The sequence below is a fragment of the uncultured Ramlibacter sp. genome (assembly GCF_936925435.1).
Classification (GTDB): Bacteria; Pseudomonadota; Gammaproteobacteria; order Burkholderiales; family Burkholderiaceae_C; genus Ramlibacter.
In genome coordinates, this window is sequence record NZ_CAKZHQ010000013.1 from 1 (window position 1) to 55,444 (window position 55,444).

The following is a 55,444-nucleotide window of genomic DNA, read 5'->3' on the forward strand; positions in this document are numbered from 1 at the left end:
CGGCCTGGCGCAGCCCGTCGACGGCCCCGTGGAAGCCGATGGCGTGTTGTCCTTCTACCGTCGCAAGGGCCCGCCCTGGCAGCCCGAAGCGCTGCGCTTCTGCGCCGGGCCGGCGACGGCTGTGCCAGGCGAGCGTTTCCGGTACGGCGACTGCGACACGCTGGTGCTGGCGGGGCTGATCGAGCACCTCACCGGCCAGCCCATCCGCCAGCTCATGCAGCAGCGCCTGGCGCAGCGTTTCGGCGTGCAGTGCCTGGTGCCTGACGAAGCCGGCCTGCAATTGCCCGACCAAGAAATCCTGTTGTTCGAAGCCAAGGAGCAGATTCCCGATATCGAGGTCGATGAGTACATCGAAGAAGGTGTGGAGTCGGTGCCGATTGGTCGTATCGGCGCCATGGCGGCGAAACAGGTCATCCTGCAGAAAATCCGCGACGCCGAGCGCGAAATGCTGCTCAACGATTTCATGTCCCGCGGCGACAAGATTTTTGTCGGCACCGTCAAACGCATGGACAAGGGCGACATCATTGTGGAAAGCGGTCGTGTCGAAGGCCGCCTGCGCCGCAACGAGATGATCCCGAAGGAAAACCTGCGCACCGGCGACCGCGTGCGCGCCATGATCATGGAGGTGGACCTGACGCTGCGTGGCGCGCCCATCATCCTGTCGCGTTCAGCGCCCGAGTTCATGATTGAGTTGTTCCGCCAGGAAGTGCCCGAGATCGAACAAGGCCTGCTGGAGATCAAGTCCTGTGCCCGTGATGCCGGCTCGCGCGCCAAGATCGCGGTGCTGTCGCACGACAAGCGGGTTGATCCGATCGGCACCTGCGTCGGCGTGCGCGGCACCCGCGTCAACGGCGTGACCAACGAGCTGGCCGGCGAGCGCGTGGACATCGTGCTGTGGTCCGAGGACCCGGCGCAGTTCGTGATCGGCGCCCTGGCCCCGGCCAACGTCTCGTCCATCGTCGTCGATGAAGAGAAGCACGCCATGGACGTGGTGGTCGACGAGGAAAACCTCGCCATCGCCATCGGCCGAGGCGGCCAGAACGTGCGCCTGGCTTCCGACCTCACGGGCTGGAAGATCAACATCATGGACGCCAACGAGTCGGCACAGAAGCAGGCCGAAGAGACCGGCACCATCCGCAAGCTGTTCATGGAAAAGCTGGACGTCGACGAGGAAATCGCCGACATCCTGTTCTCCGAGGGCTTCACCAGCCTGGAAGAAGTGGCCTACGTGCCGATCCAGGAAATGCTGGAGATCGAGAGCTTCGACGAGGACACGGTCAACGAGCTGCGCACGCGCGCCAAGGATGCCCTGCTGACCATGGAAATCGCCCGCGAAGAGAGCGTCGAGGAAGTCTCGCAGCACCTGCGCGACCTCGAAGGCCTCACCCCCGAGCTGATTGCCAAGCTGGTCGAGAACGGCGTGAACACGCGCGACGACCTGGCCGACCTGGCCGTCGATGAATTGACAGATATCACCGGCCAGTCTTCGGACGAGGCCAAGACCTTGATCATGAAGGCTCGCGAGCACTGGTTCACCAGCGCCACCGCGGCCCAAGAGTGATGTGATGGAAGGCACCAGAACACATGTCCAGTACGACCGTCGCCGAGTTTGCAAACGAACTCAAGAAATCTCCCGACACGCTGCTTGAGCAGCTTCGCAGCGCAGGTGTGGCCAAATCGGCCGCGACCGACGCGCTCAGCGAAGCAGACAAGCAAAAGCTGCTCGGTTTCCTGCAGGCCAGCCATGGCACGGCTGCGCCTGAGCGCAAGAAAATCACCCTGGTGAAGAAGTCCACGAGCGAAATCAAGCAGGCCGACTCCACCGGCAAGGCGCGCACCATCCAGGTCGAGGTGCGCAAGAAGCGCACCTTCGTCAAGCGTGACGAGGGCGATACCGCCGTGGCCGAGCAGCCCGAGGACCAGGAGCCGGAGCAGGCACCGCCGGGCGCACCGCGCATCGACGAGGCCGAGCTGTCGCGTCGCGAGGAAGAAGCCCGCCGCCAGGCCGAGCTGATCCGCCGCCAGGAAGACGACCTGGTGGAAAAGCGCCGCCAGCGCGAGGAGGCCGAAAAGCGTGAGCGCGAAGCCGAAGAGCGCGCCGCCAATTACGCCGCCACCGCAGAACAGAAGAAGGCTGCCGAATCGAGCAACCAGGCCGAGGCTGCCCAGGCTGCTGCCGAAGCTGCCGCTGCCCGCGCCGCCGCCCAGACCGAAGCGCGCGAAAAGGCCGCTGCCGAGTCGAAGGCCCGCGCCGACGAGGAGGCCGCACGTGCCGCCGACTTGGGCGACCGCCGCCGCAAGGCCGAGGCCGAAGCCGCCGCCATCCGCTCGATGATGTCCGCGCCCAAGAAGGTGCTGGTGGCCCACAAGCCGCCTGAAAAAGTCGTGGTCAAGGCCGATCCGCCCAAGCCCGGCGCCGCCAAAGGCACGCTGCACAAGCCCGCCGTGGGCACCGGCACCGGCCGTCCGGCCCCGGCCGCCCCTGCGGGTCCCGGCGCTGGCAAGGAAGTCAAGTCCGCCAAGCTGTCGTCCAGCTGGGCAGGCGATCCGGCCAAGAAGAAGGCCATCCCCACCCGTGGCGATGCCTCGGGCGGCGTCGGCCGCAACAGCTGGCGCGGAGGCCCGCGTGGCCGTCGCGGCAACGACCGTGACCAGCGCGACGACCATACGCAGGCCGCACCGGTCGAGGCGCGCATCATCGAAGTGCACGTGCCCGAAACCATCACCGTGGCCGAACTGGCGCACAAGATGGCGGTGAAGTCCTCCGAGGTCATCAAGGCGCTGATGAAGATGGGCCAGATGGTCACCATCAACCAGCCGCTGGACCAGGACACGGCCATGATCATGGTCGAGGAAATGGGCCACAAGGCCGTGGTCGCCGCACTGGATGACCCGGAAGCCTTCGCCGAGCAGGATGCCGGTGTCGCCGATGGCGAGGCCCTGCCGCGCGCTCCCGTCGTCACTGTCATGGGCCACGTCGACCACGGCAAGACCTCGCTGCTGGACTACATTCGCCGCGCCAAGGTGGCGTCGGGCGAAGCCGGCGGCATCACCCAGCACATCGGCGCGTACCACGTGCAGACCGAGCGCGGGATGATCTCCTTCCTGGACACCCCGGGCCACGAGGCGTTCACCGCCATGCGGGCCCGCGGCGCCAAGGCCACGGACATCGTCATCCTGGTGGTGGCGGCCGATGACGGCGTCATGCCGCAGACCAAGGAAGCCATCAAGCACGCCAAGGCGGCGGGCGTTCCTCTCGTGGTGGCGATCAACAAGATCGACAAGCCCGGCGCCAACGCGGACCGCGTCAAGCAGGAGCTGGTGGCCGAGGAAGTCGTGCCCGAAGAGTACGGCGGCGAGTCGCCCTTCGTGCCGGTGTCGGCCAAGACCGGCGAGGGCATCGACGCCCTGCTGGAACAGGTGCTGCTCCAGGCCGAAGTGCTGGAACTCAAGGCCCCGGTCGAAGCCATGGCCAAGGGCCTGGTGATCGAGGCCCGGCTGGACAAGGGCCGCGGCCCTGTCGCCACCGTGCTGGTGCAGTCCGGCACGCTCAAGGCCGGCGACGTGGTGCTGGCCGGCCAGACCTATGGCCGTGTTCGCGCCATGCTCGACGAGAACGGCAAGGCCATCAAGTCGGCCGGTCCTTCCATTCCGGTGGAAATCCAGGGCCTGACCGAAGTGCCACAGGCTGGTGACGAGTTCATGGTGATGACCGACGAGCGCCGCGCCCGCGAAATCTCCACCTACCGTGCCGGCAAGTTCCGCAACACCAAGCTGGCCAAGCAGCAGGCCTCCAAGCTGGAGAACATGTTCACCGACATGACCGCCGGCGAGGTGAAGATGGTTCCCATCATCATCAAGGCCGACGTCCAGGGTTCGCAGGAAGCGCTGGGGCAGTCGCTGCTCAAGCTGTCGACCGACGAAGTCAAGGTTCAGCTGGTGTACTCCGCCGTCGGCGCCATCAGCGAGTCGGACGTCAACTTGGCCATCGCCTCCAAGGCGGTGATCATCGGCTTCAACGTGCGGGCCGATTCCGGTGCGCGCAAGACGGCCGAGAGCACAGGCGTGGACATCCGCTACTACAGCATCATCTATGACGCGGTGGACGAGCTCAAGATCGCCATGTCGGGCATGCTGACGCCGGACAAGAAGGAAGAAGTCATCGGCACGGCCGAGATCCGCACGGTGTTCGTGGCGTCCAAGATCGGCACTGTTGCCGGTTGCATGGTCACCTCGGGCCAGGTCAACCGCAACGCGCATTTCCGCCTGTTGCGCGACAACGTGGTGATCTACACCGGCGAAATCGAGTCGCTCAAGCGGGTCAAGGACGATGTGCGCGAAGTCAAGGAAGGTTTTGAGTGCGGTATCAAGCTCAAGAACTACAACGACATCTCTATCGGTGACCAGCTCGAGGTCTTCGAGATCAAGGAAATCGCCCGGACGCTGTAAAGCGACCAAGGTGCAGCAGTCATGGCAGCGAAAAAGTCATCCACACCCAACCGCGGCTTCAAGGTCGCCGATCAGATCCAGCGCGATCTGACGGAGCTGATCGCGCGCGAACTGAAGGACCCGCGGGTGGGCATGGTGACCATTCAGGCCGTCGAAGTGACGCCTGACTACGCCCACGCCAAGATCTTTTTCAGCGTGCTGGTGGGCGACCCCAACGAGTGCGAGGTGGCCTTGAACCAGGCCGCCGGCTTCCTGCGCAATGGGCTGTTCAAGCGCCTGCACATCCACACCGTGCCGACGCTGCACTTCCAGTTCGACCGCACGACCGAGCGCGCCGCCGACATGAACGCGCTGATCGCGCGCGCGGTCGCTTCCCGTTCCAAAGACGACGCATAGCCATGAGCGCACCACGAGCACGGGTCGTGAGGCGCCCCGTGCATGGGGTGCTTCTGCTGGACAAGCCTTTGGGCCTGTCGAGCAACAACGCCCTGCAAAAATGCAAATGGCTGCTGCGCGCCGAGAAGGCCGGCCACACCGGCACGCTCGACCCGCTGGCCACCGGCGTGCTGCCGCTGTGTTTTGGCGCCGCCACCAAGTTCAGCCAGCTCCAGCTCGATGCCGACAAGACCTACGAGGCCGTCGCCCGCCTGGGCGTCAAGACGGCCACTGGCGACGCCGAGGGTGATGTCATCGCGCAGCGACCCGTGCCGGCCGTCAGCGCCGAGATGCTGGCGCGGGTGCAGGCGCAGTTCACCGGAGCGCAGCGCCAGCTGCCACCCATGCACAGCGCGTTGAAGAAGGACGGCAAGGCCCTGTACGAATACGCCCGCGCCGGCCAGGAAGTGGAGCGGGCACCCCGCGACATCACCATTTTTGAGTTGAATCTGTCTGTAGCCCCCGCTGAATATGGCCCGGATGCTATCAAGATAGTAGCAAAAGTCAGCAAGGGAACCTACATCCGCACGCTGGGCGAAGACATCGGTGAGGCCCTGGGCTGCGGCGCCCACCTGATCGCGCTGCGCCGCATCGCCACCGGCCAGTTCGGCCAGGCGCAGTGCGTGACGCTGGAGGCTCTGGAGGCGATGGGCGAAGACGAGCGGCTGGAGCGCCTGTTGCCTGTGGACGCGCTGCTGCCCGATCACACGGCCGTCACGCTGGACGCCGACAATGCAGGCCGTTTCCTGTCGGGCGTGCGCCGGCGTGGCGACTGGCCCGACAACGAACACATCGCCGTCTTCGGCGCGCAGCCGCGCGCCCTGCTGGGCACGGGCCATACCCGTGCCGGCGAACTGATCCCGGGGCGCTTGCTGGCCCCTACCGAAATTCAGCAAATCCTGGAACCGAGACCATGAGCAACCAAAAGCAAATCCGCAACATCGCCATCATCGCCCACGTCGACCACGGCAAAACCACCATGGTCGACCAGCTGCTGCGCCAGTCTGGCACCTTCGCCGAGCACGAGAAAGTGGTCGACACCGTGATGGACAACAACGCCATCGAAAAAGAGCGTGGCATCACCATCCTGGCCAAGAACTGCGCCGTGAGCTGGGAAGGCACGCACATCAACATCGTCGACACCCCCGGCCACGCCGACTTCGGCGGCGAGGTCGAGCGCGCCCTGTCCATGGTCGACAGCGTGGTGCTGCTCATCGACGCGCAAGAGGGCCCCATGCCCCAGACACGTTTCGTGACCAAGAAGGCCCTGGCCCTGGGCCTGCGTCCCATCCTGGTGGTCAACAAGGTCGACAAGCCGGGCGCCAACCCCGACAAGGTGGTCAACGCCGCCTTCGACCTGTTCGACAAGCTGGGCGCAACGGACGAGCAACTGGACTTCCCCATCGTCTACGCCTCGGGCATCAATGGGTGGTCGTCGCTGGAGGAGGGCGCTCCCGGCGAGCAGTGGGGCCCCGACATGTCGGCCCTGTTCAACACCATCCTCAAGCACGTCCCGCCGAACACGGGCGACCCGACTGCCCCGCTGCAGCTGCAGGTCTCGGCACTGGATTTTTCCACCTTCGTCGGCCGCATCGGCGTGGGCCGCATCAGCCAGGGCACCATCAAGCCCATGATGGACGTGGTCGTCATGGAGGGCCCGGACGGCAAGACCCTCAAGGGCCGCGTCAACCAGGTGCTGACCTTCCGTGGCCTGGACCGCGTCCAGGTGACCGAGGCCGGCCCCGGCGACATCGTGCTGATCAACGGCATTGAAAACATCGGCATCGGCGTGACCGTGACCGACCCTGCCAACCCGGCACCGCTGCCCATGCTCAAGGTCGACGAACCGACCCTGACCATGAACTTCTGCGTCAACACCAGCCCGCTGGCTGGCCGTGAAGGCAAGTTCGTCACCAGCCGCCAGATCTGGGACCGCCTGCAAAAGGAACTGCAGCACAACGTGGCACTGCGCGTGAACGAAACCGACGAGGAAGGCATCTTCGAGGTCATGGGCCGGGGTGAACTGCACCTGACCATCCTGCTGGAAAACATGCGCCGCGAAGGCTATGAGCTGGCTGTCTCCAAGCCGCGCGTGGTGCTCAAGACGGTCAACGGCGAGAAGCACGAGCCGATCGAGCTGGTCACCGTGGACGTGGAAGAAACCCACCAGGGCGGCGTGATGCAGGCCCTGGGCGAGCGCAAGGGCGACCTGGTGAACATGGAGCCGGACGGCCGCGGCCGTGTCCGCCTCGAATACCGGATCCCGGCGCGTGGCCTGATCGGCTTCACCAACGAGTTCCTGAACCTGACGCGCGGCTCGGGCCTGATCTCGAACATCTTCGACAGCTACGAGCCGCACAAGGGCGACATCGGCGGGCGCAAGCAGGGTGTGCTGATCTCCATGGACGACGGCGAGATCTTCACCTACGCACTGGGCAAGCTGGACGACCGCGGCCGCATGTTCGTCAAGGCCAACGACCCGGTGTACGAGGGCATGATCGTGGGCATCCACAGCCGCGACAACGACCTGGTGGTCAACGCCACACGCACCAAACAGTTGACCAACTTCCGCGTCTCGGGCAAGGAAGACGCGATCAAGATCACGCCGCCGATCGAGCTGACGCTGGAGTACGGCGTCGAGTTCATCGAGGACGATGAGCTGGTCGAGATCACGCCCAAGAGCGTGCGCCTGCGCAAGCGCTACCTCAAGGAGAACGAGCGCAAGCGCGCCGGCCGCGACTCCTGAACCCATGAAACTGCGCCACGGTCAGGCCGTGTGGGTGATGGTGGCGGTGACCCTGATGTGGTCCATCGCCGGCGTTGTCGCGCGCCAGCTGGAACACGCCCGCAGCTTCGAGGTGACTTTCTGGCGGAGTTTCTTCACCGCGGCGTCGCTGCTGGTGATTCTGCCCGCCTGGCAGGGCCGCCAGGTGTTTCGCAACATGCACTGGCGCAGCCCGTACTTCTGGCTGTCCGGCGTGTGCTGGAGCGTGATGTTCACCGCCTTCATGGTGGCGCTCACGCTGACCACGGTGGCCAACGTGCTGATCACGCTGGCCCTGGGGCCGCTGTTCACCGCCCTGGTTTCGCGCGTCTTCACCGGCCACAGGCTGGCGCCGCGCACCTGGGTGGCGATCGCGGTGGCCGGCGTCGGCATCGTCTGGATGTTTGGCTCACAGGTGAGCCTGGGCACGCCGGGCGTGCTCGCGGGCATGCTGGTGGCCCTGTGCGTTCCCTGCGCCGGCGCCGTGCAGTGGACGGTGACCCAGCGCAGCCAGGCGCGCGGCGACAAGCTGGACCTGGTGCCCTGCGTGCTGGTGGGTGCGCTGATCTCCACCGCCGTCAGCCTGCCGCTGGCCCTGCCGTTTGGCGCATCGGGCGCGGACGTGGCCTGGCTGGCCCTGCTGGGCCTGGTACAGCTGGCCATTCCCTGCGTGCTGTCTGTGGTCTGCGCCCGCGTGCTCAAGGCGCCCGAGGTGTCCTTGCTGGCCTTGCTGGAAGTCATCTTCGGCATCGCCCTGGCCTGGGCCGGCGCCAATGAGCAGCCAGGCCCCAACGTGCTGGTCGGCGGCGCCCTGGTGCTGGGCGCCCTGGTCGTCAATGAACTGATCGGATGGAAGCAAAGAGGATGAGCGATGTCATCGCCGAGGTCCGCGGTCGCGCCGGCCTCATCACCCTGAACCGGCCCAAGGCGCTCAACGCGCTGTCCCTGGCCATGGTGCGCGACCTCACTGCGGCCCTGCTGGCCTGGCGCGACGATCCGGCCATCGAGGTGGTGGGCATCCGCGGCATGGGCAAGGACAGCGCCAGCCCCAGCGGCGCCAGCCCTTTTGGGATGTTCTGCGCCGGTGGCGACATCCGCTTCTTCCACCAGGTGGCGCTGGCCGGCGGCGTGGCGATGGAGGACTTCTTCACCGAGGAGTACACCCTCAACCACCTGATCCACCACTATCCCAAGCCCTATGTGGGCTTCATGGACGGCATCTGCTTTGGCGGCGGCATGGGCATCACCCAGGGCGCGGCCCTGCGCATCGTCACCGAACGCACGAAGATGGCCATGCCCGAGACCAACATCGGCCTGTTCCCCGATGTGGGCGGCGGCTATTTCCTCAGCCGCTGCCCGGGCCGCATCGGTGAGTACCTGGCCCTGACCGGCGAGATGATCGAGGGCCATGACGCGCTGGCCGCCGGCCTGGCCGATCTGCTGCTGGACGCGGCCCGCCTGCCGGCCGTCTGGGACAGCCTGGCCAGCCAGGGCGCGGCCGCCGTGGCACCGCTGCGGGACCCGGATGCTATGCAATCCATAGCTGAAAAGAGCCATTTGGCGGGGTCCAGGGGCCAGATTGACCGATTTTTCGGGCTGGACAGCGTGGCTGCGATCGTGGCCGCGCTGGAAGCCGACAGCACGCCCTGGGCGGAAGCGACCGCGGCCGTGCTGCGCAAGCGTTCGCCCCTGATGCTGCATGTGGTGCTCGAGCAGTTGCGGCGCGGGCGCAGCATGGCCTTGGCCGAGGACCTGCGCATGGAGCGCGACATGGTGCGCCACTGCTTCCACCTGCGGCCCGGCACCGCCAGCGATACCGTGGAGGGCATCCGCGCCCTGGCGGTCGACAAGGACCACAGCCCGAAGTGGAATCCGCCGCGCATCGAGGACGTGACGCCGGAGATGGTGGCGCCGTTCTTCGCCAGCCCCTGGCCCACGCATGCGCATCCTTTGCGCATGCTCTCCTGAAGTTCAGCGGTTGCGCGACTTCATCGCGCGCTCGACCTCGCGCTTGCCTTCGCGGTCCTTGATGGTGTCGCGCTTGTCGTGCTCCGCCTTGCCCTTGGCCAGCGCGAATTCGCATTTGACCTTGCCGGTCTTCCAGTGCAGGTTCAGCGGCACCAGGGTGTAGCCTTTTTGCTCGACCTTGCCGATCAGGCGGCGGATCTGCTCCTTGTGCAGCAGCAGCTTCTTGGTGCGGATGGAGTCCGGATTGACATGGGTAGAGGCCGTCTTGAGCGGATTGATCTGGCAGCCGATGAGAAAGAGCTCGCCATTGCGCACGACGACATACCCATCGGTCAGCTGCACCTTGCCTTCGCGCAGCGCCTTGACCTCCCAGCCCTGCAGCACCATGCCGGCCTCGAACTTTTCCTCGAAGAAATAGTTGAAGGCGGCCTTCTTGTTGTCGGCAATGCGGCTGGCGGTTTCGGGTTTCTTGGTCATCAGACTACAAATGGGGATGTGTTGGTGTCTCTACAATCCCGCGCGGGCCCCGCATTCTCTATGAAAACAGTTCTCAAATCCGTCCTCATCTGGTACAGCGCCCAGGAAATGTTCGCCCTGGTCACCGATGTGGAGAAATATCCGCAATTCCTGCCCTGGTGCGACCGCGCTGCGGTGCTCGAGCGCGACGAGCACGGCATGCGGGCCGAAGTCGGCATCGCCTTCGGCGGCATCCACCAGAGCTTCACCACCCGCAACGAGCACGTCGCCGACCGCGAGGTGGCGATGAAGCTGATCGACGGCCCGTTCTCGCGGCTGGACGGCCACTGGACCTTCAGCCCCGTCGGCGATGCTGCCCAGCGCTCGTGCAAGGTCGAACTGCGCCTGCACTACGGCTTCAAGAGTGCCGCTCTGGCGACACTGGTCGGTCCGGTCTTTGACAAGATCGCCGGCAGCCTGGTCGACGCCTTCGTCAAGCGAGCAGAGCAAGTCTACGGCTAGGGCCCCACGATGCAAGTCACCGTTGCCTGGTCGCCGGCGCCGCGCGAGGTGCGGGAATGGACGCTCAGCCTGGAGGAGGGCGCCACGGTGCTGGCGGCGCTGCAGGCCAGCGGGCTTGCAGCCGCCTGCCCGGAACTGGACCTGGCGCAGGCGCCGGTCGGCGTCTGGGGCCGCGCGGCGACGCTCGGCCAGCAGCTGCAGCCGGGCGACAGGGTGGAGGTCTACCGGCCGCTGCTGGTCGACCCCAAGCTCGCGCGGCGCGAGCGCTTCCGTGAGCAGGGCACGCGGGCAGCCGGGCTGTTCGCCAAAAAGAAAGCCGGCCCCAAGGCCGGCTCTTGACTGGACCGGATGGCGCTCAGCCAGGCGCCTTGCAGTCTGTGGCGATGATGCCGTCCAGGCGCTTTGCCTCCGACGCGCGCATGGCGTCATCCATGATGTCCCGTTCCCCCTTCGCATTGGTATATGCAATGCGCACTCCCGAGTCGAAGCTGGCCTTGGACCTTTTGGCGCGCTCGCAGTTTTCAGCCTTGATCTTGGACACCCGTTCTGCTTCTGCCTGCTTTTTTGTTGCCTCGGCCGCGTCGGCCTGCTTTTTCTTTTCTTCCAACGCCTTGTCTGTGCCGCTGACCTTCAGGCCGCTGGCGGCGACCTTGGGGGCCGACGCTGCAGCAACGGCGCCAGCAGGAGCTTCGGCGGCAGGCGTGGCCTCTGGCGGCTGCATGGCCTTGCCACCCGGCTGCTTGAGGATACTTTTGGCGGGGATGCTCGCCGGCGGCGACTGGTCGCTGTAGACCTTGCGGCCATCCTTGTCGAGCCAGACCCACTGGGCCGCTGCCGCCAGGGGCAGGGCGCAGCCCAGGGCGAGTGTCAGAGCGCGAAACCTGTTCATGCGGTCAGTGTAGCGCGGCCCTGTTGCGGCCGTGTCGCGGTCCCGCGCCGCTCGTCGGCATTCCCTCACGCTTCGTCGGGCGGCCCCGTGCGGGTAAGTCCCAGGGGGCGCGGGTACAATCGTTTTTTTGGAGCTTTGACATGCGCCTTTTAGGAAAAGCGCTCACCTTCGACGATGTGTTGCTGGTGCCAGCGTTCTCCCAGGTCCTGCCCAAGGACACCTCTCTCGCGACCCGTCTCTCCCGCAATATCACCCTGAACCTGCCGCTGGTGTCCGCAGCCATGGACACGGTGACGGAAGCGCGTCTGGCGATCGCCATCGCCCAGGAAGGCGGCATGGGCATCGTCCACAAGAACCTCACGGCCAAGCAGCAGGCTGCCGAAGTGGCGCGCGTCAAGCGTTACGAGTCGGGCGTGCTGCGCGACCCGGTGGTGATCACCCCCGACCACACCGTGCGCCAGGTCATCGCCATGCAGGAGCAGCTGGGCATCTCCGGCTTCCCGGTGATCGACGGCGGCCGCGTGGTGGGCATCGTGACCGGGCGCGACCTGCGCTTCGAGACCCGCTACGACGTGCCTGTCAGCCAGATCATGACGCCGCGCGACAAGCTCATCACGGTGCAGGAAGGCACGAGCCCGGCCGAAGCCAAGGCGCTGCTGAACAAATACAAGCTCGAGCGCCTGTTGGTCATCAACGACGCCTTCGAGCTCAAGGGCCTGATCACCGTCAAGGACATCACCAAGCAGACCAGCTTCCCCAACGCCGCGCGTGACCCGTCGGGCCGCCTGCGCGTGGGCGCGGCGGTCGGCGTGGGCGAGGGCACCGAAGAGCGGGTTGAACTGCTGGTCAAGGCCGGCGTCGACGCCATCGTGGTCGACACCGCCCACGGCCACAGCAAGGGCGTGATCGAGCGCGTGCGCTGGGTCAAGCAGAACTATCCGCAGGTCGACGTCATCGGCGGCAACATCGCCACCGGTGCCGCCGCCCTGGCCCTGGTCGAGGCCGGCGCCGACGCGGTCAAGGTCGGCATCGGCCCGGGCTCGATCTGCACCACCCGCATCGTTGCCGGCGTCGGCGTGCCGCAGATCATGGCCATCGACAGCGTGGCCACGGCCTTGCAAGGCAGCGGCGTGCCGCTGATCGCCGACGGTGGCATCCGCTACTCGGGCGACATCGCCAAGGCCATCGCCGCCGGCGCCCACACGGTGATGATGGGCGGCATGTTCGCCGGCACCGAAGAGGCGCCCGGCGAGATCGTGCTGTTCCAGGGCCGCAGCTACAAGAGCTACCGCGGCATGGGCTCGATCGGCGCGATGGAGCAGGGCAGCGCCGACCGCTATTTCCAGGAAGCCACCACCGGCAACCCGAACGCCGACAAGCTGGTGCCCGAAGGCATCGAAGGCCGCGTCCCCTACAAGGGCTCGCTGGTGTCCATCGTCTACCAGATGGCCGGCGGCGTGCGCGCCAGCATGGGCTACTGCGGTTGCGCCACGATCGAAGAGATGCGTGCCAAAGCGGAATTCGTGGAGATCACCTCGGCTGGCATCCGCGAGAGCCACGTGCACGACGTGCAAATCACCAAGGAAGCGCCGAACTACCGTTCCGAATGATTCTGGCCAGAGTTGAAAAACAGGCCAGATACTGCTACCATTTTGGCCAGAGTCTCCACTTCTGGCCAAAATCATGCACACCACCGGGATTTTTGAAGCCAAAAACAACTTTTCCGCCCTGATCGAGCAGGTGGAAAAGGGTGAAGAGGTGCGCATTACCCGCCACGGCAAGGAAGTCGTGCGCATGCTGCCGGTGCGCCGCAAGCCGGTCATCACCGACGAGCAGATTGAGCGCGAACTCAGCCAGATAGACGCCTTGCATGCGTCCATCAAGCCCGGTCCCACAGTGCGTGAGCTGCGTGACGAAGGCCGGCAGGAATGACGGCCTTCGTGCTCGACGCCTCCGTCACCGCCGCCTGGCTGCTGCCCGACGAGGCCGGCGAGCACACGCGACGCCTGTACACCCTGATCCGGCGCGACGAGGTGGAACCCCAGGCGCCCAATCTCTGGCAATGGGAATGCGCCAATATCCTGGCCAACGGCGTGCGCCGCGGCCGCATCCCGCAGACGGCGGTGGAAGGGCTGTGGGGCGTGCTCGACGCCATCCGCCACCGCGTGGAGCTACATGAGCTGGCGCCCGCGCAGCACAAGGCGTCCCTGGCCGTCGCCATGGACGCGGGCCTGTCGGCCTACGACGCCGGCTACATGTGGCTGGCGCGCTCGCTGAACCTGCCTCTGGCCACTTTCGACAAACGCCTCATCGACGCCGCCCCCGCCTGCGGCGTCAAGCTCCTGGACCTTTCTAGCCTCTAGCCATGCAACACCAGAAAATCCTCATCCTCGACTTCGGCTCCCAGGTCACACAGCTGATCGCCCGGCGCGTGCGCGAAGCCCACGTGTTCTGCGAAGTCCATCCCTGCGACGTCTCGGACGACTGGGTGCGCGAGTACGCCAAGGACGGCGCGCTCAAGGGCGTGATCCTCTCGGGCAGCCATGCCAGCGTCTACGAGGACACGACAGACAAGGCGCCGCAAGCCGTCTTCGAGCTAGGCGTGCCGGTGCTGGGCATCTGCTACGGCATGCAGACCATGGCCCACCAACTGGGTGGCAAGGTCGAGAGCGGGCACAAGCGCGAGTTCGGCTTCGCTGCCGTGCGCGCGCGCGGCCATACCGAACTGCTCAAGGACATCGCCGACTTCGCCACCGCCGAAGGCCACGGCATGCTCAACGTCTGGATGAGCCATGGCGACAAGGTGACCGAGCTGCCGCCGGGCTTCAAGCTGATGGCCTCGACCGAGAGCTGCCCGATCGCCGGCATGGCCGACGAGGCGCGCAAGTTCTACGCCCTGCAGTTCCATCCCGAAGTCACCCACACCCAGCAAGGCAAGGCCATCCTCGAGCGCTTCGTGCTCGGCATCTGTGGCGCCCAGCCCGACTGGATCATGCGCGATCACATCGCCGAGGCGGTGGCGAAAATCCGCGAGCAGGTGGGCGACGAAGAGGTCATCCTGGGCCTGTCCGGCGGCGTCGACTCCTCCGTCGCCGCCGCCCTGATCCACCGTGCCATCGGCGACCAGCTGACCTGCGTCTTCGTCGACCACGGCCTGCTGCGCCTGAACGAGGGCGACATGGTGATGGAGATGTTCGCCGGCAAGCTGCACGCCAAGGTGATCCGGGTCGACGCCAGCGCCCTGTTCCTGGGCAAGCTGGCCGGCGTGACCGACCCGGAAGCCAAGCGCAAGATCATCGGCGGCGAATTCGTCACCGTCTTCAAGCAGGAGGCCGCGACGCTGACGGGCGCCGGCGCCAAGGGTGCCAAGTGGCTGGCCCAGGGCACGATCTACCCGGACGTGATCGAGTCCGGTGGCGCCAAAACCAAGAAGGCCGTCACCATCAAGAGCCACCACAACGTCGGCGGCCTGCCCGAGCAGCTGGGTCTCAAGCTGCTGGAGCCGCTGCGCGACCTGTTCAAGGACGAGGTGCGCGAGCTGGGCGTGGCGCTGGGACTGCCGCACGACATGGTCTACCGCCATCCTTTCCCCGGCCCCGGCCTGGGCGTGCGCATCCTGGGGGAAGTCAAGAAGGAGTACGCCGACCTGCTGCGCCGCGCCGACGCCATCTTCATCGAGGAGTTGCGCAACTTCAAGGACGAGGCCACGGGCAAGTCCTGGTACGACCTGACCAGCCAGGCCTTCACCGTCTTCCTGCCGGTCAAGAGCGTGGGTGTGATGGGTGATGGCCGCACCTACGACTACGTGGTGGCGCTGCGCGCCGTGCAGACCAGCGACTTCATGACGGCCGACTGGGCCGAGCTGCCTTATGCGCTGCTCAAGAGGGTCTCCAGCCGCATCATCAACGAGGTGCGCGGCATCAACCGCGTCACCTACGACGTGAGCAGCAAGCCGCCAGCAACGATCGAGTGGGAGTGAGCACGGCTTCCTAGGCCCATGCCTTAGGGCGGCTAGGCAATTTGCCTATCAAGTGCGGGGGTACGTCTAGTTACATTGGTTCTAAGCCCAATGCCAACGGAGTCCCCCCAATGCTGAGTACCCCGGTCTTCCAGTCCAAACTGCAACCGTCCCAGGTGCTGAGCGACAACTATCTGTCGCCGGTCCCGCGCGACGAACGCTATGAGCGCATCACCCGCACGGCGATGCGCCTGCTGGAAATTCCGATGGCCTTCATCGCGATGGAACAAGAAGAGGCCAAGCCCTGGCTGCGCTCGGCCCATGGGCTGCCGGCCCACCAGACCCGCCATGCGCTGCAGTTCTGTGCCGCGCCGGTCGATGGCGGCCAGGCCCGCCTGGAAACCGACGCCAGCCTCAACCCGGTGTTCTGGGACAACCCCCTGGTGACCGGCCCCACCCACGTGCGCTCCCTGCTCAGCGTGCCGCTTTACCTGGACAACGGCGAGCGCGCCGGCGCCCTGTGCGCCATGGACACCACCCCCCACGCGTTTCGCCAATCCCATGTGCAGGGCCTGCAGGACCTGGCGAGGCTGGCCGAGGCCGAATTGCGTCTGGACGTGCTGGCCGACAGCCACAAGCGGGCGCTGATCCGCCTGGGGCAGATGGAGCGCCGGGCCTTGTACGAGCGGGTCGCCGGCGGCCTGCCGGTGCGGCGCTTCCGCGAGTTGCTCAGTGGCGAACTGGCACTGGCGCGGCAGCAGAACACCTCGCTGGCCCTGTGCTACCTGCGTGTGCGCAACATGGACGAACTGGCCGGCGTGCAGGACAGGTCCCGTGCGGCCACCGTGCGCCAGTTGATCGCCCAGGTGCTGCGCCAGCGCCTTCCCGATGACGGCGCCCTGACCGCGCTGGGCAACACCGATTTTTGTGCCCTGGTGCCGGGCGCGACGGCCGCTGCCGTGGACGAACTGCTGGCCTCCTTGCGCAATCCGCGCGTGGCCCTCGATGCCCCGGGGATCCGCCTGGACCTGGAACTTCAATTGGGCCTGGGCCTGGCCAGGCTGGACGAGATGCCCGCCACAGCCAGCGCCATCGACATCTGGGCCACGACCCTGGCCCGCCTGGAGCCCCTGGACGCCTGAAGGGCGGCAGCCGGCGGGGCACAATTGCCCCATGGACCAGCCGCCACAAGACCTGTTTGGAGAGGTGCCGCAACCGGCGCCCCGACGTCCGGCGCAGCGGCGAGCGCCGGCCGCGCAGCCGCGCCACACCCTGTTTTTCGCACTGCGGCCGGACCCCTCCGACGCGGCCGCGATCGATCGCTTCGCCGCCGGCCTGCTGGCATCGCTTGGTGTCTCGGGCAAGCGCATCGCCCCGGAGCGCTTGCACGTCACGCTGGACCTGGTCGGGCACGACGCGGACCAAGCCAGCGTGGACGCGGCCCGCCGCGCGGCTGCCACCGTCCGCTTTGCGGCCATCGATGTGCGCTTCGATGCTGTCATGAGCTTCGACGCGCCCAGTGCTCCCTTGGTGCTGCTGGGCGCCCAGGGACTCGATGCGGTGCGCGGCCTGCGCACAACGCTGGGCGGCGCGCTGGCCGACCAGGGCTTCAAACCGCCGCGGACCTACGAGCCGCACATGACCCTGTGCTACGACCCGCGCCACCGCATCGAGCGCAAGCCCCTGGAACCTATCGGCTTTCGCGCCACGGGATTCGCCCTGGTCCGCAGCCATATCGGCTTGTCGCGCCACGAAGTGCTGGGAACCTGGCCGCTGGGCAACTGAGCGCCGCATCGCAGTGATGCGCAATTTGCACGGCGCCGCCGTGGCTTCTTGCTAAAGTGCAAGCCAGGAGAGAGCGCCATGTACCAACCGCCGCAGTTCAAGAACAAGGATTCCGCCATCGCCGCGGAGCTGATGCGCTCGCATCCTTTCGCGAGCCTCATCTCGTGCGACGACACCGGCCTGCCGTTTGTCACCCACCTGCCGCTGCATCTGGAAGAGCGCGACGGCGGCTTCGTGCTGCTGGGCCATTGCGCCAAGCCCAATCCCCACTGGCGCTATCTGCAGCAACGGCCCCGGGCTGTCGTGAATTTCCTGGGGCCGCACGCCTATCTGTCGCCCAAGGTCTATCCCGACCTGCAGCGCGTGCCCAGCTGGAACTACCTTGCCGTGCACTGCACCGTCGAAGCCGTGCTGGTGGAGGATCCGCTGGCCAAGGACAGGTTGCTCAAAAAACTGATCGGCGACCACGAGCCGCCCTATGCCCAGCAGTGGCGCGACCTGGGCGAGGAATTCGCCCACAAGATGCTGGCCGGCATCGTCGGTTTCGAGCTGAAGGTGACCGAACTGCAATGCAAGCTCAAGCTGAACCAGCACCGCCCCGAGTCGCATGCTGCGCTCCGGCAAGCCTATGCCGGCGGCAACGAGCAGGAGATGGCGCTGGCGCAGTGGATGGACAAGCTCGGGATGGGAGCCTGACATGCGCGCGGTCTTCGGCATCTTGAGCCTGCTGGTAGTGGTTGCCATCGTCGGCATGCTGGCCAAAAAGCAGTTGAGCAGCGCGGTCGCGCCCTTGCCGGTGGTGCCCGGCGCGCCTGTGGGAGCCGCGGCACCGGCGGCCACACCGCAGCAGCAGGTCCAGCAGTTCGAGCAAGCCGTGCAGGGCGCCATGCAGCAGGCGCGACCCATGCCGGATGAAAAGTAGCATCAAATCTGGCTGCATCCCTTGTGAACAGGGCGCAAGACGCTATAAAAATGCTAGCTAGCGAGAGCGATTTCCGGTGGATGCGGCTGGCGTTGGAGCAAGCCAGGCAGGCCGGCGCAGCGGGCGAAGTGCCGGTCGGCGCGGTCGTGGTGCGCGACGGGCAGGTCATCGCGACGGGTCGCAACGCGCCGGTCGCCGCCCACGATCCCACGGCGCACGCAGAGATCGTGGCGCTGCGTGCCGCCGCCCAGGTGCTGGGCAATTACAGGTTGGACAGCTGCGAGCTCTATGTGACGCTGGAGCCCTGCACCATGTGCACGGGCGCGATGCTGCATGCGCGGCTGGCGCGCGTCGTCTATGGCGCTGCCGATCCCAAGACCGGCGCAGCGGGCTCAGTGCTCGATGTTTTCGCGCAGGCTCGCCTGAACCACCAGACGCAAGTGCAGGGCGGGGTGCTGGCCGCCGAATGCGGCGCCTTGCTGGCCAACTTCTTCCGCGGCCGCCGCGAAGAGGCGCGGCTGGCCGCCAGCCCCTTGCGTGACGATGCCGTGCGCACGCCAGACGAGGCCTTTGCCGGCCTGCCCGGCTATCCCTGGTCACCGCACTACCTGAGCGACCTGCCGGCACTGGCGGGCCTGCGCATGCACTACCTGGACGAAGGGCCGGTGGACGCGCCGCTGACCTGGCTGTGCCTGCACGGCAACCCGGCCTGGAGCTACCTGTACCGCAAGATGATTCCGGTCTTTCTGGCCGCCGGCCACCGGGTCGTGGCACCCGACATGGTGGGCTTTGGCAAGAGCGACAAGCCCAAGAAGGAGGGCGCCCACAGCTTTGGCTGGCACCGCCAGCTGCTGCTGGAGTTTGTCGAGCGGCTGGACCTGCGCAACGTGGTGCTGGTGGTGCAGGACTGGGGCGGCCTGCTGGGCCTGACGCTGCCGATGGCTGCGCCACAGCGCTACGGTGGCCTGTTGCTGATGAACACCACGCTGGCCACCGGCGAGACGCCGCTGGGCCCGGGCTTTCTGGCTTGGCGCGAGATGTGCGCGCAGAACCCGGATTTCGACGTGGCCCGCCTGTTGGCCCGCGGCAACCCGCAGCTGCAGGCCGGCGAGTGTGCCGCCTACAACGCGCCGTTTCCCGGCCGCGGCCACCGTGCGGCATTGCGCGCTTTTGCACCCATGGTGCCGGAGTTCGCCGATTCGCCAGGCGCCGCCATCTCGCGCGACGCGCTAGCGTTCTGGTCGCTTGACTGGCAGGGCAAGAGCCTGATGGCCATCGGCGCCCAGGATCCGGTGCTTGGCCCTGCGGTGATGCAGGAACTGCGCAAATCCATCCGCGGCTGCCCCGAGCCCATGGTGCTGCCGCAGGCCGGCCATTTCGTGCAGGAGCATGGCGAGCCGGTCGCCCTGGCTGCAGTGGGATACTTCGGGCCGTGAAAAAACATATCTATATCTTCTCGCCCTCCAGCGCGGTGCGCGACAAGGCCGCAGTGCGCCGCGGCGTGGCGCGGCTCAAAGCCCTGGGGCATGAGGTCGAACTCGACCCGGACGTCTTTGCCACCCACATGCGCTTTGCAGGCGACGATGCCACTCGCATCGCGGCCATCGGGCGGGCTGCCGCCAGCGGCGCCGACGTGGCCCTGATCACGCGCGGCGGCTATGGCCTGACGCGCATCCTGCCGGGCCTGCCGTACAAGGCCCTGGCCAAGGCCATCCACAAGGGAACGAAGTTCGTCGGCCTGAGCGACTTCACTGCGTTCCAGAACGCGGTGCTGGCCAAGACCGGCGAGATCACCTGGGCCGGACCGGCCCTGGGCGAGGACTTCGGTGTCGAGGGCGAGCCCGACGACATCATGCAGGACTGCTTCGAGGATCTGGTCAGCGGGCAGGGCGAAGGCACGGGCTGGCAGCTGCCGCGCTCCGAGGCCAGCGAGAAGCTGCTTGAGGCCAAAGGCGTGCTCTGGGGCGGCAACCTGGCCATCCTGGCCTCGCTGGTCGGAACCCCCTGGATGCCCAAGATCAAGGGCGGCATCCTGTTCCTGGAGGACGTGCACGAGCATCCCTACCGCGTCGAGCGCATGCTCACCCAATTGCTCCACGCCGGGGTTCTGGCCTCGCAAAAGGCCATCGTGCTGGGGCACTTCACCAACTACAAGGCGGCGCCCCACGACAAGGGCTTCCGTTTGCAGACCGTGGTCCAGCGGCTGCGCAGCCAGGTCAAGGCGTCCGTGCTCACGCAACTGCCTTTTGGCCATGTGCCGACGAAGGTGACGCTTCCGGTGGGCGCCAAGGTCCATCTGGCGGTCGAAGGCCGGGATGCCTTCCTGCTCTGGGGACACCGCCACTGAAAGCGCGGCGGGAGAGGGCGCCTCAGCCGACCAGCGGGCTGTGGCGCGAGTTCAGGCCGTTGGGCAGCAGGCCCTGGAACATCCGGGTGATGGCCTGGATTTTCTCGCGGGCCGCCATCTCGCCATGCATGGCCGCCAGGGCCGCCATCAGGTCGCCCCGCAAGTACCACAGAGCCTGGATGTCGTTGGCATAGCGAATGCGGCGGGTGACCTGCGGGAAGTTTTTCGGACCCGCGTCTCCCAGCAGGGCCAGCATGGACTCGCGGATGTCCTCTGTGCCGCTTTCCAGGGCCGAGTCCGACAGTGGGACCGGATTGCCCAGCAAGCCGTAAATGCTGCTTCGAAGATTAGGTTTCAGCCAACGCATATGTCTTTTTTGTCTGGTTCGCGCACTTTTGCCGACGCAAGATGACAGTATGCGCAGCTTGGCTGAAGGGCAAGTCAAAGACGTGACGTAGTTAACGAAAAACAACAAGAAAATCAATGAGTTGGTAACGGTTAGTGAGGCCATTTCGAGCTCCACGTCAAGTGAGTGCTTTTTATTTCATTTTGCCGAATTTGAACTCGCCAGGACAGTTGCAGTTGACGAACGAGGCGTGAAGCCACCAAGCATCCCCTAAACTCTGCTGTATTCAATTCAAGGCATCACGGGCATGAGGGCTACGACCACCGTCGTCTTTGCGGACCTGACGGGCAGTACCGGGGTTTTCGAGGCCCTGGGCAATGACCGCGCCACCCGTTCGATCACCAAGCTCACTTACTGGATCGGCGAGGTCTGCGCTGCCCACCATGGCCGCGTCGTCAAGAACCTCGGGGATGGGGTACTTGCCATCTTTGCCGACAGCAAGGACGCAGTGGATGCGGTCGTGGAAATGCAGCGGGTGCACCTCAAGCGGATTGCTGGCTGGCCCGAAAAGCTGCGCATGCGCCTGCAGGTGGGCGTTGCCTGCGGCGACGTGGTCGAGGTGGACGGGGATTGCTACGGCGATGCTGTCAACGTTGCCTCGCGGCTGTCAGACCTGTCAGGTGCCGACCAGATCTGGGCGACGGACACGGTGACGGAACAGATCCATGCGCCGGGTGAGGGGGTGCGGTTCCGCAGCCTGGGCCCCATTGCCATCCGTGGCAAGGTCGAGTCGCGGGTCGTCTTTCGCATCGAATGGCAGGAAGAGCTGCATACCGGCCTATTCACTCAGCCGGCCGACCTGGCCCAGCAGAGCCGGCCCGTAGCATCGAATGGGGCGCGGATTGAGCTCGCCTGGCTCGACCAGCGCGGCAGCTTTACCGCGGCCGACTTGCCGATCAACCTGGGACGGGCGCCCGAGGCTGAATTCATGGTGAACGATCAGCGTGTGTCGCGCCTGCATGCCGGTATCGCATGGCGCAATGGCACCTTTGTTTTGACCGACATGAGCAGTTTCGGCACGTGGGTGCGCTTTACCGGCAGCCAGACGGAACTGGCCCTGAGACGTGACAACTGCGTGCTGCACGATAGCGGCGAGATCGCGCTGGGCGCTCCATTCGATGATTTCACTGTGCCGACCGTGAGCTTTGTGCTGGAGGAACGCTGAATTCGTCTTGCTGCTAGCTGTGCGGAGCTGTCATATTATTTGACATAATACACATCGTATTAAGCAATAAGGGCGATCCAAGATCGGGGCAATCAGGCCCTGACATGGTCATTTCACTCGAACTACCGCTCGCAAACCCTTGTCACCACTTGCCTTTTGGTTGCGCAGACCGCACCGAACTGGCGATTAGTTCGGCCGACTCCGCGCGGTTGGCACGGTGCGCGAAATCGATTGCTGTCAGTCCGATCTGGTTCTTCAACCCGGCGTCGGCGCCGCCGTCCAGCAACAGCTTGACGGCGGCAGGCGTGCCGTAATGGGCTGCCATCATCAGCGGAGTCGTTCCGTTAGGCGATTCGGCGTCGATGTAGGCATGGTTTTCCAGCAGCATCCGCATGATCTCCAGATGGCCGCTGGTGGCGGCGTAATGCAAAGGCGCCCAACCGGTCTTGTTGACGTCCGCCCCCCTGGCGATGAGCTTCTTCGCCAAGGCCGTGTGACCACGCAGCGCCGCCAGCATCAGCGGGCTCTCGTCCTCGGCCGAACGTGGCTCGGGATTGGTCTTGGGCCAGTCCAGCAGCGCATCGGCGGCCTTCAGCGAGGGTTCGCGCACGGCCAGAATCAGTCCCACAACGCCCTGAGGACCCGGCGTGTTGGGATCGAATCCCCGGCGCAACAAGGCCGTGATGGCGGCTGGGTCGTCGCGCTTGATGGCGATGAAAAAGTCATCGTAAGAGCCTGCACTCGCAACAGAAAATACTGTTGTGACAGCAAGATAGATAACTCTTCTAAACCATTTTCTCATGATTGCACCGCTCTGAAGAGACGCTCGAAATTGGCACTGGTCAGGCTGGCGATCTGCTCGACCGGCAGTCCGCGCAGCTCGGCCAGTTGGCGGGCCACATAAGGGACATACGAGGGATTGTTGGTCTTACCTCGGTAAGGAATCGGTGCGAGGTAGGGGCTGTCGGTCTCGATCAGCAGCCTGTTCAGCGGCACGAAGGCCGCAACTTCGCGCAGGTCGGCCGCGCTCTTGAAGGTCAGGATGCCGGAAAACGAGATGTAAAACCCCAGGTCCAGGGCGGCGCGGGCCACCTCGGCGGTCTCGGTGAAGCAATGGAAGACACCGCCAGCCGACCCGGCGGAGCCATCCTCGCCCTCTTCCTTGAGGATGGCGACGGTGTCAGCGGAAGCGGCCCGGGTATGGATCACCAGCGGCTTGCCGGTCTGCCGGGCGGCATGGATATGGGTGCGAAAGCGCGTGCGCTGCCATTCCATGTCCGCCACTGTGCGGCCACCCTTTCGCTCCTCCATCTGGTAGTAGTCGAGCCCGGTTTCCCCGATGGCCACGATCTTGGGCAATGCGGCGCGGTCCAGCAGGTCCTGCAGGCTGGGCTCGGTGACCCCCTCGTTGTCCGGATGCACGCCGACGCTGGCCCAGAAGTTGTCGTACTGCAAAGCCAGCGCGTGGACGGCGTCGAACTCTTCCAGCGTGGTGCAAATGCACAAGGCCCGGTCCACCTGGGCCTGGGCCATGGCCTGGCGGATCTCCGGCAGCCGTTGCGCCAGCTCGGGAAACGTCAAATGGCAATGCGAATCGACAAACATCGTCTTTTGGCTCAAAAAGTAGGGTGAGCCCCGATGAAATGGGCGTTGGATGCTACAGAAATTGTAGCAATCAGATCGTCTGCGTGGGCCGCTCGGAGCCCAGGTGGGCGCCCAGGATCTCTTCGATCTTGATCTTCAGCAGCCTGGATTTTTCGTCCGAGGGAAAGCGGATGCCGACCCCTTGCGTCCGGTTGGCGGCCGCCCGCGCGGGCGTAACCCAGGCGACCTTGCCTGCCACCGGATAGCGCTGCGGATCCTCGGGCAGCGACAGCAGGACATAGACATCGTCGCCCAGCTTGTAATCGCGCGTGGTCGGGATGAAGACCCCACCGTCGGTGAACAAGGGGATGTAAGCCGCGTACAACGCGGCTTTTTCCTTGATGGCCAGTTGGATGACGCTCGGGCGTGGGGTGGTGGGCGAAGGATTGCTCATGACGGCGCTCAGGGTCTTGAGTTTAGGGCCGTACGGGCCTGGCTCACAAGGGCTTCGAGCATCAGCCCCGCATTGAATGGATGCTCCACCGTCCGGGCCGTGCGGCTGAGCGCCTTGGCCCAGGCATTCAAGGCCGGGAGCGAGCCGCCTGCCGGCAGGTCGGTGGCGCTGAAAAAGCGGGGCTGGGCGCCCGCGCGCACTGCCAGCAGGTCATGGCAGAGCTTTTGCAACGCATCCACAGCCTGGGCGGGCGTCCAGTCGGCCAGCACGGAACCATCGCCCCGGGCGATGCCGCGAGGCAACAGTCCCCATTGCGTGCCATCCCGCCCTGACTGGGCCAGCTGGAGGGCGTCCTGGGGTCTGCCGCCGGCGGCGCGCAGCAGCACCGGCGCATCGCCTGCTGGCAGGCCTAGGCTTTGCAGCCAGTCAACGCTCTGCGAAGGTTCGGGCCAGGCCATGGTGTGGCCCAGGCAGCGGCTGCGGATGGTGGGCAGCAGCAGATGCGCGGCCTCGCTGGCCAGCACGAAGCGCACGTCGCCCGGCGGCTCTTCCAGTGTCTTGAGCAGGGCGTTGGCCGTGACGTGGTTCATCCGTTCGGCCGGGTAGACCAGAACCGCCTTGCCGCGGCCGCGGGCGCTGGTGCGCTGCGAAAACTGGATGGCGTCGCGCATGGCCTCGACACGGATTTCCTTGCTGGGCTTGCGCTCCTTCTTGTCGATGGCGTCCTGGGCTTTTTCGGACAGGGGCCAGCCCAGTTCGAGCATCACGGTCTCGGGCATGAGCACGCACAGGTCCGCGTGGGTGCGCACGTCCACCGCATGGCAGCTGTCGCATTGCATGCAGGCGCCGTCGGGCCCCGGCCGGTCGCACAGCCAGGCCCGGGCCATGCTCAGGGCCAGGCTGTATTGGCCAAGGCCGGAGGGGCCCTGCAGCAGCCAGGCGTGGCCGCGCTGCGCCAGCAGTGCGCGGGTCTGGGCGGCGATCCAGGGGGCATCCAGGCTCATGCCAGCCATCCTTTGCCGCGGATGGCAGCCAGCACATCGCGCCAGACCGCTTCGCGTGGCTGGTCGGCCTGAACGCGTGCAAAGCGGGCCGGCTCGCCGCTCGCGCGGGCATCGTAGCCATCGGCCACACGCTGGAAAAAGGCCTGGGACTGCGACTCGAACTTGTCGGGCACGCGGGCAGTGGACAGCCGGGCCGCGGCGACCGCAGGCGCGATGTCGAATAGGATGGTGAGGTCCGGCTGGCGCAGCCCGCCGTCCACACGCTGCTGCACCCACTGCTCCAGTTGGGCAAGGACAGACCGGTCGAAGCCCCGCCCTCCTCCTTGGTAGGCGAAAGTGGCGTCGGTGAAACGGTCGCACAGGACCACGTCGCCGCGTGCCAGCGCCGGCTCAATCACCTGCACAAGATGCTCGCGGCGGGCGGCGAACATCAGCAGGGCTTCCGTGAGCGGATCCATGGCTTCGTTCAGCGCCAGGGCGCGCAGCTGCTCGGACAGCGGGGTGCCGCCGGGCTCGCGGGTCAGCACGAGCGCCCTTCCCTGCTCCCTGAACGCCTGGGCCAGGGCTTCGATATGGGTCGATTTGCCGGCCCCGTCGATGCCCTCGAAGCTGATGAAGATGCCCGTCATTGGCCGCGCTGGTATTTGTTGACCGCCCGGTTGTGCTCGTCCAGGCTCTCGCTGAAATGGCTGCTGCCGTCGCCGCGCGCGACGAAGTACAGGGCCTTGCCACCAGCCGGTTGCACCGCCGCCAGCAACGATGCCTTGCCGGGCATGGCGATGGGCGTGGGCGGCAGGCCGGGCCGGGTGTAGGTGTTCCAGGGCGTGTCGGTCTGCAGGTCGACCTTGCGCAGATTGCCGTTGAAGGCCTCGCCCATGCCGTAGATCACGGTCGGGTCGGTCTGCAGCGGCATGCCCACGCGCAGCCGGTTGTTGAAAACGGCGGAAATCAGCGGCCGGTCGGCGCCCTTGCCGGTTTCCTTTTCAACGATGCTGGCCAGGATGAGCGCCTGTTCCGGTGTCTTGGCCATGGCCTGTGGCGTGCGCAGGGCCCAGGCGGCGGCCAGGCGCTTGTCCATGGCCCGCTGGGCACGCTTGAGGACGGCGACGTCGCTCGACCCCTTGGCATAGGTGTAGGTGTCCGGGAAGAAGCGGCCTTCGGGATGGCGCCCGGGCAGGCCCACCAGGGTCATCACGGCGTCGTCGGTCAGGCCACGCGTGTCGGGCTTGAGCTGATCTTCCTTACCAAGGGCGGCGCGGAACTGCCGAAAGGTCCATCCCTCCACCAGGGTGACCGCGCGCAGGGCCTCTTCGCCGCGCGCCAGCTTGGACAGCAGCCTGTGCGGCGTGATGCCCGCTTCCAGTTCGTAGCTGCCGGCCTTGATCGCCCGGTCCTGGCCCGACACCCGGAACCACAGGTACAACAGGTCGGGATTGACATTGACGCCGGCGTCGGCAACCGCCTGCGCCACGCCGCGCGGCAGGGTACCGGGCTCGATGGACAGATCCAGCGTCGCCGCCGGCATGCGCATGGGCTGGTAGACCCACCAAAGGGCCCAGCCGCCCGCGGCCAGGACGGACAGCGCTGCGACCATAAAAACCGTCAACAGGAAACGCCGCACGGACTGCTGCCCCTACATGATGGATGGATTGGACCGACGATGATAATTCAGGCAATGAGCAACGCATTGAACGGCATCGCCCCCCTGCCCCACCTGGGCATCATCCGCGTCGAAGGCGAGGACGCGGCCAAATTCCTGCAGGGCCAGCTGACCCAGGATTTCGCCCTGCTGGGCCAGGACCAGGCCCGGCTGGCGGCCTTCTGCAGCGCCAAGGGCCGTATGCAGGCCAGTTTCATCGGTTTCAAACGCGGCCCGGACGAGATCCTGCTGGTCACCAGCCGCGACATCCTGGCGCCAACCCTGAAACGGCTGTCCATGTTTGTCCTGCGCGCCAAAGCCAGGCTCAGCGACGCAAGCGAGGCGTTCAGCCTGTACGGGATGGCTGGTGACGCTGCCGCGAGCCTGGCGCAAATGCCCTGGGTCAAGCAGGACCTGGGAGCCGCGAGCGTCGTGACGCTCTACCCGGCCGATGGCCAGCCACGCGCCCTGTGGGTAGCCCCCGCCGGCGAAGCTGCGCCGGCAGGTCTGCCGCTGGACACATCGCTGTGGCAATGGGGCGAAGTGCGCAGCGCCATCGCCAGCATCACCGTGCCCATCGTGGAAGCCTTTGTGCCGCAGATGCTCAACTACGAGTCGGTCGGCGGCGTGAATTTCAAGAAGGGCTGCTATCCCGGGCAGGAAGTCGTGGCGCGCAGCCAGTTCCGCGGCACCCTGAAGCGGCGCGCCTACCCGGCGCATTCGCAGGCGCCGCTGGCCGCTGGCCAGGAAGTTTTTCATGAGAGCGACGGCGAGCAGCCCTGCGGGCTCGTGGCCCAGGCCGCTGCCAGTCCGCTGGGCGGCTGGGACGCGGTCGTGTCGCTGCAGACATCGGCCGCGCAAGGCGGGCGCCTCAGCCTGGGCGGTCCGCAGGGGGCGGCGCTGCAGCTCGAGCCCCTGCCCTACCTGCTTGCCGCTGACGTCTGAGGCACGTTGGGATAACCCAGCTTGGCCCAGTAGACCGGCGGGATGTATCCCAGCAACGCCATACGCTCCGCGTGCGGCGTCATGTCCATGGCCTTCTTGAAGGATTCCAGCGCCTTGTCGGGGTCGTGCAGGCCTGTGGTGTAGATGCTGCCCAATTGCATGTAGCCCTGCTTTTGCGTGGCAGGCCAGCCCTTCATGCGCAAATCCATGGCTTTGAGCGCCATAGGGTAGTCGCCGGTGCGCCAGCCCAGGATGAAGGCCGCATTGATCAGGTCGAAATCGTAGATGCCTTTGTCGATGGCATCGCGCGCCAGCTCCATCGCCCGCTTTTCCTGTCCGATCCGGCCCAGCAGAACGACTTCGAGGGAGCGCACAGCCGGGGCATTGGGCTGTATTTTCTTGGCCCGCTCCAGAAAGCCCAGCGCCTTTTCGGGTTGGCCTGTCGAGGTGTAGCCACGGGCGATGTTGGACATGATGGCCACCACATACGGCCGGGACGACACCACGCTTTCCCAGACCCAGATGGCATTTTTCCAGTCGCCCCATTTGGCCAGTTCGTCGGCCACCATCGGGGTGACCTTGCGGTAGTGGGGATTGATGTCCGTGCCTTCCTTGATCAGCCGCAGCATCTCGGACTTTGTTTTGTCCCATTTGGGGTTATTGACATCACCCGAAGCCGAGATGGTCAGCGCCAGCTTGGTCGCCCTGACGATCTTGTACTCGCATTGCGCGGCTTGCTGCGTGATGTAAGCCGCCAGCGCCAGACAGACCGCGGTGACCATGGCCCCCGCATGCGAGTAGGACGGCTTCCAGTTCAGGCGTGAAGCCGCCCAGCGATGGTTCAGGCCCAGGCGCGCATCCGAGGCGGCCAGGCCGGCCAGGCACAAGGCAAAGAGCGCGCCGGTGCTGGCCATGCGCCAGGGGAAGCCGACATTGCTGACGATGAACAACGCGAGCAAGGCAGTGAGCAACACGGCTCGCAGGGGCGCTTCGGCCTGCGCTTCAGCGCTGTGGTCCGTCAGGGTGCGCCAGGCCGCCGTCAACAGGTAAGCGAACAGCAGCAGCAGGAACAGCCAGCCGACGAGGCCGTATTCGGCCAGCAGTTGCAGGAATTCATTGTGGACGTAGTAGTCGGTTTCAAGCTGCGATCCCTCCGCCTGGTAGAGCGGAATATCGCTTTCCCAGGCGCCGGCGCCCACCCCGCTGAGGGGCCGTTGCTCGATGATGCGGCTGGTTGCCTTCCACATGATGAAGCGGATCCCCAGCGACGAATCCTGCGTGGAGATCGATCCGGTCCGCTTGAAGCCACGCTCCAGGGCTGTGACACCGCGCTCTTCCACGACGATCTTTTCATTGCCGGTCCTGACCATGCCCAGGCCGGCCACGGTGGCGACCAGCAGGCCCACGGCCAGCATCCGCTTGCCTGCATCCCATTTGGGAAAAGCAAACTGCTTGCGGTAGAGCCAGCCGATCAGCGGCAGCAGAACGATCAACTGGAACCACAGCGCGATCAAAGCGCCCCGGGTTCCGGTCATCAGGGTCGCCACGATGATGAAACCGGTGCTGGCCGCCATCAACGCGATCTGCGAACTTTGTCGCGCACGCGCCAACAGCAGGGCGGAAAACGGCAAGGTGCACACCACGAACTCGGCGAAGAAGTTGCGGTTGACGAAAGTCGAAGCGGGATTGGGACCTTGGGGGAAGTAACGCAAGTCCACCCAGAACTGCAGTGCCGTCCACAAGGAGGCGCCCACAGCGCCCCAGTGCACGCCTTGCGCCAACCAGGGCAGGCGCTCACGCGACAAGGTATTCAGTCCCAGCCACAGCAGCAGGCTGAAGACAAACCAGCGGACCGCTTCCACCCCGCCCAGGTAGGTGTGCGACCAGGCCATGCTGCCCAGCGCGTAGGCCATCAGCGCCAATGGCAGCCAGACCATTGCATGCCAGCGCAGTCCGTCGCGGCGGTTGCGTTGCTGCCAGAAGAAGATCAGTGCGGCGCCCAGCGCCGCGAACGAGACCACGATGGACTTGAGCGTGTCCTGCAGCATTTCCTCGTGCGGCACGCCCAGGGTGGGCGCGAAGAACATCATCAGGGCGAAGATCAAGACAGTCCAGTCCCCGCGCACGACCTCCGTGGGCAAGCTCAGGGATGCGGCTGCAGGCCGGCTGCGCGCCGGGTTCGTCGGCTCCGCACGCCCGACGGGGAGATTCAGGGGAGCGCCGCTGGCGGCGAGTTCGGCAACACCGCCTTCGGCGCGCCTGTCGGGGCTGTTTCGTTTTTTCTTGGCCATGGGTTCAGGAAAGGCAGGCGCCTATTGTCGCCGCTGTCCCTGGCCGTGATGGGGCCCGCTCAGGGGCGCGCCAGCGGCAGCGTGATGGCCATTTCGAGGTGGGGGATGCCGGCCTCGACAAAAGCTTCACCGCGCCCGGCAAAGCCCAGGCGGCGGTAAAAGCCCTCGGCGCTGCGCTGGGCATGCAGCAGCACCTCGCGGTCGCCGCGCGCTGCCGCCGCCGCGACCAGGGCCAGCAGCACCTGTTGCCCGACCCCGGAGCCGCGCAGCACCTTGTCGACCGCCATGCGGCCGATCTGGGCCACGCCAGGCGCCGGCTGCAGCAGGCGGCCTGTGGCCAGCGGCTGGCCCAGGCCGTTGTAGGCGACGGCGTGGACAGCCGTGGCATCGGCGGCATCCCACTCCAGTTCGGCCGGGATCTGCTGCTCCTCGACGAAGACCCGGGTGCGCAGGGCGCCGGCATCAGCGCCCAGCTCGGCCCAGGTCCCGGTGCGTACCTGCACCATGGCCTGGCCGGCTTCGAAGCCTTGCAGGATGTCGCGCAAGGCCTGGGGCACAGGGCGCGAGGTCTGGGTCGCCGGGTCGGCAAACACATAGACCAGTTCACAGGTGATCAGCATTTGCTCGGCGCGGAAGATCGCGCCGCTGAAGGTCATGGACGAGGTGCCGATCCGGCCGCACTTCATGCCGATCTCGAGTTGATCGTCCATGCGCGCCGAGGCATGGAATTCCACGGTCGCCTTCTTGACGTACAGATCCCCTTGCAGCTGCGCCATGGCTTCTTCATACGGCAAGGCCAGGGCCCGCCAGTAGTCCGCCACCGCCGTGTCGAAGTACATCAGGTAGTGGGCATTGAACACGATCTTTTGCATGTCCACCTCGGCCCAGCGCACGCGCAGGCGGTGGAAAAAGCGGAAATCGTCTTTGCTGGTGGTCATGGGTGCAGGGCCTCGGCAAGGGCGCGCGCCGCGTCGCCATGGGCTTGCCGGGCTTCGGGGATGGCGCGTCCCATCTTGATGAATTCATGGGTGACGCCGCGGTAGATTTCCAGCTGCACCGCGACGCCGGCGGCCCGCAGTGTATCCGCGTAGAGCAGGCCTTCGTCGACCAGCGGGTCGCATTCGGCCAGGCCGAACCAGGCCGGCGCCAGGCCTTCGGCGTCGGGCACGTTCAGGGGCGAGAAGCGCCAGTCCGCGCGGTCCTGGGAGTCGATGTAGTGGCCGAAAAAGTAGTCGATGTGGGCCGCCTCCAGCGCCAGGCCCTCGGCAAAGGACTTGTGCGAAGGCGTGTCCTGGTAGGCCGCGCAGCCTGGGTAGAACAGCAGTTGCAGGGCCAGCGGCAAGCCGGCGTCGCGCGCCAGGATGGCGCTGACGGCGGCCAGCGTGCCGCCCGCGCTATCGCCGCCCACCGCCAGACGGCTGCTGTCCAGGCCCAGGTCCCTGCCCTGCCCAGCCAGCCACTGCACGGCATCCCAGGCATCGTTAACGGCGATGGGAAAGCGGTGCTCGGGCGCCAGCCGGTAGTCCAGCGAGACCACCGCGCAGCCGCTGAGCCGGCTCAGTTCCCGGCACAGGATGTCGTGGCTGGCAATGCTGCCGATGGTGAAGCCGCCACCATGGAAGTACAGCAGCACCGGCAGGCGAGCCTGGCTGGGCGCATACAGCCGGGCCGGCAAGGGCGTGCCATCGCGCGACGGGATCGCGAAGTCCTCCACCCGCGCCAGCGCGGCCTTGGGAACTTCCAGCACGCCTGCTCCGGCTTCATAGGCCGCCTTGGCTTGCGCAGGCCCCAGGGTGTACATGGGGGGATGGCCGGCACGGGCCATGCGTTCGAGCACCGAACGCATGGCGGGCGTGAGCCGGGCCGAGGCCGGCGGCGGATTCAAGCTGTCACCTGCTGGATATGCATGGCCCCCTGCGTGCCGTAAAGTGCGATTTTTCCATCGTACAACGGCGCGCACCATGGCTTTCATCTACTACGTCACCCAGATCCAGTTCGACTTCGGCGCCGTGAAACTGCTCAAGCAGGAATGCGAGCGCGTGGGCATCACCCGTCCCCTGATCGTCACCGACCAGGGCGTCAAGGCCGCCGGCGTCCTGCAAAAGGCCCTGGACGCCCTGCCCGGCCTGCCGGTCACCGTGTTCGACCAGACGCCGTCCAACCCGACCGAGGCGGCGGTGCGGGCGGCCGCCCAGATGTACAAGGCCAACAACTGCGACGGCCTGATCGCCGTGGGCGGCGGCTCGGCCATCGATTGCGCCAAGGGCGTGGCCATTGCCGCCACCCATGAAGGCCCACTGACCCACTACGCCACCATCGAGGGCGGCTCGCCGCGCATCACCGACAAGGCCGCGCCGCTGATCGCCGTGCCCACCACCAGCGGCACCGGCAGCGAGGTGGCGCGCGGCGCCATCATCATCGTCGACGACCACCGCAAGCTGGGCTTCCATTCCTGGCACCTGGTGCCGCGCACCGCCATCTGCGACCCTGAGCTGACCCTGGGCCTGCCGGCCAAGCTCACGGCAGCCACCGGCATGGACGCCATCGCCCACTGCATGGAGACCTTCATGGCCTCGGCCTTCAACCCGCCGGCCGACGGCATTGCCCTGGACGGCCTGGAGCGCGGCTGGGCCCACATCGAGCGCGCCACGCGCGACGGCAGCGACCGCGAGGCCCGCTTCAACCTGATGAGCGCTTCCATGCAGGGCGCGATGGCCTTCCAGAAGGGTCTGGGCTGCGTGCACTCCCTCAGCCACAGCCTGGGCGGGGTCGACCCTCGCCTGCACCATGGCACGCTCAACGCCATGTTCCTGCCTGCCGTCGTGCGTTTCAATGCCCAGGCCGAGTCCGTCATCAAGGACAGGCGGCTCGAGCGCATGGCCCACGCCATGGGCCTGGCTTCGGCAAGCGACATCGCCGATGCAATCCGCGACATGAACGCCCGCCTGGGCCTGCCCACCGGCCTGGCCGCCATGGGGGTGCAGCAGTCGGCCTTCGGTCAGATCATCCAGGGCGCGCTGGCCGACCACTGCCACAAGACCAATCCGCGCATTGCCAGTGCCGCCGAGTACGAGGAGCTGCTGGCCACCTCCCTGTAGCAACGCAGGCTTGCTGCTGGCGCCTAGCGCAGCGCGCGGCGCTTGCTCCATTCGCGCAGAGGCTTCTCGACAAACCGCTCGCTGGCCAGCGCCAGCAAAAAGGCCGAGCCGATCACGGCGGCTGACAGCGCGAGGCGCCCCCCGACAGGCCATTGCTCGGGGCTGCCCCAGCCGAGGCGGGGGATAACGGTCCAAGTCAGGCCGAAGAAGAGCACGGGGTGCATCAGGTACAGCCCGTAGGTGGCGTCCCCCAGGTGGGCGGCGGCTCGGGCGCTGTCGTGGCGCAGTGCCAAACCGGTCGACAGCCAGACCAGCAGGAAGCACAAGGCCATGCACAGCAGGCCGCGCCAGCCCAGGAGTTCGTCGCCTGCTTGCGCGGGATTGAGCAGCCACAGCAGTCCAAATCCGCCGGCGAGCACACCGGGCACCAGGGCCGGAGCGATCGTTGGCATCCGGCCGGCACGGCGCGCCAGCCCGAGCAGGCAACCGCCCATGAAATAGGCAGCGAAGGCCGGCACCTGGTGGTAGGCCACCGCATTGGCGGCATAACCCTCGGGGCCACCGGCGGTCCAGCGGATCCAGGCGAGCTGCAGCACCAGCAACAGGCACAAGAGCACCAGGCCGGCATGGCGCTTGAGGCCGGCCCACAGAAACAGCGGGAACGCGAGGTAGTACACGGCTTCAATCCCCAGTGACCAGCCGCCGATCAGCACGGAATTGGCCGCCGGGTTCCAGAAACCGAACAGGAAGGCGGCATTGAGCGCCAGCTTGGCCAGCAGAGTGTCCGTCACGCCGTCCCTGGCCATCTTCCAGGGCAGGACCAGGAGCATCAGCGCCAGATACAGCGGCGCCAGCCGCATGTAGCGCACCCACAGGAACTGGCGGAACCTGAAGCCGCCCTGCTCGAAGCGGCCGGCATAGGTGTAGGCCAGGCTGGCGCCTGAGAGCACGAAAAACAGATAGACCCCGTAGCTGCCAAAGCTGTGCAGGGCGGTCACACCCTGCCACAGCAGCAGGTGGTAGACCGCGACCGCGAGCGCGCTCAGGCCGCGCAGCACATCCCAGCCAAGGACGCGTTCGCCAGCGCCACCGGCCGCGCCACTCACAGTGGCGCCACCCGGTCCATGTCCGGGCGCTCCAGCCACTGCGCAAATTCATCGACCAGCTGCGCGCTGGCACTGACCGCGCTGTTCCAGGCTGTCATGCGGCCCTGCAGGTCGGGGCCGTAACGCGTGAAGTCGGTGCGGTCCGGCAGCTTGCCATTGGGCAAGGTTCTGACCCACTCGGGGTTGGGCGCCAGCACCACCATGCTGTCCAGAAAAGGCGTGGCGCCGTGCCGCCATTTCAGGCCCTTGTCCAGCCAGCCTGGAATCACGGCCTTCTGGAAATGCGGATACAGCACCAGGCCCGCAGGCTGCGCCGGCGCGTAGTCCAGGTGCAGGTGGTAGTCGGTGATGCCGCCATCCCAGTAGGCGCCGCGCGGCGCGCCAGGGATGTCGTGGATGGCGCGCAGCACGAAGGGAATGGAGCAGCTGGCCTGCAAGGCCGCATTGAAATTGGCTTCCGACAGCGCGACCTGGCGCGTACGGTAGTCGCCCGTGCCAAAGGGCAAAGCTGCCGGCGTCTGGCCACTGGCGCTGGAGAAGACCACCCGCTCCAGCCAGCCGCCCATGGCCTTGCGGTGCAGCAGATTGGTCAGGAAGGCGCCCAGGTAGCCCAGCGGCGTGGCCAGGCCGTGTTCGCGGCCCAGCATGTGGCGGCCGCGCGAAGTGACGATGTGCAGGCGGTAGCGCGGGTGGTTGAGCACCTGGGCGATGCGCCCGCCATAGAAGTCCTGCAGACTGGCGCCAAAGCGCTCGCTGACCAGGTCGGCCGAGGGCATCTTGCGGCCCGGTTCCGGTTCGTAGTGCTGGGCGATGTAGTCGCGCTCGAGCCGCTCGAAGGCCGGCACCGGCTGGTCCAGGCAGGCGGTGGCCATGCGCCAGGCGCCGATGGAGGCGCCCACCAGGTCGATGGGCTGATCCGAACGCGCCAGCCAGTGGCCGAACAGGAAGCGGTCCAGCGGCCCGAGGATCAGGCCCTTGGGCCCACCGGCTGCGCCCGGCACCACACCCACATCCTGCGGCCGCAGGCCGTGCTGTTCGATGTGGCGGAGGGCGCCAGGGCCGGCAAGAATGCGCAGGGCCTGCATGCGGTGTGGGACTCAGCGGCGCAGCTTGGCAAAGGCTCCGGCCATGGCCGTGGGCGCTGCCGGCGCCGCCGCCGTGCGCTGGCCGCGGGCGGCGCCTTCGAAGCGGTTGTCGCGCGGGCCATCGCGCCTGGCCGGCGCCGCGTCCATCTTCATGGTCAGGCTGATGCGCTTGCGCGCCACGTCCACTTCCAGCACCTTGACCTTGACGATGTCGCCGGTCTTGACGATCTCGCGCGCGTCGTCGACGAACTTGTTGGCCAGCTGGCTGACGTGGACCAGGCCGTCCTGGTGCACGCCCAGATCGACGAAGGCGCCGAAGGCCGCCACGTTGCTCACCGTGCCCTCCAGCACCATGCCCTCCTTCAGGTCGGCGATGTCGTCGACGCCGTCGTTGAAGCGCGCCACCTTGAAGTCCGGGCGTGGATCGCGGCCAGGCTTTTCCAGCTCGCCCAGGATGTCCTTGACGGTGATGACGCCGAACTTCTCGTTGGCGAAGAGTTCGGGCTTGAGGGTGCGCAGCATCTCGGCGCGGCCCATGACCTCGGCCACCGGCTTGCCGGTCTGGGCCAGCATCTTCTCGACCACAGGATAGGTTTCCGGGTGCACGCCCGTCATGTCCAGCGGGTTGTCGCCGCCGCGGATGCGCAGGAAGCCGGCGCTCTGCTCGAAGGTCTTGGCGCCCAGGCCCGAGACATCCAGCAGCTGCTGGCGGCTTTTGAAGGCGCCATTGGCTTCGCGCCAGCGCACCACGGCCTTGGCCACGCTGGCCGACAGGCCCGACACGCGCGACAGCAGCGGCACGCTGGCGGTGTTGAGGTCCACGCCGACCGAATTGACGCAGTCCTCGACCACGGTTTCCAGGGTGCGGGCCAGTTCGCTCTGGTTGACGTCGTGCTGGTACTGGCCGACGCCGATGGACTTGGGGTCGATCTTGACCAGCTCGGCCAGCGGATCCTGCAGGCGTCGGGCGATGCTGGCGGCGCCGCGCAGGCTGACGTCAACGTCCGGCATCTCCTGCGAGGCGAACTCGCTGGCCGAATAGACCGATGCGCCCGCCTCGCTGACCACAACTTTCTCCATGGCAGGCAGACCGGCGGCGGCCGCCAGCTTGATCAGTTCGCCGGCCAGCTTGTCGGTCTCGCGGCTGGCCGTGCCGTTGCCGATTGCAATCAGGTTGACGCCGTGCTGCTGCACCAGCTTGCCCAGGGTGTGCAGCGAACCGTCCCAGTCGCGGCGCGGCTCGTGCGGGAACACTGTGGCGGTTTCCACCAGCTTGCCGGTGGCATCGACCACCGCCACCTTGACACCGGTGCGGATGCCGGGGTCCAGGCCCATCACCACCCGCGGGCCGGCCGGTGCGGCCAGCAGCAGGTCGCGCAGGTTGTCGGCGAAGACCTTGATGGCCACCTTCTCGGCGTCCTCGCGCAGGCGGGTGAACAAATCGCGCTCAGTGGACAGCGACAGCTTGACGCGCCAGGTCCAGGCCACGCACCTGCGCAGCAGGTCGTCGGCAGGCCGCGCCTTGTGGCTCCAGCCCAGGTGCAAGGCGATCTTGCCCTCGGCGATCGAGGGCTTGCCCGGCTCGGGCTCCACCGGCAGCGCCAGCTTGGCCTCCAGCATCTCCAGCTGGCGGCCGCGGAACACTGCCAAAGCGCGGTGCGAGGGCACGCGGCCCACCGGCTCGTCGTAGTCGAAGTAGTCGCGGAACTTGGCGACATCGGCGTTGTTCTCGTCCTTGCCGGCAACCAGCTTGGACTTGAACAGGCCTTCGCTCCACAGCCATTCGCGCAGCGAACGCACCAGGGCCGGGTCTTCGGCCCAGCGCTCTGACAGGATGTCACGCACGCCGTCCAGGACGGCCGGCACGGTGGAGAAGTCGGCACCGGGCTTGCCGTCGTCGAGCACCTCGGGCGGCCGCGTGAAGGCTGCGGCCTCGGCCGCGGGGTCCAGCATCGGGTCGGCGAACAGCTTGTCGGCCAGCGGCTCGATACCGAACTCGCGGGCGATCTGGCCCTTGGTGCGGCGCTTCTGCTTGAAAGGCAGGTACAGGTCTTCCAGCTCCTGCTTGGTCGGCGCAGCCTCAATGGCGGCGCGCAGCGCCGGCGTCAGCTTGCCCTGCTCGTCGATGGCCTTGAGCACCGCCTCGCGACGATCTTCCAGCTCGCGCAGGTAGCCCAGCCGCTGCTCGAGCTCGCGCAGCTGGATGTCGTCCAGGCCGCCGGTGACTTCCTTGCGGTAGCGGGCGATGAAGGGCACGGTGGCGCCGCCGTCGAGCAGCTCCACCGCCGTGCGGACCTGCTGCTCGCCCACCCTGATTTCGGCGGCGATTTGCCGGATGATTTTCTGCATTCTGTACTGCTGTTTTTCGAGGGAACGCGGCAGTTTGCCACAGGCTGCGGACACGAAATCGGCGTGTCGGCTGACAGGGGGCCAGCGCCTGGGCCAGCAGCATGAACGCATCCCTTTCCTAGGAGCACACCATGCGAGCCCGACTGGTCATTCTTGTTCTTGCCATCCTCGCGGTGGCCGGCTTCGCCGCGCTGAACTGGTCCGAATTCCTGCGCACCACGCCGCTGAGCTTCGGCCTGGTGGTGATGGAGGCGCCTCTGGGCCTGATCATGCTGGCCATTTTGGGCATCACGGCACTGGCCTTCCTGGCCGCCAACGCCACCTCGCAGACCCAGTTGCTGATCGAGTCGCGCCAGCACAGCAAGGCCTTGCAGGCCCAGCGTGACCTGGCCGACAAGGCCGAAGCCTCGCGCTTCACCGAGCTGCGCCAGCACCTGGACGCGCAATTGCGCGAAAACCGCCAGCGCGAGGCCATCGCCGCCACCGAGTTCGAGAAGGCCATGGTTGGCAGCCAGCGCGAGCTGCGCACCCAGCTCGAGCAGATGAACCGCACCCTGGCAACCCGGATGGGCGAGATCGAGACGCGCATCGATGCGCGGCTGGAGCGCGCCCGCCCGGCAACCGACTTGCGGACCACGCCGCTGGTCTGACCGGCCGTCAGGCGTCGAACAGGCCCGGGCCGTTGACCTGGGCGCGCTCGATCTCCAGCATCTTGAGCTTGGTGTCGACCCCGCCGGTGGCCGAAAAGCCGCCCCCGCGCCCGCCTGCGGCCAGGATGCGGTGGCAGGGCACGACCGGCGCAAAGGGGTTGTGGCCCAGCGCCTGGCCGACAGCCCGCGCCGCGCCCGGCTCGCCCAGCTGCTGCGCCATTTCCCCGTAAGTCATGGTGCGGCCCGGCGGGATGGCCCGCGCCAGCGCATAGACGCGCTGGTGGAACGGCGGCACGCCCTCCATGTCCAACGCAACGTCCAGCAGGCTGTCCGGCTCGCCTTGCAGCAGCTTGCGAACGCGCGCTATCACGGCCTGCACGGCCTCGGGCGGCGTCGTTTCAGGCGTGTCCGCGAAGCGGCTTTGCATGCGCCTGCGCGTGGCCTGTGCATCAGTCCCCGGCAATTGCACACCCACGAGGGCCTGCGCGCCCCAGGCCATGCCACAGGGCCCGATGGCCGTGTCGAAGACGCAAAAGCCCAGCGCCGTGGCCATGGGCTGGTCCGTCAGACGGCCTCGCGCAAGGCCGCGCGCAGCTGCTCGCCCAGCTCGGGCCGCTCGCCGAAGGGGTCGGCCGGGTTCTGGATCTGCACGATGGACTCCATGCGGCTTTGCACGTTGCCCAGGGCCTTGGGGTGGCTGAAGATGTAGAACTGGTCGGCGGCAATGGCATCGAAGACCTTTTGCGCCACGTCCGCCGCTGTCACCTTGCCCGAGCCCACGGCCTTGTCGCTCATGGCCTGGCCGATCAGCTGGCTCTTTGTCGGCTTGTCCGCTGCCAGCTCGCCGGGCCGGTTGCGCTGGCTCTGGCTGATGCCGGTGGGCACGAAGTACGGGCACAGCACGCTGGCGCCGACCTGGTCCGTGACCAGGCGCAGATCCTGGTAGAGGGTCTCGCTCAGGCTGACCACCGCATGCTTGCTGACGTTGTAGATGCCCATGTTGGGCGGCGTCAGCAGGCCAGCCATGCTGGCGGTGTTGACGATGTGGCCCTGCCAGGACGGGTCTTTCTTCGCGGCTTCCAGCATCATGGGCGTGAACAGGCGCACGCCGTGGATCACGCCCCAGAGGTTGACGCCCAGCACCCACTCCCAGTCGGCGACGCTGTTTTCCCAGAGCAGGCCGCCGGCGCCCACGCCGGCGTTGTTGAAGACGAAGTGCGGCGCGCCGAAGCGCTCGAACGTGGCCTGGGCCAGGGCTTCCATGGCCGGCGCGTTGGCGACGTCGACCTTGCGCGCCAGCACCTGGGCACCGGCGGCCTTCATTTCCGCTTCGGCCTTGTCCAGCGCATCCTGCTGGACGTCGACCAGCACCAGGTTCATGCCCAGCCGGGCGCCAATGCGCGCGCACTCCAGGCCGAAGCCCGAGCCCGCGCCGGTCAGCACCGCGGTCTTGCCCTTGAACTCCTTGATCATGCTGCGCTCTCCACTTTCTTCAGGACATAGCCAATGCGGGGGAAATGCACGTGGACGGTACCGGCGCGCGCGTCCTCGCGGCGCAGCGTGTAGTGCATGCGGGTGGCGGCGATGAGCTCGCCCTCGGTAGCTTCGGTGCCAAAAGTTTCCGGCGTCACCGTGACACGGCTGCCCAGCGCGATGCCGTGCTCGTCCTGGAAGGCGCTGTCGATCAAGAGATTGGCGCCGGCGGGCATGGGTTCTGCAGCATTGGCCACGGCGATGGCGTCAGCGGCTGTGAACTTGTCCATGCCGCCGTGGCCGATGGCCGCCAGCCTGTCCATCCATTCGCCGACGGCCGGCGTGGCATTCATGATGTCGGCCACCACCGGCACGCGGGTGCGGGTGAACCACAGCGGGTGGTAGGTGGCGAAGTCGGCCACGCAGGGCTCGGCGCCGAACAGGAACTCGTGCTCTTCCACCATGTGGGCGATGCGCCGCAGGTAGGAGCGGTAGGCCGCGCTGGCATCGGCCGAGCGCAGCCGCACCATGTTGCTGCTCATGGCCTTGCGGTCGTCGCCAAAGGCTTTCGCCACCTCGGGCGGCGCGCCGGCAAACATGTGGGCCGCGCCCTTGGGCTGCAGGTTGTGCGCCATGGCCGCCCAGAACAGCGTGGTGTCGGCCCATTGCGCGAACACCCGCGACACGCCCTTGAGATGCGGCGGATACAGGGTGGGCTCGGGCTGCACGTGCTCGAGCACGTCGCAGATCAGGGCGCTGTCGCAGTAGATGTCGGCGCCGACCTGCATGAAGGGCGTCTTGCGGTAGCCGCCGGTCAGGGCCAGGACGTCGGGCTTGGGCATGATGGACGGGATCACCACCGACTTCCAGCCCAGCTTTTTGCGGCCAAGGATCAGGCGGACCTTCTCGGAAAAGGGGGATGTCGGGTAGTGGTGCAGGATGAGGTCGGCCATGGATGTCCTTCAGCGCGGCAGGGCGCGCGCAATGATGCTGTCGAAATCGGTTTGTGCGCCCAGGCTGCCGAAGCTGTGGCCCCAGTTGCCGGCGATGCGCGAGTCGCAAAACGCACTGAACACCGCGGCCGGGGCGCTCTGGAACAACAGCGCCGCTTGCACGGCCATTGCCACGTCCTGGGCCAGGCGGCGGACCTCGGTCTCGCTGGCCATGTCCTCCACCCGGGCCGGCAGCGCAGCGGCCAGGCGGTCCAGCGCGGCGTGCGCTCCTTTGGCGGGTGCGAGTTCCTGCGCCAGCGCCGCCGCTGCATCGGCCTTGCGCAGCGCACGCAGCAGGTCCAGCGCCATGATGTTGCCGGCGCCCTCCCAGATGGAGTTGAGTGGCATCTCGCGGTAGATGCGGGCCATGATGCCCTCGCCGCCCTCCTCCACATAGCCGTTGCCACCCAGGCATTCCATCGCCTCCTGGGCGAAATGGCTGCCGCGCTTGCAGATCCAGAACTTGGCGATCGGCGTGAGCAAGCGCGCCATGACCGCCTCGTGCGCCTCATTCTTGTGGTCAAAAGCCCTTGCAAGCCGCATGGACAGGGCGCAGGCCGCTTCACTTTCGATAGCAAGATCGGCCAGCACATTGCGCATCAGCGGCTGCTCGATCAGCGGCTTGCCGAAGGCCTGGCGCTGTTGCGCGTGGTTCAGCGCGATGGCCAGCGCCTGACGCATCAGGCCGCTGGTGCCCAGGGCGCAGTCCAGCCGCGTCATGGTGCCCATCTCCAGGATCTGCGGGATGCCCCGGCCCTCTTCGCCGACCAGCCAGGCGCTGGCGCCGTGGAACTCGACCTCGGAACTGGCATTGGCCTTGTTGCCCAGCTTGTCCTTCAGCCGCTGGATGTGGATGACGTTGATGGCGCCATCTTGTAAAACGCGCGGCACGAAGAAGCACGACAGGCCGGCCGGCGCCTGCGCCAGCACCAGAAAGGCGTCGCACATGGGCGCCGAGAAAAACCATTTGTGGCCGGTGATGCGGTAACGCTGGCCCCAGCCGTCCTGGCCATCGGCCACGGCCTGGGTCGTGTTGGCGCGCACGTCCGAGCCGCCCTGCTTCTCGGTCATGCCCATGCCCATGGTCAGACCGGCCTTGTCTTTCCAGGGCTTGAGCGCCGGGTCATAGGCGCGCGCCGTCAGCCCAGTCTGCCAGTCGGCGTACACGGCGGGGTTGCTGCGCAGCGCCGGCGTGACGGCATAGGTCATGGAGATGGGGCACAGGATGGAGGGCTCCAGCTCGGTGAAGAGCATGAAGCCGGCCGCCCGCTGCACATGGGGCGAGGTGCCCTCGCCCAGCCACGGCGTGCCGTGCAGGCCGGCTTCGGTGGCCAGACCCATCAGGGCGTGGTAGCTGGGATGGAACTCGACCTGGTCGACCCGCCGGCCGAAGCGGTCATGGCTGTGCAGTTGCGGTGTGTGGACGTTGGCCAGGCGCGCATGGGTCTGCATGTCCACGCTGCCCAGCCTTGCGCCCATCGCCGACAGGGCCGCGGTGTCCAGCTGCGGCGCGTTGAACTTGAGCGCGTCGCGCAGGCCGGCGTTGCCTTCAAACAGGTTGTAGCCGGCCAGCGGCGCCGGCTGGTTGAAGACCTCGTGGGTCGCCTCCATGGCTGGGCTCAGATCACCTTGACGAGCTGCTTGCCGAAGTTCTTGCCCTTGAGCAGGCCCAGGAAGGCTTCGGGCGCGGCCTCGATGCCTTCGGCCACAGTCTCGCGTGGGCGCAGTTTGCCGGTGCCCACCAGGGTGCCCAGCTCCTTGAGGGCCTCGGGCCAGACTTCCATGTGCTCGCTGACGATGAAGCCTTCGATCTTCAGGCGGTTGGTCAGAATCAGTTGCGGATAGGCCAGCGGCAGGGGCTGGCCATCGTAGCCGGCGATCATGCCGCACAGGGCGATGCGGCCGAAGGCGTTCATGCGGCTGAGCACCGCGTCCAGCACGATGCCGCCGACGTTCTCGAAGTAGCCGTCGATGCCGTCCGGGCAGTGTTCCTTGAGCGCCTTGGACAGCGAGGCCGCGTCCTTGTGCAGGCGGTAGTCGATGCAGGCATCGAAGCCCAGTTCCTCGACCGCGTACTTGCACTTGTCCGGGCCGCCGGCGACGCCAACCACGCGGCAGCCGCGCGCCTTGGACAGGGCGCCGAAGGCGCTGCCCACGGCGCCGGTGGCGGCGCTGACCACCATGGTCTGGCCGGCCTTGGGCTCGATGATCTTGACCAGGCCATACCAGGCCGTGACGCCGGGCATGCCGACGGCGCCCAGGTAGTGCGACAGCGGCACATGGGTGGTGTCGACCTTGCGCAAGGCGCCGACCTGGTCGCCATTGACCACGCTGTACTGCTGCCAGCCGCCAAAGCCCACGACCTTGTCGCCGACCGCGTATTTGGCGTTCTTGCTCTCCACCACCTCGCCGACGGTGCCGCCCTGCATGACCTGGCCCAGCGGCTGCGGCACGGCATAGCTCTTGGAGTCGTTCATGCGGCCGCGCATGTAGGGGTCCAGGCTGAGGAAATGGTGGCGCACCAGGACCTGGCCGTCCTGCAGGGCCGGCGTGTCGGCTGTCACCAGCTTGAAGTTGGAAACGGTGGCTTCGGCTTGCGGACGGTTGTCCAGTTGGATCTGCTTGTTCTGGGGCATGTGTGTCTCCTTGGGGTGCCGTGCGTCAGTCGGTTGAAATGACGTTCAGCGGATTGGCGCTTTTGGGCCCGGTGGGCAGGCGCTTGACGTACTTGAAGGTGCCGGTGGCATGGGCGCAGGCCTTGCCATCGGCGTCGAAAATCGTGGCCTCGGTGAAGGCCATGGTGGCCGTGCGGTGGATCAGCCGGCCCTTGCCGGCCAGCAGGCCGCGGGCCGGCTGCATGAAGCTGGTCTTCATCTCGATGGTGACAACGCCCATCTCCTTGTCGACGCTGCGCGCCGCCACCGCCATGGACACGTCCATCAGCGTCATGATGGCGCCGCCGTGGGTGACCCCGAAGGAATTGAGGTGCTCGGCCTGGGCCTGGTAATGGATCTCGGACTGGCCGCCCTCGAACAGCACCAGCTCGAAGCCCAGGTGGGTGACGAAGGGGATCTCGACGCCGAAGTTCATGACCAGTCGGCGCTGGGCCGCCCCAAGCCGACGACGGCCCCCTCGGGGGGCAGCGCATTACACGAAGTGAAAAGCGTGGGGGCCATGTTCAGCCTCCGGTGATGACCGAGACGCCGCCGTCCACCGCCAGCCACTGGCCGGTGATGTGCTTGCCGGCGTCGGAGGCGAACAGCAGGGCCGTGCCCTTGAGGTCCTCATCGTCTCCCAGGCGGCGCAGCGGCGCGTGCGAGGCCAGCTTGTCCTCGCCCAGGCGGTCGAGCGTGGCCTGGGTCATCTTGCTGGGGAAAAAGCCCGGGCAGATGGCGTTGACGTTGATGCCGTACTTGCCCCATTCGCAGCCCAGGGCCTGGGTGAAGGTGATCACAGCGCCCTTGGAGGTGTTGTAGGCCAGGGTCTGCATCTCGGCCGGGTTGCCGCCCAGGCCGGCGATCGAGGCGATGTTGATGATGCGGCCGCTCTTGCGCGGGATCATGGACTGCTTGGCGATGTGCTGGGCCAGGATGAAATAGCCGCGCACGTTCAGGTTCATCAGCTTGTCCCAGGCTTCCACCGGGTAGTCCTCGGCGGGCGCGCCCCAGGCGGCGCCGGCGTTGTTGACCAGGATGTCGACCTGGCCCATGCGCTGCAGCGTCTCGTCGGCCAGTCGGCGAATGTCCTCCTCGCGGCCGCAGTCGGCGGCGATCCAGCGGGTGTCGATGCCGGCGGCTTGCAACTCGGCGGCGGCCTCCTCCAGGTCAGCAGCTTTGCGAGAGCTGAGCATGATGCGGGCGCCGGCCTCACCCAGCGCATGCGCCAGCTGCAGGCCCAGGCCGCGCGAGCCGCCGGTGACCAGGGCGGTCTTGCCGCTGAGGTCGAACAATTGCTTCACGGTGCGGGTCATTCTTGTCCTTCTTGTCTGCGAAAAATCAGCTGTCGATTGTGCTCTTGACCATGGTCGAACGGACCCAGATCAGGACCACGCCCGCAGCGGCGGCAAGGCCGCCCAGCACCACCAGCACCCAGCCCACGGCCAGTTGGTGGTCCAGCAAGGCCAGGCCCAGTACCAGGGTCAGCAGGCCGCCGAAGAGCAGCACCCAGACCAGGGTCTCGACCCGCGCGATGGCTTTGGCCGAGGCCATCAGAAAGCCTCTTCCGGCATGTCGGCGCAGGTGCTGTCGCGGCCGGTGACCACGTTCAACCAGGCGCCGATCTTGGGCAGTTCGTAGTGATAGAAATAGGTGGTAGCCCGCAGCCTGCCTTCTTGTGCTGCTGCGTTTTCAGTAGCGCCTGAGGGCTGGGCCAGGAGCACATCGAGCCAGACCCAGGCCAGCACCATATGGCCGAAGGCCTGCATATAGGGCACGGCATTGGCCAGCGCTTCATTGGGCACGCCTGTGGCCCAGGCCGCCTTGGTGGCGGCGCCCACCTGTGCCAGGGCCTTGCCCAAGGCATTGGCGTGCGCCGCCAGCTCCGGCCGCTGGATGGCGCGCTCGATGGTGGTGTTGATGCGGCCTGCCAGCAGCATCAGGCCGCGGCCGCCCTCCATCAGCACCTTGCGGCCCAGCAAGTCGGTGGCCTGGATGCCGTGCGTGCCCTCGTGGATCATGTTCAGGCGGTTGTCACGCCAGTACTGCTCGACCGGAAAGTCGCGCGTGTAGCCGTAGCCGCCGTGGACCTGGATGGCCAGGGAGTTGGCCTCCAGGCACCATTCGCTGGGCCAGCTCTTGGCGATGGGGGTCAGCACCTCCAGCAGCAGGCGGGCCTCGTCGGCCGCCGCGGCGTCGCCAGTGTGCTGCTCGTCCACCAGTCGGGCGCAGTACAGACCCAGGGCCAGCGCGCCCTCGGCATAGGACTTTTGCGCCAGCAGCATGCGCTTGACGTCGGCGTGCTCGATGATGCGCACCTGCGGCTGGGCCGCGTCCTTGCCTGCCGGTCCGACAGGTCTTCCTTGCGGCCGGTTCTTGGCGTAGTCCAGCGAGGCGTAGTACCCGGCCAGGCCCAGCATGACGGCGGCCAGGCCGACGCCGATGCGCGCCTCGTTCATCATGTGGAACATGCAGCGCAGGCCTTCGTGGGGCTTGCCCACCAGGTAGCCCACGGCACCTGCCTGTCCATCGACAGGGAACTTGCCCTCGCCGAAATTGAGCAACGTGTTGGTCGTGCCGCGCCAGCCCAGCTTGTGGTTCAGGCCGGCCAGGGCCACATCGTTGCGCACGCCGGTCAATTGGCCGTCGGTGCCGACCAGCTTCTTGGGCACGACGAACAGCGAGATGCCGCGCGTGCCGGGGATGAGCTTGCCGTCCGGGCCCGGGATCTTGGCCAGCACCAGATGGACGATGTTCTCGGTCAGCTCGTGCTCGCCGGCCGAAATCCACATCTTGTTGCCTTTGAGGCGGTAGCGCGGACCCAGGGGCTCGGCTTCGAAATCGGCGCCGTCCGGGACGGCGCGCGTCGTGATGTCCGACAGCGAGGAACCGGCCTGTGGCTCGGACAGGCACATGGTTCCGGAAAAACGGCCGCTGAACTCGTTGCGCGCGAACACCTGCTTTTGCATCTCGGTGCCGTGCACCAGCAGCAGGTTGGCATTGCCCTTGGTCAGCAGGCTCGAGCCCATGCTGACCGAGGCCAGGCCGAAGAAGGCGTTGGCCGCCGCCTCGATGGTGTAGGGCAGCTGCATGCCGCCCTCCTCGTAGTCCTGCGCGGCGCTGAGCATGCCGGACTCGGCATAGGCGCGGTTGGCGTCGTGCGTGGCCTGCGGCAGGATGACCTTTTCGCCGTCGAAGCGGGGCTCCTCGGTGTCCACCGTGCGGTTGAACGGCGCGTACTTCTCGCGGGCGATGCGCTCGCAGGTGTCGAGCACCGCGTCGAAGGTCTCGCGAGAGTGGTCGGCAAAGCGCTCGCGGCTCGCCAGCCCCTGCGCCTCCAGCCAGTCGTACAACAGGAAGTCGAGCGTGGGGCGAAGGCTCATGGCGTCAGAGGACTTCGAAGACCCCGGCTGCGCCCATGCCGCCGCCGATGCACATGGTGACGACGACCTTCTTGGCACCGCGGCGCTTGCCTTCGATCAGGGCATGGCCGGTCAGGCGCTGGCCCGAGACGCCATAGGGATGGCCGACGGCGATGGCGCCGCCGTTGACGTTCAGGCGGTCGCCCGGGATGCCCAGCTTGTCGCGGCAGTAGATCACCTGCACGGCGAAGGCTTCGTTGAGCTCCCACAGATCGATGTCATTGACCGTCAGGCCCAGCTTCTTGAGGACCTTGGGGATGGCATAGATCGGGCCGATGCCCATCTCGTCGGGCTCGCAGCCGGCGACGGCAAAGCCCAGGAAGCGGCCCAGGGGCTTGAGGCCCTTGCGGCTGGCCACGTCTTCGTGCATCACCACCACGGCGCCGCCGCCGTCGGAGAACTGGCTGGCATTGCCGGCCGAGATCACGCCGCCGGGGATGGCCGGGCGGATGCCGCTGATGCCTTCTTTGGTCGTGCCCGGGCGGATACCTTCGTCATCAGAGATGGTCACTTCCTTGGTGCGCAGTCCCAGCACCGCGTCGGCCACGCCGGCCTGCACGGTGATGGGGGCGATCTCGTCCTTGAACAAGCCCTTTTCCAGGGCAGCGGTGGCGCGTTGCTGGCTGGCGGCGCCGTACTCGTCCATGGCGTCGCGGCCGATGTTGTAGCGCTTGGCAACCTGTTCGGCCGTCTGCAGCATGTTCCAGTAGATCTCGGGCTTGATCTTGTCCAGCGCCGGGTCGCGCATCATGTGGGTGTTCATTTCCTGCTGCACGCAGGAGATGCTTTCCACGCCGCCGGCCACGAAGATGTCGGCCTCGCCGGCGATCACGCGCTGGGCCGCCATGGCGATGGTCTGCAGGCCCGAGGAACAGAAACGGTTGACCGTCATGCCCGAGGTGGTGATGGGGCAGCCGGCCATCAGCGCGATCTGGCGCGCGATGTTGGCGCCGGTCGCGCCCTCGGGGTTGGCGCAGCCCATGATGACGTCGTCGACTTCGCCGGCATCGATGCCGGCGCGGGCGATGGCGTGCTTGACGGCGTGGCCGCCCAGGGTGGCGCCGTGCGTCATGTTGAAGGCGCCCTTCCAGCTCTTGGCCAGGGGCGTGCGGGCGGTGGAAACGATCACGGCGGAAGTCATGGCGAGGCCTTTCTCTGTCAGGTATTCTGGGAAATCAGGGTGCCGGCGCAGCCGTCGAGGCCGTGCCGGACGCGTTTTGCAAAAGCTGGTGGTAGAAGCGCACCAGCTCGGCCAGGTTGGCCGTGGAGATGCGCTCATCCGTCCCGTGCAGCCGCGGCAGGTCTTGCGGCGTCACGCGCACGGGCGAGAAGCGGTAGATGTTGTCGGTCAGCCCGGTGAAATACTGGGAGTCCGAACCGGCCACGTAGAGGGCGGGAGAGACCAGCACGTCCGGGAAGACCGCGCGCAAGGTCCGGTTGAGCATCTGGTAGGGAGCGGCGCTGGTCGGCGCCACGCCGGTGGGATCGATGGCGCCGGGAAGCTCCGTCACCTCGACGCCCTCGCCCACCTTGGAACGCACATGGGCCAGCACGGTTTCACGCGTCTCGCCGGGCATGATGCGGAAGTTGACCACGGCCTGCGCCTGGCCGGGGATCACGTTGTCCTTGTTGCCGGCGTTGACGATGGTCAGCGCCGTGGTCGTGCGCAGCATGGCATTGGTGCCGCCGCTCTTTTCCAGCTGCGGCTGCACCAGGGGCCCGAACAGCCACAGGTTGGACAGGGCCACGCGCTGGAAGCCGCCCATTTCCGGCGCCAGCGTTTCGAACATCTCGCGCGCCACGCCCTTCAAGGCGGCGGGCAATTGCTGTTCGTCCAGCCGGCGCAGGGCCGCGCTGATGCGCGAGATGGCGGTGTTGCCCGGCGGCGGCGGCGCCGAGGAGTGCCCTGCAACGCCGCTGGCCGTGAGCGTGGCCGACAGGTAGCCCTTCTGGGCGATGCCCACGATCGCCAGCGGCTTGTCCAGGCCGGGAAACAGGCCCTGCGAGATGAACAGGCCTTCGTCGATCACGAAGTCCAGCTGGACCTTGCGCGACTGCAGCAGCGCCGCAATCGGCTTGGCGCCGCGCAGGCCGTTGACCTCCTCATCGGCCCCGGAGATGAGGTAGACGGTCTGGCGCGGCTTGAAACCGCTGGCCAGCAGCATCTCCACCGCCTCCATCTGAGCGATCAGGTTGCCCTTGTCGTCCCAGGTGCCGCGGCCCCAAACATGGCCGTCGCGCAGTTCGCCCGCAAAAGGAGGGAAAGTCCACTTGCCTTCGGTGCCGGGCTCGATGGGCACCACGTCGTGGTGCGCCAGCAAGGCGATGGCCTTGGCCGCCGGGTCCGTGCCGGGCCAGGTATAGAGCAGGCTGTAGCCGCCGACCACCTCGCGCTTGAGCGCGGCGTGGACCTTGGGAAAACGCTGCTCCAGGTACGCATGGAGCTTGCGGAACTCGTCGGCGTTGGCTTCCGGTTCCGTCAGGCTGGAGATGGTCCGGAACCGGACCGCGCCCACCAGCTTGTCGGCGACGCTCTTCTCGTCCACTGCCAGCGGCGGCGCCGGCGGCACGGCGATCTGGCGCGACCCCTGGCGCAGCGTGTTGGCAGCGACAACGGCCACCAGCAGCAACACCAGCGCCAGCAGGCCGAGCAGGACTCGTTTGATCACTTCCGTGCTCAGCTGAAGCTCTTGCCTTCGGCCACCAGCTTGCGGATCAGCGGCGCCGGCTCCCAGAAGGCGGCGTCATCACGCGGGTTCTGCTGGAAACGCTTCATGGACTGGGCCACATTGAACAGGCCGACCTGGTCGGCATAGTTCATGGGGCCGCCGCGGTGGATGGGGAAGCCGTAACCAGTGATGTAGACCATGTCGATGTCGCTGGCCTTGGAGGCGATGCCGTCTTCCAGGATGTGGGCGCCTTCGTTGACCAGGGCGAACACCAGGCGCTGCACGATCTCCTCGTCGGAGATCTTGCGCGGCGTGATGCCCAGCTCCTTGCGGTGCTCCTCGATCATCTTGTTGACCAGCTCGGAGGGGATGGCGTCGCGCTTGCCGGCCTGGTAGTCGTACCAGCCGGCGCCGGTCTTCTGGCCGAAGCGGCCGAGCTCGCACAGCTTGTCGGCCGTGCGGCTGTACTTCATGTCGGCACGCTCGGTGGCGCGGCGCTTGCGGATGGCCCAGCCGATGTCGTTGCCTGCCAGGTCGCCCATGCGGAACGGGCCCATGGCGAAGCCGAACTTCTCGACCGCCTTGTCGACCTGCTGCGGCGTCGCGCCTTCATCGAGCAGGAAGCCGGCCTGGCGGCTGTACTGCTCGATCATGCGGTTGCCGATGAAGCCGTCGCAGACGCCGGACACGACCGCCGTCTTCTTGATCTTCTTGCCGATGGCCATGACCGTGGCCAGCACGTCCTTGGCGGTCTTGGCGCCGCGCACCACTTCCAGCAGCTTCATCACGTTGGCCGGGCTGAAGAAGTGCATGCCGACCACGTCCTGCGGGCGCTGGGTGAAGTCTGCGATCTGGTTGACGTCCAGGGTCGAGGTGTTGGAGGCCAGGATGGCGCCGGGCTTCATCACCCGGTCCAGTTCCTTGAAGACCTTTTCCTTGACGCCCATTTCCTCGAACACCGCCTCGATCACAAGGTCGGCGTCCTTGAGCTCGTCGTAGCTCAGGGTGGTGGACAGCAGGGCCATGCGCTGCTCGTACTTGTCCTGCTTGAGCTTGCCGCGCTTGACCTGGGACTCGTAGTTCTTGCGGATGGTGGCGATGCCGCGGTCGAGCGCCTCCTGCTTCATCTCCAGGATCTTCACCGGGATGCCGGCGTTGAGGAAGTTCATGGAGATGCCCCCGCCCATGGTGCCGGCGCCGATCACGGCCACGGCCTTGATCTCGCGCTTGGGCGTGTCTTCCGCCACGTCCGGGATCTTGGAGGCGGCGCGCTCGGCCACAAACAGGTGGCGCAGGGCGCGCGATTCGGGCGTGAACATCAGCGCGGTGAAGACCTCGCGCTCATAGGCCATGCCCTCGTCGAACTTCTGCTTGGTGGCCGCTTCCACCGCGTCCACGCACTTGGCGGGCGCCGGGAAGTTCTTGGCCATGCCCTTGACCATGTTGCGGGCAAACTGGAAGTAGGCGTCGCCCAGCGGGTGCTTGCACGGCAGCTTGCGCACCAGGGGCAGCGGACGGGCATCGGCCACGGAGCGGGCGTAGGCCAGGGCTTCCTCGGCCAGCGACTCGGGCGAGGCCGCCATCTTGTCGAATAGCTTCTGGCCGGGCAGCGAGGCCAGCAGTTCGCTCTTGACCGGCTCGCCGCTGACGATCATGTTCAGGGCCGTCTCGACGCCCAGCACGCGCGGCAGGCGCTGCGTGCCGCCGGCGCCGGGGATCAGGCCCAGCTTGACTTCGGGCAGGGCGACATTGGTGCCGGGTGCGGCGATGCGGTAGTGGCAGCCCAGCGAGAGCTCCAGGCCGCCGCCCATGCAGACCGAATGGATGGCAGCGACCACCGGCTTGGCTGAATTTTCGACCGCCAGGATCACGGACAGCAGGTTGGGCTCGGCCAGCGCCTTGGGCGAGCCGAACTCCTTGATGTCGGCGCCACCGGAGAAGGCCTTGCCGGCGCCGGTGATGACGATGGCCTTGACGGCGGCATCGGCGTTGGCCTGCGCCAGGCCGTCGGTCAGGCCCTTGCGCGTGGCGTAACCCAGGCCATTGACGGGCGGGTTGTTCATGGTGATCACGGCCACGTCGCCGTGGACCTTGTAGTCAGCCGTCATGCTGTTGCTCCTGAATTAGAAAAAGAACGATCGTTCGTTTTGGATTTTAAGCCGAGCCTGCTGCGGCGCAATATCGGCTTGTCTCAGTTGGGACAGGCGGCGGTATGGGCCGGCACGCGCAGGCCCGCACCATCGTGCTGCAGGCCTAGACCTCCAGCCACTCCTTGCGAGTGTAGGCGTCGGCACGCAGGCTGTCAGGCGTGCCCTGGAAGACGATGCTGCCGTGGCCCATGACCAGGGCCCGGTCGGAAATCTGCATCGCGATGGTCAGCTTCTGCTCGATCAGCAGCACCGAGATGCCGCGGTCCTTGAGCTTTTTGAGGTACTCGCCCACCAGTTCGACGATCTTGGGCGCAAGCCCTTCGGTGGGCTCGTCGATGATGATCAGGTCGGGGTCGCCCATCAGGGTGCGGCACAGGGTCAGCATCTGCTGCTCGCCGCCGGACAGCACGCCCGCTTCGGTGTGCTGGCGCTCCTTCAGGCGCGGGAACATCTCGTACATCTCGTCGAACGACCAGCGCCCCTGTCTGCGCGCGCTCTTCTGGCCCAGCATCAGGTTCTGGTGCACCGTGATCTTGGGAAAGATGTCGCGGTTCTCGGGCACGTAGCCGATGCCCAGGTGGGCGATCTCGTAGGGCTTGCGGCCCAGGATCTCCTGGCCCTTGAGCTGGATCGAGCCCTGGGCGTCGACCATGCCCATGATGGCCTTGGCCGTGGTCGAGCGGCCCGAGCCGTTGCGGCCCAGCAGGGCCAGGATCTCACCCGGCCGCACGTCGAAATCGACGCCGTGCAGCACGTGGCTTTTGCCGTAGTAGGCATGGAGGTTCTTGATCTGCAACATGTTCAGTGCCCTCCCGCCTGCTGGTCGGCCACCGAGGAGCCCAGGTAGGCCTCCTGCACGCGCGGGTTGGCGCGCACCGCATCGGGCGTGTCAAAGGCCAGCACCTCGCCATAGACCACCACGGCGATGCGGTCGGCCAGGCCGAACACCACGCCCATGTCGTGCTCCACCGTCAGCAGGGTCTTGCCGACGGTCACTTCCTTGATCAGGCCGATGAAGCGGGTGGTTTCGCTGCGGCTCATGCCGGCAGTGGGTTCATCCAGCAGGACCACGTTAGCGCCGCCGGCGATGGTGATGCCGATCTCCAGGGCCCGCTGTTCGGCGTAGGTGAGGTTGGTTGCCAGCACGTCGCGCTTTTTCTCCAGCTTGATCATCTCCATCAGCTCCTCGGCGCGGCGGTTGGCGTCGTCCAGGCCGGACAGGAACTTCAGGAAGGTGTAGCCGTAACCCAGGCTCCAGAGCACGCCGCAGCGCAGGTTCTCGAAAACGCTGAGCTTGGGGAAGATGTTGGTGATCTGGAAGCTGCGCGACAGGCCCAGCCGGTTGATCTCGAAGGGCTTCTTGCCGTCGATGCGCTGGCCGTGCAGCAGCACCTCGCCGCTGGTGGGGGCGAAGCGGCCGCTGATGAGGTTGAACAGCGTGGACTTGCCTGCGCCGTTAGGGCCGATGATGGCCACGCGCTCGCCGGCCTGGACGCTCAGGTCGATGCCGCGAATGATCTCGGTCTTGCCGAAGCTCTTGCGCAGGCCGCGCAGTTCGACCGCGCAGCTGGAAGTGCCGCCGCTCATAGTGCCTCCTGGCGCTTGATCGCGCGCTCTATGTCTTCCTGGGTCTGCTCCCATTCCCGCTTGAATTGCCTGCGCGTCACCTCGAACAGGCCCAGGCCGGTGAGGAACACGAAGATCGCGCCGGCCCAGCTGTTGATGCCTGTGGTGTCGAGCTTGGCGCCCAGGAAGGGAACGACCGGGCCCAGCGCCGAATTGAGCTGGATGTGGTAGATCATCTCGACGATGGCCGCCGCGCCCAGCACCGCCACCAGGGCCGTGCCGGCCAGCGCCAGGTAGGCTGTCCACAGCCGGCGCAGCATGCCGTACTTGGCCACCCGCAGGTTCATCATGATCAGGCTGGCGATGCCACCGGGCGCGTACATCACCATGAACAGGAAGACCAGGCCCAGATAGAGCAGCCAGGCCTTGCTCAGCTCGGACAGCAGGATGGAGGCCAGCACCAGCAGCACCGCGCCGATGATGGGACCGAAGAAGAAGATCGCGCCGCCCAGGAAGGTGAACAGCAGGTAGCCGCCCGAGCGCAGGCCCGACAGGCTGTCCATGGCGTTGACGATCTCGAAGTTGATCGCCGCCAGGCCGCCGCCAATGCCGGCGAAAAAGCCGGCGATGATGAAGGCGAAGTAGCGCACCCGCTGGGTGTTGTAGCCGATGAACTCGACCCGCTCCGGGTTGTCGCGCACCGCGTTGAGGATGCGGCCCAGCGGCGTGCCGGTGAAGGCGTACATCAGGCCGGTGCAGATGAAGCAGTAGACCGCGATCAGGTAGTACACCTCGATCTGCGGGCCGAAGTCCATGCCGAAGAACTTGCTGCCGTAGACCCGGTTGGTGGTGATGCCGCCCTCGCCGCCGAAGAAGCCCGGAAACATCAGCGCCATGGAGGCCACGAGCTCGCCGATGCCCAGCGTGATCATGGCGAAGGTCGTGCCCGATTTGCGTGTGGTGACGAAACCGAACAGCGCCGCGAAGAACATGCCGCCGATACCGCCCACGATGGGGATGGCCACCAGCGGCACCGGGATGGCGCCCTTGGTCGCCAGGTTCATGGCGTGGACAGCAATGAAGGAGCCCAGGCCGACATAGACCGCATGGCCGAAGCTGAGCATGCCGCCCTGCCCCAGCAGCATGTTGTAGGACAGGCAGATGATGGCCAGGTAGCCGATCTGCGAGAGCATGGTCAGTGCCAGGCTGCTCTTGAAGACCAGCGGCGCGACGGCCAGCATCAGGGCGAACAGGCTCCAGATGATGAAGCGGCCGACGTTGAGCGGCTTGAAGCTGTAGTAGGTGGGTGTGGTGCTTGTGCTCATGTCAGTCCTCCCGCTTGCCCAGGAGGCCCTTGGGCCGGAAGATCAGGATCAGCACCAGGAACAGGTAAGGCAGGATGGGGGCAACCTGCGAGATGGTCAGCGACAGCAGCGGGTAGCCAAAGGTCTGCTCGGTGACGGCGACGCCGGCGGCCTGGAGCACTGAGGCGCCCGAGTAATCCAGCGCCACGGCGAAGGTCTGCAGCACGCCGATCAGCAGCGAGGCCAGGAAGGCGCCCGCCAGCGAGCCCATGCCGCCGACCACCACCACCACGAAGATGATGGAGCCCACTGAGGCGGCCATGGCCGGCTCGGTGACATAAGTGTTGCCGCCGATCACGCCGGCCAGGCCAGCCAGGGCGGCGCCGCCGCCGAAGACCAGCATGAACACCCGCGGCACGTTGTGGCCCAGGGCCTCGACCATGTCGGGATGGGTCAGCGCGGCCTGGATCACCAGACCGATGCGGGTGCGGGTGAGCACCAGCCAGACCGCCACCAGCATGGCCATTGCGACCAGCATGATGAAGGAGCGCGACTTGGGGAACTGGGTGCCGAACAGGGTGAACAGCGGTCCCTGCAGCTGGGTGGGCAGGCCATAGGGCACGGTGGAGCGGCCCCAGACCAGTTGCACCAGTTCCAGAATCAGGTAGGACAGGCCAAAGGTGATGAGCAGCTCGGGCACGTGGCCGTACTTGTGCACGCGGCGCAGGCAGTAGCGCTCGAACGCGGCGCCCAGAGCGAAGACCAGCAGCGGCGACAGCACCAGCGCCGGCCAGAAGCCGACCACGCCGGAGATGGTGTAGGCCAGGTAGGCCCCCAGCATGTAGAAGCTGGTGTGCGCGAAATTGAGCACACCCATCATGCTGAAAATGAGCGTCAGGCCCGAACTGAGCATGAACAGCAGCAGCCCGTAGCTCACGCCATT

The 55,444-nt window shown here is 66.6% G+C and carries 54 protein-coding genes (1 of these 54 cut by a window edge); 23 read left to right on the forward strand and 31 right to left on the reverse strand.

Annotation, left to right across the window (positions count from 1 at the left end; genetic code table 11):
* Positions 1–4 precede the first annotated feature (4 nt).
* Genes nusA through Q0632_RS07790 form a run of 7 tightly spaced genes read left to right on the forward strand, consistent with a single transcriptional unit; the run spans position 5 to position 9,616 of the window.
* Positions 5–1,561, forward strand: a complete 1,557-nt coding sequence (nusA, locus tag Q0632_RS07760; protein WP_298927039.1) for a transcription termination factor NusA — start codon at positions 5–7, stop codon at positions 1,559–1,561.
* A 23-nt stretch (positions 1,562–1,584) separates the two neighbouring features.
* Positions 1,585–4,449, forward strand: a complete 2,865-nt coding sequence (gene infB, locus Q0632_RS07765; protein WP_298926776.1) for a translation initiation factor IF-2 — start codon at positions 1,585–1,587, stop codon at positions 4,447–4,449.
* A 21-nt stretch (positions 4,450–4,470) separates the two neighbouring features.
* Positions 4,471–4,845 (forward strand): 30S ribosome-binding factor RbfA, encoded by a 375-nt coding sequence (rbfA, locus tag Q0632_RS07770; protein WP_298926779.1) that lies wholly within the window; start codon positions 4,471–4,473, stop codon positions 4,843–4,845.
* A gap of 2 nt (positions 4,846–4,847) precedes the next feature.
* A complete protein-coding gene (gene truB, locus Q0632_RS07775) occupies positions 4,848–5,801 on the forward strand; it encodes a tRNA pseudouridine(55) synthase TruB (RefSeq protein ID WP_298926782.1) in 954 nt (317 codons plus the stop codon).
* On the forward strand, positions 5,798–7,630 hold the full coding sequence (gene typA, locus Q0632_RS07780) for a translational GTPase TypA (protein WP_298926785.1): 1,833 nt from the start codon (positions 5,798–5,800) through the stop codon (positions 7,628–7,630). The genes truB and typA overlap by 4 nt, the downstream gene beginning before the upstream one ends.
* 4 nt (positions 7,631–7,634) lie before the next feature.
* On the forward strand, positions 7,635–8,516 hold the full coding sequence (locus tag Q0632_RS07785; RefSeq protein ID WP_298926787.1) for a DMT family transporter: 882 nt from the start codon (positions 7,635–7,637) through the stop codon (positions 8,514–8,516).
* Positions 8,513–9,616 carry an enoyl-CoA hydratase/isomerase family protein gene (locus Q0632_RS07790; RefSeq protein ID WP_298926789.1) on the forward strand — a complete coding sequence of 368 codons (1,104 nt, stop codon included), beginning with the start codon at positions 8,513–8,515 and terminating at the stop codon, positions 9,614–9,616. Before Q0632_RS07785 ends, Q0632_RS07790 begins: the two co-directional genes overlap by 4 nt.
* Positions 9,617–9,619: 3 nt before the next feature.
* Here Q0632_RS07790 and smpB read toward each other — a convergent pair whose 3' ends face one another.
* Positions 9,620–10,093: an SsrA-binding protein SmpB gene (gene smpB, locus Q0632_RS07795; RefSeq protein ID WP_298926791.1), complete on the reverse strand. Its 474-nt coding sequence runs from the start codon at positions 10,091–10,093 to the stop codon at positions 9,620–9,622.
* Between the two features lie 60 nt (positions 10,094–10,153).
* Here smpB and Q0632_RS07800 point away from each other — a divergent pair, with 60 nt between their 5' ends.
* Together Q0632_RS07800 and Q0632_RS07805 are read left to right on the forward strand one after the other, a co-directional pair.
* Positions 10,154–10,594 carry a type II toxin-antitoxin system RatA family toxin gene (locus tag Q0632_RS07800; RefSeq protein ID WP_298926793.1) on the forward strand — a complete coding sequence of 147 codons (441 nt, stop codon included), beginning with the start codon at positions 10,154–10,156 and terminating at the stop codon, positions 10,592–10,594.
* 9 nt (positions 10,595–10,603) lie between these two features.
* Positions 10,604–10,933, forward strand: coding sequence for an RnfH family protein (locus Q0632_RS07805; RefSeq protein ID WP_298926794.1), 330 nt, complete (start codon positions 10,604–10,606; stop codon positions 10,931–10,933).
* A gap of 16 nt (positions 10,934–10,949) precedes the next feature.
* Here the strand turns inward: Q0632_RS07805 and Q0632_RS07810 are convergent, their stop codons facing one another.
* Positions 10,950–11,483, reverse strand: coding sequence for a DUF4124 domain-containing protein (locus Q0632_RS07810; RefSeq protein ID WP_298926795.1), 534 nt, complete (start codon positions 11,481–11,483; stop codon positions 10,950–10,952).
* Positions 11,484–11,623: 140 nt separating this feature from the next.
* On the opposite strand from Q0632_RS07810, the gene guaB reads away from it, so the two are divergent.
* From guaB to Q0632_RS07860, 10 genes are all read left to right on the forward strand, one after another.
* The gene (gene guaB, locus Q0632_RS07815) at positions 11,624–13,093 is read left to right on the forward strand and encodes an IMP dehydrogenase (RefSeq protein ID WP_298926797.1); all 1,470 of its coding nucleotides are present in this window, start codon (positions 11,624–11,626) and stop codon (positions 13,091–13,093) included.
* A 73-nt stretch (positions 13,094–13,166) separates the two neighbouring features.
* Complete coding sequence (locus Q0632_RS07820; protein WP_298926798.1) at positions 13,167–13,415, forward strand: type II toxin-antitoxin system Phd/YefM family antitoxin; 249 nt, start codon at positions 13,167–13,169, stop codon at positions 13,413–13,415.
* Positions 13,412–13,846: a type II toxin-antitoxin system VapC family toxin gene (locus Q0632_RS07825; RefSeq protein ID WP_298926800.1), complete on the forward strand. Its 435-nt coding sequence runs from the start codon at positions 13,412–13,414 to the stop codon at positions 13,844–13,846. Before Q0632_RS07820 ends, Q0632_RS07825 begins: the two co-directional genes overlap by 4 nt.
* 2 nt (positions 13,847–13,848) lie before the next feature.
* Positions 13,849–15,462: a glutamine-hydrolyzing GMP synthase gene (guaA, locus tag Q0632_RS07830; RefSeq protein WP_298926804.1), complete on the forward strand. Its 1,614-nt coding sequence runs from the start codon at positions 13,849–13,851 to the stop codon at positions 15,460–15,462.
* A gap of 110 nt (positions 15,463–15,572) precedes the next feature.
* Entirely contained in the window at positions 15,573–16,583 is a 1,011-nt protein-coding gene (locus tag Q0632_RS07835; protein ID WP_298926806.1) for a GAF domain-containing protein, read from the forward strand.
* A gap of 31 nt (positions 16,584–16,614) precedes the next feature.
* The gene (locus Q0632_RS07840) at positions 16,615–17,226 is read left to right on the forward strand and encodes a 2'-5' RNA ligase family protein (protein ID WP_298926809.1); all 612 of its coding nucleotides are present in this window, start codon (positions 16,615–16,617) and stop codon (positions 17,224–17,226) included.
* Between the two features lie 78 nt (positions 17,227–17,304).
* Positions 17,305–17,922, forward strand: coding sequence for an FMN-binding negative transcriptional regulator (locus Q0632_RS07845; protein WP_298926814.1), 618 nt, complete (start codon positions 17,305–17,307; stop codon positions 17,920–17,922).
* A 1-nt stretch (position 17,923) separates the two neighbouring features.
* Positions 17,924–18,148, forward strand: a complete 225-nt coding sequence (locus Q0632_RS07850; protein WP_298926819.1) for a hypothetical protein — start codon at positions 17,924–17,926, stop codon at positions 18,146–18,148.
* 50 nt (positions 18,149–18,198) lie between these two features.
* The gene (gene tadA / locus Q0632_RS07855; protein WP_298926824.1) at positions 18,199–19,584 is read left to right on the forward strand and encodes a tRNA adenosine(34) deaminase TadA; all 1,386 of its coding nucleotides are present in this window, start codon (positions 18,199–18,201) and stop codon (positions 19,582–19,584) included.
* Complete coding sequence (locus Q0632_RS07860; protein WP_298926829.1) at positions 19,581–20,495, forward strand: LD-carboxypeptidase; 915 nt, start codon at positions 19,581–19,583, stop codon at positions 20,493–20,495. The genes tadA and Q0632_RS07860 overlap by 4 nt, the downstream gene beginning before the upstream one ends.
* Before the next feature lie 22 nt (positions 20,496–20,517).
* Here Q0632_RS07860 and Q0632_RS07865 read toward each other — a convergent pair whose 3' ends face one another.
* Positions 20,518–20,862 carry a hypothetical protein gene (locus Q0632_RS07865; RefSeq protein ID WP_298926834.1) on the reverse strand — a complete coding sequence of 115 codons (345 nt, stop codon included), beginning with the start codon at positions 20,860–20,862 and terminating at the stop codon, positions 20,518–20,520.
* Between the two features lie 286 nt (positions 20,863–21,148).
* Between Q0632_RS07865 and Q0632_RS07870 the strand changes: the two genes are divergently transcribed.
* The gene (locus Q0632_RS07870) at positions 21,149–22,066 is read left to right on the forward strand and encodes an adenylate/guanylate cyclase domain-containing protein (protein ID WP_298926838.1); all 918 of its coding nucleotides are present in this window, start codon (positions 21,149–21,151) and stop codon (positions 22,064–22,066) included.
* Positions 22,067–22,208: 142 nt separating this feature from the next.
* On the opposite strand, the gene Q0632_RS07875 is transcribed toward Q0632_RS07870, so the two are convergent.
* From Q0632_RS07875 to mltG, 6 genes are all read right to left on the reverse strand, one after another.
* Positions 22,209–22,868, reverse strand: coding sequence for an ankyrin repeat domain-containing protein (locus Q0632_RS07875; RefSeq protein ID WP_298926843.1), 660 nt, complete (start codon positions 22,866–22,868; stop codon positions 22,209–22,211).
* Entirely contained in the window at positions 22,865–23,671 is an 807-nt protein-coding gene (locus tag Q0632_RS07880; protein WP_298927043.1) for a TatD family hydrolase, read from the reverse strand. Before Q0632_RS07880 ends, Q0632_RS07875 begins: the two co-directional genes overlap by 4 nt.
* Positions 23,672–23,741: 70 nt before the next feature.
* Complete coding sequence (locus tag Q0632_RS07885) at positions 23,742–24,104, reverse strand: PilZ domain-containing protein (protein WP_298926848.1); 363 nt, start codon at positions 24,102–24,104, stop codon at positions 23,742–23,744.
* Between the two features lie 8 nt (positions 24,105–24,112).
* The gene (locus Q0632_RS07890; RefSeq protein ID WP_298926853.1) at positions 24,113–25,108 is read right to left on the reverse strand and encodes a DNA polymerase III subunit delta'; all 996 of its coding nucleotides are present in this window, start codon (positions 25,106–25,108) and stop codon (positions 24,113–24,115) included.
* On the reverse strand, positions 25,105–25,737 hold the full coding sequence (gene tmk / locus Q0632_RS07895; protein WP_298926855.1) for a dTMP kinase: 633 nt from the start codon (positions 25,735–25,737) through the stop codon (positions 25,105–25,107). Before tmk ends, Q0632_RS07890 begins: the two co-directional genes overlap by 4 nt.
* The gene (gene mltG, locus Q0632_RS07900; protein WP_298926858.1) at positions 25,734–26,729 is read right to left on the reverse strand and encodes an endolytic transglycosylase MltG; all 996 of its coding nucleotides are present in this window, start codon (positions 26,727–26,729) and stop codon (positions 25,734–25,736) included. The genes tmk and mltG overlap by 4 nt, the downstream gene beginning before the upstream one ends.
* Before the next feature lie 54 nt (positions 26,730–26,783).
* On the opposite strand from mltG, the gene Q0632_RS07905 reads away from it, so the two are divergent.
* Positions 26,784–27,692, forward strand: coding sequence for a folate-binding protein (locus tag Q0632_RS07905; protein ID WP_298926863.1), 909 nt, complete (start codon positions 26,784–26,786; stop codon positions 27,690–27,692).
* Here the strand turns inward: Q0632_RS07905 and Q0632_RS07910 are convergent.
* The 3 genes from Q0632_RS07910 to Q0632_RS07920 are packed head-to-tail and all read right to left on the reverse strand — an operon-like array spanning position 27,668 to position 31,829.
* Positions 27,668–29,983, reverse strand: a complete 2,316-nt coding sequence (locus Q0632_RS07910; protein ID WP_298926868.1) for an O-antigen ligase family protein — start codon at positions 29,981–29,983, stop codon at positions 27,668–27,670. The genes Q0632_RS07905 and Q0632_RS07910 overlap by 25 nt on opposite strands.
* A 59-nt stretch (positions 29,984–30,042) precedes the next feature.
* The gene (locus Q0632_RS07915) at positions 30,043–30,921 is read right to left on the reverse strand and encodes a YbgC/FadM family acyl-CoA thioesterase (RefSeq protein ID WP_298926873.1); all 879 of its coding nucleotides are present in this window, start codon (positions 30,919–30,921) and stop codon (positions 30,043–30,045) included.
* Positions 30,918–31,829 carry an alpha/beta hydrolase gene (locus tag Q0632_RS07920; protein ID WP_298927046.1) on the reverse strand — a complete coding sequence of 304 codons (912 nt, stop codon included), beginning with the start codon at positions 31,827–31,829 and terminating at the stop codon, positions 30,918–30,920. The genes Q0632_RS07915 and Q0632_RS07920 overlap by 4 nt, the downstream gene beginning before the upstream one ends.
* A gap of 115 nt (positions 31,830–31,944) precedes the next feature.
* On the opposite strand from Q0632_RS07920, the gene Q0632_RS07925 reads away from it, so the two are divergent.
* Positions 31,945–33,081, forward strand: coding sequence for an iron-containing alcohol dehydrogenase (locus Q0632_RS07925; protein ID WP_298926878.1), 1,137 nt, complete (start codon positions 31,945–31,947; stop codon positions 33,079–33,081).
* A 23-nt stretch (positions 33,082–33,104) separates the two neighbouring features.
* Here Q0632_RS07925 and Q0632_RS07930 read toward each other — a convergent pair whose 3' ends face one another.
* Genes Q0632_RS07930 through Q0632_RS07940 form a run of 3 tightly spaced genes read right to left on the reverse strand, consistent with a single transcriptional unit; the run spans position 33,105 to position 37,621 of the window.
* On the reverse strand, positions 33,105–34,187 hold the full coding sequence (locus tag Q0632_RS07930; RefSeq protein ID WP_298926883.1) for an acyltransferase: 1,083 nt from the start codon (positions 34,185–34,187) through the stop codon (positions 33,105–33,107).
* Positions 34,184–35,272, reverse strand: coding sequence for a phospholipase (locus tag Q0632_RS07935; protein ID WP_298926891.1), 1,089 nt, complete (start codon positions 35,270–35,272; stop codon positions 34,184–34,186). The genes Q0632_RS07930 and Q0632_RS07935 overlap by 4 nt, the downstream gene beginning before the upstream one ends.
* A 12-nt stretch (positions 35,273–35,284) precedes the next feature.
* Complete coding sequence (locus tag Q0632_RS07940) at positions 35,285–37,621, reverse strand: Tex family protein (protein WP_298926896.1); 2,337 nt, start codon at positions 37,619–37,621, stop codon at positions 35,285–35,287.
* A 131-nt stretch (positions 37,622–37,752) separates the two neighbouring features.
* On the opposite strand from Q0632_RS07940, the gene Q0632_RS07945 reads away from it, so the two are divergent.
* Positions 37,753–38,271 carry a hypothetical protein gene (locus Q0632_RS07945; RefSeq protein ID WP_298926900.1) on the forward strand — a complete coding sequence of 173 codons (519 nt, stop codon included), beginning with the start codon at positions 37,753–37,755 and terminating at the stop codon, positions 38,269–38,271.
* A gap of 7 nt (positions 38,272–38,278) precedes the next feature.
* Here the strand turns inward: Q0632_RS07945 and Q0632_RS07950 are convergent, their stop codons facing one another.
* From Q0632_RS07950 to Q0632_RS08025, 16 genes are all read right to left on the reverse strand, one after another.
* On the reverse strand, positions 38,279–38,824 hold the full coding sequence (locus tag Q0632_RS07950; protein WP_298926905.1) for a methylated-DNA--[protein]-cysteine S-methyltransferase: 546 nt from the start codon (positions 38,822–38,824) through the stop codon (positions 38,279–38,281).
* A gap of 11 nt (positions 38,825–38,835) precedes the next feature.
* Positions 38,836–39,744 carry an SDR family oxidoreductase gene (locus Q0632_RS07955; RefSeq protein ID WP_298926908.1) on the reverse strand — a complete coding sequence of 303 codons (909 nt, stop codon included), beginning with the start codon at positions 39,742–39,744 and terminating at the stop codon, positions 38,836–38,838.
* Positions 39,741–40,697: a glutathione S-transferase family protein gene (locus Q0632_RS07960; protein ID WP_298926913.1), complete on the reverse strand. Its 957-nt coding sequence runs from the start codon at positions 40,695–40,697 to the stop codon at positions 39,741–39,743. Before Q0632_RS07960 ends, Q0632_RS07955 begins: the two co-directional genes overlap by 4 nt.
* Positions 40,698–40,706: 9 nt before the next feature.
* On the reverse strand, positions 40,707–42,347 hold the full coding sequence (locus tag Q0632_RS07965; RefSeq protein ID WP_298926918.1) for an isovaleryl-CoA dehydrogenase: 1,641 nt from the start codon (positions 42,345–42,347) through the stop codon (positions 40,707–40,709).
* Positions 42,348–42,355: 8 nt separating this feature from the next.
* Positions 42,356–43,372, reverse strand: a complete 1,017-nt coding sequence (locus Q0632_RS07970) for an NADP-dependent oxidoreductase (RefSeq protein ID WP_298926923.1) — start codon at positions 43,370–43,372, stop codon at positions 42,356–42,358.
* 25 nt (positions 43,373–43,397) lie between these two features.
* A complete protein-coding gene (locus Q0632_RS07975; RefSeq protein ID WP_298926928.1) occupies positions 43,398–43,826 on the reverse strand; it encodes a PaaI family thioesterase in 429 nt (142 codons plus the stop codon).
* An 88-nt stretch (positions 43,827–43,914) separates the two neighbouring features.
* Complete coding sequence (locus tag Q0632_RS07980; RefSeq protein WP_298926933.1) at positions 43,915–44,706, reverse strand: SDR family oxidoreductase; 792 nt, start codon at positions 44,704–44,706, stop codon at positions 43,915–43,917.
* Between the two features lie 25 nt (positions 44,707–44,731).
* Complete coding sequence (locus tag Q0632_RS07985) at positions 44,732–44,944, reverse strand: hypothetical protein (protein ID WP_298926936.1); 213 nt, start codon at positions 44,942–44,944, stop codon at positions 44,732–44,734.
* Complete coding sequence (locus tag Q0632_RS07990; protein WP_298926940.1) at positions 44,944–46,773, reverse strand: acyl-CoA dehydrogenase; 1,830 nt, start codon at positions 46,771–46,773, stop codon at positions 44,944–44,946. The genes Q0632_RS07985 and Q0632_RS07990 overlap by 1 nt, the downstream gene beginning before the upstream one ends.
* A 4-nt stretch (positions 46,774–46,777) precedes the next feature.
* A complete protein-coding gene (locus Q0632_RS07995) occupies positions 46,778–47,953 on the reverse strand; it encodes an acetyl-CoA C-acyltransferase (protein ID WP_298926944.1) in 1,176 nt (391 codons plus the stop codon).
* A gap of 34 nt (positions 47,954–47,987) precedes the next feature.
* Positions 47,988–49,481, reverse strand: a complete 1,494-nt coding sequence (locus Q0632_RS08000; protein WP_298926949.1) for a M20 family peptidase — start codon at positions 49,479–49,481, stop codon at positions 47,988–47,990.
* 8 nt (positions 49,482–49,489) lie between these two features.
* Positions 49,490–51,589: a 3-hydroxyacyl-CoA dehydrogenase NAD-binding domain-containing protein gene (locus Q0632_RS08005; RefSeq protein WP_298926954.1), complete on the reverse strand. Its 2,100-nt coding sequence runs from the start codon at positions 51,587–51,589 to the stop codon at positions 49,490–49,492.
* A 145-nt stretch (positions 51,590–51,734) separates the two neighbouring features.
* Entirely contained in the window at positions 51,735–52,430 is a 696-nt protein-coding gene (locus Q0632_RS08010) for an ABC transporter ATP-binding protein (RefSeq protein WP_298926959.1), read from the reverse strand.
* A gap of 2 nt (positions 52,431–52,432) precedes the next feature.
* Entirely contained in the window at positions 52,433–53,218 is a 786-nt protein-coding gene (locus tag Q0632_RS08015) for an ABC transporter ATP-binding protein (RefSeq protein WP_298926964.1), read from the reverse strand.
* The gene (locus Q0632_RS08020) at positions 53,215–54,522 is read right to left on the reverse strand and encodes a branched-chain amino acid ABC transporter permease (RefSeq protein ID WP_298926972.1); all 1,308 of its coding nucleotides are present in this window, start codon (positions 54,520–54,522) and stop codon (positions 53,215–53,217) included. Before Q0632_RS08020 ends, Q0632_RS08015 begins: the two co-directional genes overlap by 4 nt.
* A 1-nt stretch (position 54,523) precedes the next feature.
* On the reverse strand, positions 54,524–55,444 hold the 3' portion of the coding sequence (locus Q0632_RS08025; RefSeq protein WP_298926977.1) for a branched-chain amino acid ABC transporter permease. Its footprint extends 33 nt past the window's final position; the window shows 921 of its 954 coding nt (coding positions 34–954); its start codon lies off the right edge, out of view — the gene reads right to left on this strand; its stop codon occupies positions 54,524–54,526.

Coding starts and splice junctions, on each gene's coding strand:
- infB (WP_298926776.1), top strand. CDS start 1,585: ATGTCCAGTACGACCGTCGCCGAGTTTGCAAACGAACTCAAGAAATCT.
- rbfA (WP_298926779.1), top strand. CDS start 4,471: ATGGCAGCGAAAAAGTCATCCACACCCAACCGCGGCTTCAAGGTCGCC.
- truB (WP_298926782.1), top strand. CDS start 4,848: ATGAGCGCACCACGAGCACGGGTCGTGAGGCGCCCCGTGCATGGGGTG.
- typA (WP_298926785.1), top strand. CDS start 5,798: ATGAGCAACCAAAAGCAAATCCGCAACATCGCCATCATCGCCCACGTC.
- Q0632_RS07785 (WP_298926787.1), top strand. CDS start 7,635: ATGAAACTGCGCCACGGTCAGGCCGTGTGGGTGATGGTGGCGGTGACC.
- Q0632_RS07790 (WP_298926789.1), top strand. CDS start 8,513: ATGAGCGATGTCATCGCCGAGGTCCGCGGTCGCGCCGGCCTCATCACC.
- smpB (WP_298926791.1), bottom strand. CDS start 10,093: ATGACCAAGAAACCCGAAACCGCCAGCCGCATTGCCGACAACAAGAAG.
- Q0632_RS07800 (WP_298926793.1), top strand. CDS start 10,154: ATGAAAACAGTTCTCAAATCCGTCCTCATCTGGTACAGCGCCCAGGAA.
- Q0632_RS07805 (WP_298926794.1), top strand. CDS start 10,604: ATGCAAGTCACCGTTGCCTGGTCGCCGGCGCCGCGCGAGGTGCGGGAA.
- Q0632_RS07810 (WP_298926795.1), bottom strand. CDS start 11,483: ATGAACAGGTTTCGCGCTCTGACACTCGCCCTGGGCTGCGCCCTGCCC.
- guaB (WP_298926797.1), top strand. CDS start 11,624: ATGCGCCTTTTAGGAAAAGCGCTCACCTTCGACGATGTGTTGCTGGTG.
- Q0632_RS07820 (WP_298926798.1), top strand. CDS start 13,167: ATGCACACCACCGGGATTTTTGAAGCCAAAAACAACTTTTCCGCCCTG.
- Q0632_RS07825 (WP_298926800.1), top strand. CDS start 13,412: ATGACGGCCTTCGTGCTCGACGCCTCCGTCACCGCCGCCTGGCTGCTG.
- guaA (WP_298926804.1), top strand. CDS start 13,849: ATGCAACACCAGAAAATCCTCATCCTCGACTTCGGCTCCCAGGTCACA.
- Q0632_RS07835 (WP_298926806.1), top strand. CDS start 15,573: ATGCTGAGTACCCCGGTCTTCCAGTCCAAACTGCAACCGTCCCAGGTG.
- Q0632_RS07840 (WP_298926809.1), top strand. CDS start 16,615: ATGGACCAGCCGCCACAAGACCTGTTTGGAGAGGTGCCGCAACCGGCG.
- Q0632_RS07845 (WP_298926814.1), top strand. CDS start 17,305: ATGTACCAACCGCCGCAGTTCAAGAACAAGGATTCCGCCATCGCCGCG.
- Q0632_RS07850 (WP_298926819.1), top strand. CDS start 17,924: ATGCGCGCGGTCTTCGGCATCTTGAGCCTGCTGGTAGTGGTTGCCATC.
- tadA (WP_298926824.1), top strand. CDS start 18,199: ATGCTAGCTAGCGAGAGCGATTTCCGGTGGATGCGGCTGGCGTTGGAG.
- Q0632_RS07865 (WP_298926834.1), bottom strand. CDS start 20,862: ATGCGTTGGCTGAAACCTAATCTTCGAAGCAGCATTTACGGCTTGCTG.
- Q0632_RS07870 (WP_298926838.1), top strand. CDS start 21,149: ATGAGGGCTACGACCACCGTCGTCTTTGCGGACCTGACGGGCAGTACC.
- Q0632_RS07875 (WP_298926843.1), bottom strand. CDS start 22,868: ATGAGAAAATGGTTTAGAAGAGTTATCTATCTTGCTGTCACAACAGTA.
- Q0632_RS07880 (WP_298927043.1), bottom strand. CDS start 23,671: ATGTTTGTCGATTCGCATTGCCATTTGACGTTTCCCGAGCTGGCGCAA.
- Q0632_RS07885 (WP_298926848.1), bottom strand. CDS start 24,104: ATGAGCAATCCTTCGCCCACCACCCCACGCCCGAGCGTCATCCAACTG.
- Q0632_RS07890 (WP_298926853.1), bottom strand. CDS start 25,108: ATGAGCCTGGATGCCCCCTGGATCGCCGCCCAGACCCGCGCACTGCTG.
- tmk (WP_298926855.1), bottom strand. CDS start 25,737: ATGACGGGCATCTTCATCAGCTTCGAGGGCATCGACGGGGCCGGCAAA.
- Q0632_RS07905 (WP_298926863.1), top strand. CDS start 26,784: ATGAGCAACGCATTGAACGGCATCGCCCCCCTGCCCCACCTGGGCATC.
- Q0632_RS07910 (WP_298926868.1), bottom strand. CDS start 29,983: ATGGCCAAGAAAAAACGAAACAGCCCCGACAGGCGCGCCGAAGGCGGT.
- Q0632_RS07915 (WP_298926873.1), bottom strand. CDS start 30,921: ATGACCACCAGCAAAGACGATTTCCGCTTTTTCCACCGCCTGCGCGTG.
- Q0632_RS07920 (WP_298927046.1), bottom strand. CDS start 31,829: ATGCGTTCGGTGCTCGAACGCATGGCCCGTGCCGGCCATCCCCCCATG.
- Q0632_RS07925 (WP_298926878.1), top strand. CDS start 31,945: ATGGCTTTCATCTACTACGTCACCCAGATCCAGTTCGACTTCGGCGCC.
- Q0632_RS07935 (WP_298926891.1), bottom strand. CDS start 35,272: ATGCAGGCCCTGCGCATTCTTGCCGGCCCTGGCGCCCTCCGCCACATC.
- Q0632_RS07940 (WP_298926896.1), bottom strand. CDS start 37,621: ATGCAGAAAATCATCCGGCAAATCGCCGCCGAAATCAGGGTGGGCGAG.
- Q0632_RS07945 (WP_298926900.1), top strand. CDS start 37,753: ATGCGAGCCCGACTGGTCATTCTTGTTCTTGCCATCCTCGCGGTGGCC.
- Q0632_RS07950 (WP_298926905.1), bottom strand. CDS start 38,824: ATGGCCACGGCGCTGGGCTTTTGCGTCTTCGACACGGCCATCGGGCCC.
- Q0632_RS07955 (WP_298926908.1), bottom strand. CDS start 39,744: ATGATCAAGGAGTTCAAGGGCAAGACCGCGGTGCTGACCGGCGCGGGC.
- Q0632_RS07960 (WP_298926913.1), bottom strand. CDS start 40,697: ATGGCCGACCTCATCCTGCACCACTACCCGACATCCCCCTTTTCCGAG.
- Q0632_RS07965 (WP_298926918.1), bottom strand. CDS start 42,347: ATGGAGGCGACCCACGAGGTCTTCAACCAGCCGGCGCCGCTGGCCGGC.
- Q0632_RS07970 (WP_298926923.1), bottom strand. CDS start 43,372: ATGCCCCAGAACAAGCAGATCCAACTGGACAACCGTCCGCAAGCCGAA.
- Q0632_RS07975 (WP_298926928.1), bottom strand. CDS start 43,826: ATGAACTTCGGCGTCGAGATCCCCTTCGTCACCCACCTGGGCTTCGAG.
- Q0632_RS07980 (WP_298926933.1), bottom strand. CDS start 44,706: ATGACCCGCACCGTGAAGCAATTGTTCGACCTCAGCGGCAAGACCGCC.
- Q0632_RS07985 (WP_298926936.1), bottom strand. CDS start 44,944: ATGGCCTCGGCCAAAGCCATCGCGCGGGTCGAGACCCTGGTCTGGGTG.
- Q0632_RS07990 (WP_298926940.1), bottom strand. CDS start 46,773: ATGAGCCTTCGCCCCACGCTCGACTTCCTGTTGTACGACTGGCTGGAG.
- Q0632_RS07995 (WP_298926944.1), bottom strand. CDS start 47,953: ATGACTTCCGCCGTGATCGTTTCCACCGCCCGCACGCCCCTGGCCAAG.
- Q0632_RS08005 (WP_298926954.1), bottom strand. CDS start 51,589: ATGACGGCTGACTACAAGGTCCACGGCGACGTGGCCGTGATCACCATG.
- Q0632_RS08010 (WP_298926959.1), bottom strand. CDS start 52,430: ATGTTGCAGATCAAGAACCTCCATGCCTACTACGGCAAAAGCCACGTG.
- Q0632_RS08015 (WP_298926964.1), bottom strand. CDS start 53,218: ATGAGCGGCGGCACTTCCAGCTGCGCGGTCGAACTGCGCGGCCTGCGC.
- Q0632_RS08020 (WP_298926972.1), bottom strand. CDS start 54,522: ATGAGCACAAGCACCACACCCACCTACTACAGCTTCAAGCCGCTCAAC.